We start from the raw sequence: 57,671 nt of genomic DNA, 5'->3' as shown, positions 1-57,671 counted from the left end.
GTAGTGACGTGACGAATGACTTTTTCGCCATCGACCAGCGTAAACAATTCCACTGGCATCGCATCCAGCACCTCGTTGCCCACAATCACGCCGCGTAGTGGGGTTGCAGGCAAGCGGTCTAACCATTCCACCCGCTCCAGCAAATGTGGCACGTGTTTTTGCAAGGTTTGGCGTTGGCGGTCGCGTAATTCGGGGCTGAGATCCAATATCAGGTAATGGTCAGGTAAGCAGCCGATGTTTTCCAAATGTGCCAGCATATCCGCTGCCATGATGCCGCTGCCCGCACCCAATTCCAGTATGTCGCCGCCGCCAAGTTCGGTCAGTACTTGCGCACATTGGTTGGCAAGGCATTGCGAGAAGAGCGGGGAAATTTCCGGTGCGGTGATGAAATCGCCTGCCTGCCCGATTTTGCGTAAACCGGCGACGTAATAGCCCAAGCCCGGTTCGTAGAGCGCCATTTGCATGAAATGGTGGAAGGAAATGCTACCACCGTTGCGTTCAATTGCCGCACGGATGCGTTGGGCGAGTTGTTCGCTGTGGGCTAATGCCTCGGCGGAAGGTGTGGGTAATGTGTCGGTAACGCGCATGTCAGGTTATGATGGTGGAAAATACAAAGCTTAACAGAAGGTATGGCATGGCGACATTACAAGGTAAAGTAGCACTCCTCACAGGCGCAGCCCGTCGCATCGGCGCCGAAATCGCCCGCACGCTCCACAGCTCAGGTGCAACCGTCGTCATCCACTACCGCAATTCCGCAACGGATGCCGAACAACTGCAAGCCGAATTAAACGCGCAACGTGAAAACGCCTGCTTTTTAGTGCGCGGTGATTTACGCGACATCGCCAGCATCCCCAACTTAATCACGCAAACCCTTGAACAAGCGGGCAGATTAGATATTTTGGTAAACAATGCCTCATCGTTTTACCCCACGCCCTTAGCCACCGTGACCGAACAACAGTTTGATGACCTGATCGGCACCAACCTGAAAGCGCCGCTCTTCATGGCGCAAGCCGCCGCGCCGCATTTACAAGCCAATCACGGCTGCATAATCAATATGGTCGATATTCACGGAATGCGCCCCTTGCAAGGTTACGCGGCCTATTGCACTGCCAAAGCCGGTTTGTTGATGTTGACCCAAGTGCTGGCACGCGAATTAGGGCCGGATGTGCGGGTGAATGGCATTGCGCCCGGCGCGATCTTGTGGCCGGAAATGCCCGCTAATCACGCGATGCACGCCGAAATTCTGGCGAAAACGGCCTTGAAACGTGAAGGCAGCCCCGCCGATATTGCCAAAACCGTACTATTTTTGGTGCGCGATGCGGATTACATCACCGGACAAGTCATCCCCGTTGATGGGGGACGCTTGCTTAACCACTAGCACGGTACTCAGGCGGCGTACAAATGCCCCGGATTCAATTTCAATTTGGTGGGCTTGTGGAGAATTTCCAGCAACACAATAACCCGCTCTTCGCCATCGTATTTTTGGAAAATCGCTTCCAAACCTCGGAAAGGGCCTTCGGTGATCACGACTTTATCGCCGCTGTGGTAGCGATCGAGATCAATCGCACGCTCACCAAATAACGTTTCTTGATCTTTGAGGGTGGCTATCAGTGTGTCAGGTACGCGTGCTGCTTCGGTGCCGAAGCGCACAAAACTGCTAATGCCGGTGGTGGAACGAATGGGTGCCCAGTTATCATTCACGCCGTCATCCAAATGAATGAACAGGTAACGTGGAAACAGGGATTCAATTTTGGTGATCACTTTGCCGCGTTGGGTACGCAAGCGTTTAGCCAGTGGTCGATAAACTTCATAGCCTTGATTGCGCAGTTGAAATTCTGCCACTTCATCCTTGTGCGGTTTGCTGGTCAGCAAGAACCAGTTTCTAGCCATTTCGACACTCATGTTTGATACCTTTAGTAAGCCCAACTAAACCTTTCGTCAACGCTGCACTGGTCAAATCCCCAAACCTGAGAAGTGTTTTTCGCGTTACAATGGCTTCAGTCTATTCGATATGCTGTTAAGTTCAACCCCCAAAATCATAGAAAATTTTTATCAATTATGTGTTTTCATTAATGAAGGCTGAATCAACAAGGGCAAGTCACATGATAAATCATCAAGATAGGTTGATTAGTGCAGTAGGATTATCACGCTACTACAGCGAGCACTGCGCCGTAAATAATTTGGAAGTTGTCTTGGACAAAGGCGAGGTCTTGGGCTTACTGGGGCCGAATGGTGCGGGGAAATCAACCACCATGCAAATGTTGACCGGCAATCTTGCCCCTAGCACGGGTGAAATTAAGATCAATGGCATTGATTTATTGGATGAACCACGTAAGGCCAAGCAGCAACTCGGCTATTTGCCGGAACAGCCGCCGGTGTACCGCGATTTGACGGTGAGCGAATACCTGCATTATTGCGCCCGTTTGCGTAACGTTCCCGCCGCGCAGTGTCGCAAGGCAGTGGATTACGCCAGTGAGCGTTGTGGTTTGCAAGCGGTTAATAAGCGGCTGATTGGCAACCTTTCCAAGGGATTTCGGCAGCGGGTGGGGATTGCACAGGCCATTTTGCATAATCCAGCGGTGGTGATTTTGGATGAGCCGACGGTCGGTTTGGACCCGATTCAAATTCGCGAAATTCGCAGCCTGATCCGCGAATTGGGTAAGGATCACGGCATTATTTTGTCGACCCACATTTTGCCGGAAGTGCAGGCGGTGTGTGATCGGGTGCAAATTCTTAATCGGGGTAAAACGGTGTTTAACGGTACGTTGGATGGGGTGGAATCCTTGGAAAAAGTGTTTTTCGACCTGATTTTCCGCGAAGAAGCACTGAGCGATGCGCAGCAGGAGGTGGCAGCATGAGGGCTATTTGGGTAATTGCGAGTACCGAATTTCGCCGCATGTTTGTGTCGCCATTAGCGTGGAGCATTTTGGCGGTGGTGCAGTTTATTTTGGCGTGGATGTTTTTGCTGGGGGTGAATGAATACACCTTGCAAACGCAAGCGACGGCAGTGGGGGCGGAGGATATGGCGGGGATTAGTGAGGCGCTGATTCCGTTTTTGTTTTCGACCGCCGCGTCGATTATGTTGGTGGTCACGCCGTTGATTACGATGCGCTTATTTGCGGAAGAGCGCATGAATCAAACCTTGATTTTATTGACGTCTTCGCCGGTTTCGAATACGCAGATTGTGTTGGGTAAGTATTTGAGCGTACTGGGTTTTGTAGTGCTGTTCGTGGCGTTAGTGGCATTGATGCCGCTGTCGTTGGCGCTGGCGACCCCGTTGGATTGGGGGCAATTAGCCGCCGCATCCTTGGGGTTGCTGTTGTTATTGGCAGCGTTTGCGGCAGCGGGTTTGTTTTTATCCTCGTTGGCGCGGCAGCCGGTGATTGCTGCTGTCACGACGTTTGGTTTTTTGCTGCTGTTGGATGTGTTGTATCAGTCGGGGAATGCGCAAGGGTCGGCGAGTGAATTGTTTGTGTATTTGTCGGCATTTGGGCATTTTTTGTCGTTCGCCAGCGGTATGTTTAATAGCACTGATCTGGTGTATTACGGGCTGTTTATTGCGGGGTTTCTGATTTTGACCATCCGCAAACTCGATAATGATCGGTTACAGGGGTAAGCAACAATGAAAATGAATAAAACTTCCCACCGTTGGATTGGGCTGCACAATGCTATTTTCTATCTGTTATTGGTGCTGATTATTGGGCTGTTGGGTTTTTTGAGTCGCGAATTTACGTTTGTGGCGGACTGGACGCAAAGTGGTCGCAATAGCCTGTCTGCGCCGACGCAGACGTTGCTGAAAAATCTGGATCAGCCGTTGGCGTTTATTGCCTACATTCCCGATAACCCGACCTTGCAGACGCAAGTGAAGGATTTGGTGGCGAAATACCAGCGCGTGAAGCCGGATACCACGCTGGAATTTGTGAACCCTGATCTTGATCCCGCACGGGCGCAGCAAGATGGGATTGAGCATTCCGGGCAGTTGGCGATTCATTTGGGGGAACGCAGCGAGGTAATGGATTCTGCCAGTGAGCAAACCATCGGCAATGCGATTCAGCGCATGAGTCGGGGCGGTGAGCGTTTGGTGGTGTTTTTGGAAGGGCATGGAGAACGCCAACCCTTGTCATCAGAATCCACCGGCATGTCGCAATTGGTGGCGCAGTTGCAACGCAGCGGATTTTTGGTGCAACCGCATAATCTGGTGCGCACGCAGTCGATTCCACAGAATGCCAGTTTTGCGGTGATTGCCGCGCCCCAACAGGATTTCTTGCCCGGTGAAGTCGCGGTATTGAAAACCTATGTGGAACAAGGCGGTAATTTGTTGTGGTTGCAAGACCCCGGTGGTTTGCACGGACTGCAAGTGCTGGAGGAATTGCTGGGTGTGCAAATCCACACCGGCACGGTGATTGATGCCAATGAAGATTTGCAGGCGATGTTGGGAATTAATCACCCTGCGGTCGTGCCTGTGGTCGATTACGGCAAAGCGGAGCTGGTGAGCAAACTGGCAGGCAAGCAAACCGTGTTTCCGTTTGCAACGATGGTGGCGCGTGACCCGCAAGCCGAAACAAAAGATGGCGCTCTTATCTGGCAAGCAGAGGAGTTTCTGTACACCTTGCCTGCGAGTTGGTTGGAAAGCAGCGGGGTATTGGAAGGCGCGGTGAAATTCGACGAGGGCAGCGATGATCAGCCGGGGCCAGTGCCGCTCGGCGTGAGTTTGGTACGGCAGTTGGAAACGGTCGCTGAGCGCAGTCGAAGCGAACAGCGGGTTGTCGTGATGGGTGATAGCGATTTCATGCTGAACAGTTTCATTGGGCAGGGGGCGAACTTGGATCTTGCCAGCAATATTTTCAACTGGTTGAGTGCTGATGACAGTTTGCTGAAAGTCCCGGTGATTCGCGCCCCTGATACGCAATTGGCGTTGAGCGAAACCAGCGGTGCGGTGTTGGGTACGTTCTTCCTGTTTGTCTTGCCGCTGGGCTTATTGGCGGCAGGTTTGTGGATTTGGTGGCGCAGACGGAGACGTTGAGATGAGTAATGTGACACAAACGCGGCGTTGGGTGCTGAACCTTGCGCTGTTAGTGCTGGTGGGAGGCTTGGGGGCGTTAGCGTGGTGGCAAATGCAGCAACCGGCTGCCCAGCCCGACACTTTATTGCGCCTGACGCGGGGGGATATTACCCGCGTGACGATTACCCGCGCATTGGGGAGTGCCACGCCGGAAGTGATTCGGCTGGAACGCGCCGGGGAGCGTTGGCGAATGCTTGCGCCGAAACAGGTTGATGCTAACGCTACCCGCATCAGCCAATTGTTTACGCTCTTGGATGAAACCGTGACCGCCAGTTATGACGCGACAGGCAAAGACCTCAAGCAATACGGGCTTGAACCGGGCAGTGTTAGCCTCGCTTTCAATGCTGAAACCTTGGTATTTGGGGCGGAAAATCCCATTTCCCGCAAGCGTTACCTGTTGCATGATGGCAAGATCAAATTGGTATCGGAAGCGGTATTTGGTTTGCTGACGGGGGAGGCGACAAGCCTGGTGGCAAATAAACTCGTGCCGGAAGGACGCACGGTGAAAGCGGTGTCATTACCCGCCGGTTTCAATGCCAGTGCAGCGGGCTTGCTGCAAAAATGGCAATCCGCCGATGCGTTGCGGGTTGAGGCGTATGCGGGCGAGGCTAGTAAAGGTAAGGTTAAATTGACGTTGGACGATGGCAATGTGCCGACATTGGATTTATTGTCAGATGAGGGTGAACTTGTTTTGGCTAATATTGTCTCAGGTATACGTTACGTATGTGCCGAGCCACAGCGTAAGGCTTTACTACCCCTAAAATGAGCAAATCGTCGAATGGGCGATTTGCTCTAAATTTTTCATGTTTAGAAGGGATTAAAGATTTTCTGGTTTTCCTTTTCCCTTATTCGGTGTGCCTGTTTTTTTGATGACAGGCTTGCGTGCCGGTGGTTTGTCACCGCCAAACTTGGGCTTTTCGTCGGCAAAGCGCGGCTTGTCAGCACTGAACTTGGGTTTTTCGTCGGCAAAGCGCGGCTTGTCACCGCCTGCAAACGGGGCACGTTCCTTTTCAGTGCGTGGGCGACGATCGGGGCGATCACCGCCACGCGCTGCACCACCACCGTCACGGCGCGGCGGTGGGCCATCGCGACGTTGTGGCGGGCGACGGTCATCGCCACCACGGTCACGGCGTTGACCGCCACTACTGGGTTTGTTGGGGGAATAATCCGCTGCCGCTTCACCCGCTGGTTCGATATTCAGCAATTGCCCAGCGACGCGAGCGGTGCGCAATTCGTGCAGAATGTCTTTCGGCATTCCGGCAGGCAAATCGACCAAGCTGCAATCGTCTTGAATTTCGATATAACCGATGTAGCGGCTGTCTAAGCCTGCTTCATTGGCAATCGCACCGACGATATTACCCGGTTTGACGCCGTGCGAACGCCCAACCGCAATGCGGAAACGTTCCATTGGAATGGTGTCGTCGTCGCTGCTGAACGCGGAGTTGGCAGCGTTGGATTTGCGCTTGCCGGGGCGTTGTTCTTGCTCACGTTCACGCGCCGCATTTGGGTTGAAAGCCGGGTGATTTTTACGCTCTTCCAGCAACAAGGGCGAATCGCCTTGCAGCATTTTGGCAAGTGCCGCCGCAATTTCGAGTGCCGGAACATTGTGTTCGCGCTCGTACACTTCCAGCAATTGCGAGAAGAAATCCAAGCCTTCTTCTGCCAGCGTGTCGGTGATGCGTTGGCTGAACTGCGCAATCCGCATATTGTTGATGACATCAGTGGAGGGTAATTCCATCAGATCAATCGGTTTGCGGGTAGCGCGTTCGATGTTGCGCAGTAAGTGACGTTCACGCGGGGATACGAACAAAATCGCTTCGCCGCTACGTCCCGCACGCCCGGTACGACCGATGCGGTGAACGTAGGATTCGGTGTCGGTCGGAATGTCGTAGTTGATAACGTGGCTGATGCGTTCCACATCCAAGCCGCGTGCGGCTACGTCGGTGGCGACGAGGATGTCGATTTTGCCTTTCTTCAACTGGTCGATGGTGCGTTCGCGCACGTTTTGCGCAATGTCACCGTTGAGGGCGACCGCGTTGTAACCGCGTGCTTGCAGTTTGTCCGCCAGTTCCACGGTTTCATTTTTGGTACGCACGAACAGAATGACGGCATCAAACGGTTCAGCTTCGAGGATGCGGGTCAGCGCGTCGAGCTTGTGCAAGCCGCTGACCAACCAGTAACGCTGGCGGATGGTGTCGGCGGTGGTGGTTTTAACCTTGATTTTGACTTCGGCAGGGTCAGTCAAATAGCTTTGCGCAATGCGGTGAATCGCGGGTGGCATGGTCGCGGAGAACAGCGCAATTTGGCGTTGCGGCGGGGTTTGCTCCATGATCCATTCGATGTCATCGACGAAGCCCATGCGCAGCATTTCGTCAGCTTCATCCAGCACCAGTGCTTGCAAGCCGTCGAGTTTGAGTGAACCCCGGCGCAGGTGATCCATGACGCGACCCGGTGTGCCGACCACGACTTGTACGCCGCGTTCGAGTTGGCGGAATTGCGTGCGGTAATCTTGTCCGCCGTAAATCGGCATGACGTGGAAACCGGGGAGTTTGCCCGCGTATTTCTGAAACGCTTCGGCAACTTGAATCGCCAGTTCGCGGGTCGGCGCGAGGACGAGAATTTGTGGCCCGGTCTTGCTCATGTCCAATCGTGAGAGCAGGGGTAGGGCGAATGCAGCAGTTTTACCTGTGCCGGTTTGCGCTTGTCCGAGGACGTCGCGACCTGCCAGCAGGTAAGGGATGGTTTCAGCTTGAATGGCTGACGGGGTTTCATAGCCGAGGTCTAGGACGGCTTGCAGCACGGGGGCGGCAAGACCGAATTCGGCGAACGTGGGAGGTGTGTTTGTTTCTGGGGACATGGGGCTTCAGAGTGAGGAGGAAACCAGATATTATGCGCTAGTTTCCTCCTAAGATAAACGCCTTTCTACAAATCCCGTGCAAAGCCACCGAAGTATTGCAACATGGTTTGCGCGTAAGGCTTGATGCAATTGGTGTGGTCAGACGGGGCTGCGATGCATTCCGTTAGATCAAGGTCGGGCGTGCCTTTTGCCCGCATTCCTTCCAAGGCGCGGGTGGCATTGCCAAACGGTACCGTTGTGTCGTCGCGTCCATGGGTAAAGCGCGTCGGTGTTTTGGCTTGCCATTCGTAGACGCTGTTAGCTTTCATGGTGGCGTAGTCGTTTGCCATCCAATCCATTAAGAAAGTTTTGCTGAATTTTACATCGCTTTCTTTGGGAACTAGGATGTACATGATCAGGTCGACGGTGGCTTCGTCGATTTTGCCGGGGTATTTGGCAGCAATCGCAGGGCGGCTTAAACCCAATGCACCACCAGCGGCTGCCAGTAATGCTTTAGTGTTTAGCAGTTCATCAAGCGTATATTGCAAGTCGTATGGCCCCGCACCTGCTACGCTGGCAGTAATGGGTACGCCCGCCGTTTCAAGTGCTTGTTGTGCGGCAAGGGTGACGTAGCCGCCTTCGGAGTAGCCTGTCAAAAATAGTTGATCATTGAGCGGCTGACGTTGTTCAGCAAGCCATTGTCGCGCGGCAGTCAGGAAATCAGTTACCGATGCAGCGGATGGGGTTTTTTGCAAATAGGGATGATCTTGACCGCGTGATGCGCCATAACCAACATAATCCGCCGCGACGACCACAAAGCCTAATGAGGCAATGATATTAACGGGGGAAGTGGCGGCGGTGTCATTGCTGGGGGCTTCTTTGTCGAGGAAAACCGTGCCGTGTTGGAAGCTCAGCAACGGGCTTTTTGCGCCTGCTGATTTTTGTGGAACGGCGATGATGCCAGAGGCGGTGGTAAGTTTGCCGCCGCCGTCCACAGTCTGATAGGTCACGCGGTATTGTTTTACGTCATACACGGGGATAACGGCGGGCGCTTTGGCGGAAGGATCGCTGATGGCGGCGGTGCTGTCGAGCACGGTGTTGATTTTAACCAGTTGCCCGTCAAGCAATGCTCCGCGCGTATTGAGTATGCGCGGGGGAATGGGAGTGGGGGCAGGAGTGGGGGCAGGAGTGGGGGCAGGAGTGGGGGCAGGAGTGGGAGCAGGAGAAATTACTTGGGTTTCATTATCAATGCTGTTGGATGCGTCAGTTTGTCCGGTAGTGGTTTGTCCGGTAGTGGTTTGTCCGGTAGTGGTTTGTCCGGTAGTCGTGGAATTATCCCCTCCGCCACATGCACTAATTAGTAAGCTGCTGGCTAACAGCAAGGAAATGTGCTTCAGTAAGCCACGATAGGTTGTAAAAAACATTGGGGAATACTCCAGAACTATCAATATTAGGCAAAATATAGCTTATCGCCCGCATAAGTAAAGAGTTTAGTTCAAGTATTCCCCGCTGTCATTATTCCTCGCCCAACCCTGACATGCCGAGGATATTCCAACCGCCATCCACATAAGTGATTTCGCCCGTAATCCCCGATGCCAGATCAGAACACAGGAATGCCGCCGCATTACCCACTTCCTCAATGGTCACATTGCGGCGCAGTGGGGCGTATTTCTCGAAATGATCCAACATTTTGCGGAAACCGGCGATACCCGACGCCGCCAAGGTGCGGATAGGCCCTGCGGAAATCGCATTGACGCGAATACCCTGTGGCCCCAAATCGGCTGCCATGAAACGCACGCCCGCTTCCAAACTCGCTTTCGCCATGCCCATGACGTTGTAGTTCGGAATCGCTGCCACCGCACCCAGATAGCTCAGTGCCAACATCGAGCCATTGCGCCCCGCCATCATGGGTTTGGCGCAACGTGCCAGTGCTAAAAAGCTATAAGCGCTAATATCGTGTGCAATGCTTGAGCCGTCGCGGGTGGTGTTATCCACAATACTGCCCGATAACTGCTCTTTAGGAGCGAACGCGATGGAATGCACCACAATATCCAAGCCATCCCAATGCTGAGCTAAGGTTTGGAAGGCGGCGTCAATGCTGGCATCTTCCGCCACTTCGCAGGGAATCACGATGCTCGAACCGAATTGTGCCGCGAATTTTTCCACGCGCCCTTTCAATTTATCGTTTTGGTAAGTGAACGCCAGTTCCGCGCCTTCGCGGTGCATGGCTTGTGCAATGCCGTAGGCGATGGAACGGTCGCTGGCGACCCCGGTAATCAATGCGCGTTTGCCGGTCAGAAAACCCATGTGAACTCCTGTTGCGTTAATGTTATGCTGTAATCCCCTGAATTATGCAGTAAATGAACAAGCGTATGCAAAAACGATCGAGTGCCACCAACGGCTTGCTGTATGTGTTGATCACCTTGGTCATTGTGTTGATGCTATTGACCATGTACCAAATTGATCGGCAATGGCTAAAATTGAGCGAAGTGCAAGCCACCATGACGGAACAAGCGAAAGACATTCGCGAATTGCGGGCAGCTTTAGCCAGTGGTGTGGTGCGTCAGCAGAGCGCGGACGCGGGTGCAGCATCCGACATTTCCCCCGCTTTCCAACGTGCTCACGTCATGACACAACAGCCGGATTATGCACAAGGCGATTGGTCGGTGGATGCCTTCGGCACTAACCTTAAAACGTTGACACCACTGGTTTCCGGCGATGCGTATGCGTCGGAAGTGCAAGGTTATGTGCTGGAAAGTTTGGTGACACGTAACCCTGAGACGCTGGCATGGGAAGGGCTGATCGCAAAAAGCTGGCAAGTTGGCCCTGACGGTTTAACGATTACCTTTCAGATGCGTGATGACGTGGCGTTTTCCGATGGTGTGCCGCTGACGGCGGATGACATTGTGTTCAGCTTCCAATTTATTATGACCGAGGCGATTAAAGCGCCGCGTCAACGTGCTTACCTCGACAAAATCAAAGAAGTCAAAGCGAATGGCAAATACGAAGTGGTGTTTGTGTACAAAGAGCCATACTTCGAGGCGTTTGATTTGGCGGGCGGCTTGAGCATTTTGCCGAAGCACTTTTATGAGCCGTATTTGCAAAAGCCGCAAGAGTTCAATGAATCCAAAGGTTTACTACTGGGCAGTGGTCCTTACCGTTTAGCCGATCCGAAGGGCTGGCGACCGGATGCGGGGAGTGTGGAGTTGGTGCGCAATGAGCGTTATTGGGGTGATGTGCAGCCGCCCTTTAACCGCGTGTTGTGGAAAATTATTCAGAATGACAGTGCGCGTTTGACCACCTACCGCAATGGGCAGATTGATGCGTATGGCGCTCGCCCGAATGAATACGCCAGTTTGAAAAATGACGTGCAAATTATGGATAAGAGCCATAATTTTGAATACATGCCGCCCGTGGCAGGGTACAGCTACATCGGCTGGAATCAGGAGCGTGATGGCAAACCCACGCGCTTTGCAGATAAGCGCGTGCGCCAAGCCATGTCGCATTTGACCGATGTGTCGCGGGTGATTCAGGATATTTTTCTCGGTTATGCCGAGCCAGCGGTTAGCCCGTTCAGCAATACCAGCAAGCAACATAATTCCAACTTGCAACCGTGGGAGTTCAATCTGGAAAAGGCGCAGGCGCTGTTGAAGGAAGTGGGTTACGAAGACCGCAACGGCGATGGTTTGCTGGAAGATCAGGCGGGTAAGCCGTTTGAATTCAAGCTGACTTACTTTGAGGCGAATGAAGATACCAAGCGCATGGTGTTGTTGCTGAAAGATTTGTATGCGCGAGCCGGGGTGAAATTAGAGCCGTTCCCGCAAGAATGGCCGGTGATGCTGGAGTCGTTGAATAAAAAAGACTTCGATGCGATCACCTTGGGCTGGACGAGTGGAATTGAAACCGACATTTTCCAGATGTTCCACAGTACCCAAGCGAAAACCGATGGCGATAACAGCATTAGCTATAAAAACCCTGAGCTGGATAAGCTGATTGACCAAGCGCGGGCAACTGTCAATGAGGCGGAGCGGATGCCGTTGTGGCAGCAAGCGGAGCGGATTATGGTGGACGATCAGCCGTACACGTTTTTAATGCGGCGGCAGTCGTTATCGTTTGTGGATAAGCGCATTCAGAACCTGCAAATGACCAAGCTGGGGCTGAATCGAGGGAGTTTGCCGTTGGAAAATTACGTGCCTGCGGCGATGCAGAAGTACACGCAGTAGGGCGTCAATAAATTAATGAGTATTAAACTTCTGGTTGATATTTGTCCATTGTTGCGCCGTCGAACGGGAGTCGGTAACTATATTTTTTACTTATTGCGTGAGTTGATTTGTGATAAGAGAGTCGATGATGTGGTGGGCATCTGTGGGATGCGGATATTAAATCGTCAACAATTATTGGTGTTTTTATTTCCAGAAAAGTCTAGTGTGCAGGAAGCGTTGACGTTGCCCAAAAGTGGCGGTGTGAAAAAAGTATTGAAACATGTGCCTTACATTAGGGAGCTTAATGGATATTGGCAGTCAGTCCGGTTGTATTATCGGCAGCGGCGTTATCAGGACTATGTTTTTTGGGGTGGGAACTATGTTATTCCCCAATTTTGGCACTATAAAAGCATATTGACGATTCATGACTTATCGCATATCCATTACCCTGATTGTCACCCTGTCGATCGTGTTAGATTTTTAAACAAATATTTACCCGCTACTGTACAGCGTGCTACTGTCATTACAGTCGTGTCTAATGCTACAGCGTTAGACGTGAATAAGTCTTTAGGGAAATCTTTGGTTCTTCCGCCTATTTTTGTAGTGAGTCCCGCTGTTGGTGAACATTTTTACAATTTAAGTGTCACACAAGAAGTGTTGATTTGCGCAAAATACAGTCTTCCTGAGCGTTTCATTTTATCGGTAGGAACCTTTGAGCCACGAAAAAATTTGATGCGTTTATTGGATGCTTATGCAGGTTTGCCTGAGGCATCGCGCAGGGCTTATCCTTTGGTGTTGGTGGGTGAGCAGGGTTGGTTAGCAGACGATATATTACGAAGAATAGAGTCAGTCGAAAATGTACGCTGGTTAGGGTATGTACCAGAAGAAGACGTTCCCTATTTGTATAAATTAGCGCATGTATTTGTGTACGTATCATTGTTTGAAGGGTTCGGTATGCCGATTCTGGAGGCTCTGTCAGTTGGAACGCCGGTGATTACTTCAAATCGTGGAGCGATGCAGGAGGCAGCAGGTGGCTTAGCACGTTTGGTGACGCCAGAAAACACTGAGGAAATAAGGTTAGCACTTGCAGAATACATAACTTTTACTAATATACTAGATGATTCGGGAATGGCGAGTGTTGCGCCTCAACATCGAGTAACGTGGGCGGCGCGTAAGGAAGACATGATCAATATTTTACAAGGCATGAGTATTTGATATTTATATGACTCCAACAAAATTAACAGTTGCATCGTTACGTAAGGTTTCCTTGCTGGAAGGGTTGGATGACGTTGCTTTAGGCATTATTCTTAAACAACTCACGGTACGCCGCTATGAAAAGCGCGATGTTATTTTGCAAAAAGGGGCAACAGATGGGGAGTTACTATTTCTGTTGGCGGGTCAGCTACACGTGGTAGACTATACTTTACAGGGAAAAGAGGTCTTTCTGCACGTTATTCAAACAGGTGATTATTTCGGCGAGTTGTCTGTGATTGATGGTGCTCCACGTTCTGCTTCTATTGTTGCAGTCAAAGAATCTGTGGTTGCTTTTTTATCTAAGCGACATGCATTGAACCTTTTCTACAATTATCCGTCTGTAATTGAGCGCTTGTTGATCAGGTTCGCGCAAGTTATCCGACAGGCATCTGGTCGTCAGATGTTGCTTAGCATTCCCTCTGCGCACGCTAGGGTCTATGTGATGTTGGCGAGGATGGTGCGTTCCCCTGATCTTCACGCGGAAACCAGTACAGTGACATTGGAAAATGTGCCGACACAACAGGAGATTGCAGGGATGGTGAATACAACGCGCGAAACGGTATCAAGAGCGATGCAAACGCTTGTAAAAGAGGGTATAATAAAGAGGGATAAAAGAAAAATAGTGGTTTTGCAACCTGAAGTACTAGAAGAACGAGCGATGCATGGCGAAGGATCGTTAGTCAAGGAAACAGAGGAATAGTTAGGGCTTCATTGGGAGATCAATATTATGAAATACATATCAGCGCTCGTAGGGGCGGTCACAGTCATAGGAGCAATCTTTATTGCTCAAGTAAGTGCCGACGAGTCTATGGATGTTTCATCACGCGCTTCAGTCGGTAAAGTAGTGTTTTTAGTGGGGCAAGCAGAATTACAGACGGATGACGGCTCCATTATGCCTATTTTTAAGGGGATGGACATTCCCGAAGGCAGTCGATTGATAGTTCACGACAGAAGTCAAGTCGGTTTGAGTATGATTGACGGCGCTACCGAACAAATTCGTGCAAATAGTGTGTTTGATATTGAAAAGTACTATTTTGATCCCGCGAACCTATCCGCCAGCGAAATTCGTCTTGAGCTAGTCGATGGCGAAGTAGTCAGTAAGACAGGTAAAGGTGGGCAGGCAGCTAAGCACCGTTATCGTCTCAACACACCGATTGCTGCTATTGGTATTCGTGGAACTGAATTTACGGTAAAAACTACTGATATGCAAACGCATGTTAGTTTGAGTTCTGGCGAGATTGTGATGTCTAGTTTTAATGCCAATTGTCAGCGTGTGGCGTTTGGGCCTTGTGGAGGAGATAGTGCGGAATCTCTCTCTGAGTCACAACGTGGATTAGCGTTAGTACTGAAGGTGGGGCAATTTAAACCAGCATTTGTTCCTGTTGCGCAACTGGGTCGTCTCGAATCTTCTGAGTCTGAAGCAGAAAATGCTGATGAGGCAAGCGACACCAAAACGGCAAGCGACACCAAAACGGCAAGCGACACCAAAACGGCAAGCGACACCAAAACGGCAAGCGACACCAAAACGGCAAGCGACACCAAAACGGCAAGCGACACCAAAACGGCAAGCGACACCAAAACGGCAAGCGACACCAAAACGGCAAGCGACACCAAAACGGCAAGCGACACCAAAACGGCAAGCGACACCAAAACGGCAAGCGACACCAAAACGGCAAGCGACACTAAAACGGCAAGCGACACCTCTACTACCAAAACACCTCCAGTAGTAAGCAATTTTGAGAATGTGACGCAGGTAATTACTGAAGCCAAACCAACCGTGTTAGGAAATGTGAATGCTGCAATCTCAGGCGGCACTGTTGAAGCGCTAGTTGATGCAGCCAAAGCTGAACAGCTATCTAAAGCAGTAGAATTGGCACAATTCGTTGTCCCTGCGGAGCAGCCGCAGCCCGTATCAGGCCCAACAGAGTCCGTTATTAACGTTGATGGTGATACCGTTGCACCTATACAGCAGCCAGCAGTATCAGGTCCGGCAGAGTCTGTTATTGATGTGGGTGGCGATACCATTGCACCTAAGATATCTCCTGCAGCACCTAAGTTACTTCCTGTCGCCACGCTGCCGCCAGTTAGTGCAGCACCTGTGGTCAAAATAGGTCGTTGGAATCCGGCATCTGGTGTTGGCGCGGTTCCTTTAAGTGAACAAGTTAATAAGGAATATGCGTTGATTACTTCAAATGCGTATTACGCAGTAACCCGTTTGAAAAATTATACTAATCAATTACCTGTAAAGCCTGCCAGTTATGCTTTCAAACAGGTTGGCTCTGAAGCATTTGTGCGAGAAGGTACGAAATACACTGCCGCAACCGTGAGCGATGCGAAATTGCGGATTAATGTAGAGAACAGTGATTCAGCGGTGTTTGCAACCGAGTTTAAATTATCATCAGATATTTACAATGATGTCATCTCAGCTACAGGTACTGTGTCTAAAGATGGGATTTTAACCGATGATCGTAAGGATAGATTTACAGTTATCCGTGGTGCAGTTGCTGGAGACAATACAACACTTCACAGTGCAGCGTATGGTTTCTATAAATCCATTGACACAAACAAAGATACGTTTGGTGGTATTACTTGGGAAATCGAATAATGATGATGGCTGAGTGTTCTTAAGTGCGAGGGTGGTTGCCTCACTTAAGTCGGCTGACATCGTTAGGTGTTGGTATATTGGTTCTGCTACTAGTGTCTGTTTGGAATCCCAGTGGTTTATACAGTAGTACGCAAACGCGTCTGTGGAATGCTTATCAACAATGGGGAGTTGCTGTCAATAAGCATTCCCCTTATGTTGTAGTAGTTCAGATTGACGCTGAAAGTATTAATGAGTTACGCAAACAGAAAAATGGTGAAGACTGGCCCTGGTCGCGTCAGCGCTACGCGGAATTACTGAAAATTTTGTTTAGTAAGTATGAAGTTGGCGTTGTTGGATTGGATATGTATATGCCTGATGACCGAGATGTCGAGGGTAATCAGGCGCTGCTCGCTATTTCTCAGCAGAAACCCGTGGTATTTGCCCAAGCCTTTGATTTAGAAAATCTCCCGGAAGATGCTTTTTTCAGTGGTCACCTAAGTGCTGGTTTAGCGATAACTGAGCCAGCCCTTGGCTCAATATTCCCAGTGGCGAATGGTTACATCGGTAACAATGAGTCGTTATCCAGCGCCCGCTGTGTAGGACATATTACCTCAATTAAAAATAACGAGGGAATGATTACACAAGTTAACCCTTTTGTGCGCTGGCAAAATCGTCTTTTTCCAATGTTGGCTTTGGAGATGCTGCGTTGTTATTCAGACGCAGATAAACCCTATGATTTCTCATTTACCGAACATCCTAACGGTTGGCAACTTGAATTGCGTCATTTATTAGGTGAAGGCTCTACTTCGCCGCTTGTGGTCGATAATGAAGGTAAGTGGCGAATACCGTATTTAATTCATAAAGATTATATTATTAGTATACCTGCTATTGATGTGTTACGCGGTGAGGTTGATTCAGAGTATATCAGTCGTTTAAAAAATGGCATGGTTTTTCTTGCAGGTACAGCACCAGGGTTAGGTGATCAGCAAGCGACTCCGCTACACAATAATGTTCCTGGTGTTAGCGTACATGTGCAGCTTTTAGATTGGTTATTGTCTAATAAAAGTAATTCGCCAAGTTTTTCTCTGGATAAAGGCTCGTGGCTTTTAGGCTTTGTAGGACTGGTTATACTGTATGCCATGTTGATGGGTGGGATCAGTGCTAGTGCAGTTGTGACTGTTACCGTATTAATGATTGTTGGATGGTTGGGTTTGGGGTTTTGGGTGTGGCTTGATTATCAATGGTTTTTGCCTATTCACCCAGTCATGTTGTTTTTATTTTTCTTGGTTTTTCAAATTCCCGTTGAATGGTGGATCGCACAACGTGCTGCTGGGCGTTTGCGGCATGTATTTCAGGATTATTTGCCTGCCGCGTTAGTGGATCATCTGGTGGATGATGGACGCACGGATTTATTGATTCCTAGCCGTCGCAATTTGACAATTCTGTTCGCTGATATTGCCAATTTTACGCAGCGGGCGGAATATTCTACACCGGAAGAAATTGCATCTTTAACCCAACAAATATTGGAATGCTTAACGCTGGTGGTGCATAAGCACGGAGGCACTCTCGATAAATACATGGGGGATGCTGCAATGGTATTTTGGAATGCTCCCTTTAATAATGAAGACCATGCAGACAAAGGCGTGCAAGCTGCTATTGATATGTTAGCAGCCATCAGCGCGTTTAATCAGAATTTAATACAACGTGATTTATTGAAAGGCGAGCCAATGTTGGTCAGAATTGGTGTGCATACTGGCGAAGTTATCGTCGGTGATTTAGGCACACGTTTCCGCCACGCTTATACCGCTATCGGTGATGCGGTGAATGTTACGGCACGTTTACAAACATTAGCTAGAGAAATCAAAGAGCCACTGGTGGTCAGTCAACAGACGGTTGAGTGCCTACGTCAGGAATACCCGTTGGTGAGTCGCGGGGCTATTGCTTTGAAAGGTCGAGAAAATCGCGTCGCTATTTACACGTTAAAACCATCTGAATAGCAGGGAGTTAGCTTGATGCAATGGGTTCGTTTTCAATATCGGTATAGTGTTGCGATAAGTTTAGGGCTGTTATTAACGTGTAGTTTGCCAAAATTTGTTATGGCCGAGCCAGTTCAAACGATTGATGTGGAATACTGGTTAGATAGTGCGGCTCAGGCATGTCAAGCCGGTGATCAAGCAACGTTAGATACGGTGAGTGATCAATTAAGGGGTTTAATGAATGAACCCTCCGTATTGGACGTTTCATTACAACGTTATATTCAACAATGGCTGGTCTTATTTCAGCACGGTGTTTGCTTGCCTGAGCAGTTGCAACAACGTACTTCCACGCCTGATAAAGCAGTTGAGGGACAGATAACATTATCCACATCAATAGGCTATTTGGATAATGTTAATCTGGGTACACGCCATGAAAATTTGAGTATCAACAATCCTTTTGGTGATGGAAAAGTTAATTTGCAAGTCGACGAACGCAGTCGCCCGCTGTCGTCTTCTTCTGTGAATGTTAGGGGGACTTATCAGGTGATGAATACTCACGGTGGCACTGATTATGCGGCGGCATTGCAACAAGTCTACCCCGATGAGCCGGATTACAATATGACGGGGTTAGCTGCCGGTCGTCAGTGGCAAGCGGATGAATCGGCTAAAGAGGCACATTTTTCGCTAGTCTCTGACCCTGATGGCAATACGCGAGCGAGTCTTGGCGGGGTTTACCACCAAGTATTGTCAATAGAAAATACCGATGTTGTGCGGAATACTCGTGCAAGTATTGGGGCGCGTTATGACGTTTACCCGCAACAAGCCGAACAAAATGCTGTTTTTGTGGATGCTGGAATCAAACGCCAACAATTATTGCCCGAAGGCGGGCAACTTTCGACTGGTATAGTGCTTAATTATGATCACGCGCTAGGGAGTCGCCCCGGCGGTAGTCGGGTTGGCTTGGATCTGTCCGGGAGTTGGAATGGTGAAAGTATGGCGGGTTGGTCACCTAGCCTAGGGGCTACTCTATCTTATAAGCGTGACGATGATGCCTATAACAGGGCGTTGTTCAGCGAGGGGGTGCGTAATCAAACCCAAGCGCGTTTGGAACTTGGTTTAAGTAAAAAAATAACGAATAGTAACCGTATTGCCGTCAAGTACACCCTAGACAAATCACAAGACCGTGAAATCCCCTTGTTTGATCTCCCCCTCGGCAATACGCTCGGCATCACGTTTGAGCATCAACTCGATCAATGACAATTCAGTCATAATTCTCTTCTTGCCTGATCGGCTTTGATTAGTATCAGTTTTTTCTGAAACCGCCAATCGTTTCAGCGATGATTTCTTGTTATTAATTAAGCTTTTTCTTGCCATTCATTATGCATAAAACTTTTACCACACCATGCTTTTGCTTATAAAATAAGCTAAATGTATTGATGTCATAAACAAATGTTGTGCATCGTGATGAGTGTCACATATTCGCAGATTAATCCTATGTATAGTTCATACCAAGTCGATGAGCGAAGCAAAACCTCAGACGGACTTGAATGTTTTGATAATGCAAATTTTATCTCTTGAACTTGAACCAATTAGGAGCAATCTAATGGCTGCGAACCAATACTACGACACAGTGCAAAATATTTACATTGCATATTATGGCCGCCCTGCTGACCCAGAAGGTCTGGCTTACTGGGCTGATCGCCTTGACAAAGCGAATGGTAATCTTACTCAAATCATTGATGCATTCGGTAACTCTGCTGAAGCACAAGCTTTATACGGTAGCGAAACTATCAAAGCTCGTATTGAAAAGATTTACATGCAGTTGTTTGGGCGTGAACCAGACGCGGTAGGTCTGGAATTTTACGAAGGTAAAATTGCGAGCGGTGCGATCACTCTTGCGTCTGTCATGCTTGACGTTTTGAACGGTGCGCAAAACGAAGATAAAGCTATCTTGGAAAACAAGCAAGCTATTGCACAGGCTTTCACTGCTCATCTTAATGAGTCTAAAGAAGTTAGTGCTTACGCTGGTAACGTTGCTGCTGACGCAGTACGTGATTTCATGAGTGGTGTTGGTAAAGACAATCTGAACGAAAAGCAACTGAACATTGACCCAGTGATCGTGAAGCTAGTCGGTGGCAATACAGCACCAACCCCAGGTATCGTAACGTTGACTGCTGATACTGACTCACTCACCGGCACTTACTTCAAAGCACCTGTAGGTTATACACCGAACGGCAACGACCGTATTAACTTCCTGCAAGACGAAGATACCCTGATCGGTACCGGCGGCAATGCAACATTGGACGTAACGTTGGGTACACCCAATGACAACGGTACTTCTGTTGTTACCCCTAAAATGGTTGATGTACGTACTATCAATGCTGAGTTTTCTAGCAGTGTTTCCAGCATGGAATTGAATCTGCAAGACTCACAAGGTGTTCAGTATGTAAACGTTAACCGCATCAGCGGTTCAGGCAACAGTGCCACTATCGCTGACATGAAAAGCATTCCGCTGAACATGACTCTGAACAACACGTCTGCCAGCACTAACACGATGACGTTTGACTTTGCTGCACACACGTTGGACAAAAAGAGCAACGGTACTGACCCAGCAGCGGCAGGTTTCAGCGATGGTGACGTAGGCTCTATCACTATTAACAACGCTGACGTTGATAACTTAGTGATTGGTGAAGTAGACAAAGGCTTGAATTTCCTGGAAAAACTGCGTGTTGACTCTGCGGGTTCAATGTCACCTAACGTTGTGGGTGCACTGAATGTTCAAAACCTGGAAAAACTGTATGTCTCTGGTAGCAGCAACCTGACTATCGGTGACTTGGTAGGCATGGACAGCACTCTGCAATACCTCGATGTACGTGGCATGACGGGCAAATTAACGTTGTCTGACGCGGCTGTTGATTTGATCAAAGCTGACGAAGATAGCTTGAATGCCGGTCAAGTGATTGATGGTAAAGATTCTGCGACTGACGTGCTGGAAATTTTCGACACAGCTAACGTCTCTGCTGCTGATTTGGCTGGTATCAAGAACATCAACGAAATCAAGTTCAGCACTGGCAACCAAACAGAAGAGCAAGTGCTGACTCTGGTATTGAACGACGCAATTCTGGATGGTTTCAACACTGCCGGTACTGCTTCTCAAGCTACCCCAGAAAGCATCAACATTTCTTTGGGTGCAGGTTCTGCACCTAAGAAAGTGGTGTTGGATCTGACTGATGTAACCACACCTGGTCAGTTCATTTTCAACGTATCGGATGCAGATTTTGCTAACTTCACCGTGATTGACCCGAATCATGTCTTCCGTGCAGCACTGAGCAACCCAACTTTCAGCATTGCTAACGCAACGGTTACAGAAGGTGGTACTGCGGTTGTTACTATCACCCGTGATGATGCGACCGATGCAGCTTCTATCACTGTGCAAACGGCTGATGGCACTGCAACTGCCGCTGATTACACGGGTGTTGGTACTGCCATTACGTTTGCAGCAGGTGAACTGAGCAAGACTGTTGAAATCAGCACGACTGATGATACCGCAGTTGAAGGCGATGAAACCTTCACCGTGGCGATCTCTAACCCAACTATCGGTACAGTGTCTGCCACTGCGGCCACTGCGACGGTCACTATCACTGATAATGATGCGCCAGCGAGCAATCCTGTATTCACGATTACCAACGCAACAACTGTTGCAGAAGATGCTGGCACAGTATTGGTTGCGACCATTACTCGTGATGATGCATCCGCAGCAGCAAGCCTGACGGTAACTGTTGCTGGTGGTACTGCGACTGCGGGTACAGATTTCTTTGGTGGTACTGCGACTGTCAATTTTGCAGTTGGTCAGACTACTCATGATATCCAAGTTGAAATTGTTGAAGATGCGATTGTTGAAGGCGCTGAGACTTTCACTGTCACGATTTCTAACCCATCCATCGGTACGATTGGTGGTGCGGCTGCTACTACCGTCACTATTACTGATAACGATGTTGCACCACAGGTTGAAAACTTGGTGGTTCTGGGTATCGCTGGTGCAAATGCCAGCATCACCGGCAATAACGCTGTGGATGAAATCTTCACGTTTGACTTGGTTGGCGCACGTGCAACTGCTGACAATACTCAAGTCGTGTTAGGCAGTTTTGATGCTGCTAACGATAGCCTGCGTATTGATCTGGCAACTGCTAATGCAGCGATCACTAGCTTGTCACAACTGGATGGCGTTGACGGTATTTTGGTGCAAACCAACCCGATCACCAATTCAACGCTGATCAACTTCGGGCCTGACCTCAACGGTGATGTTATCACTATTGAGCTGCAAGGCATTACTAACGCCTGCAGCAGTCGATGTTGCAATCGTATAACTAGTGTCCAAGGGCTATGGGAGGTAGATGGTTTAGCTCCTGTACAGATTAATAACTTAAATTAAACATTTGATTATTTAGGAGATTTATCATGGCCTTTTACTTCAGGTAATGATTTTAACGTTTTGCAAGCTAGCTGACAGCGCGAACGTTGGTGCTGGCGCTGGTAACGACACTTATGTATTGACCCCTGCTAATATGTCTGCTGGGGTCAAGTCATCAACATTTCTGATGCTCAAGGTGCAAACACCCTGATGCTGACGGCTGGCATCACTATCGTGAGCAGCGCAATGGCGGCTGACTCACTGCAATTGGTTATTTCTTTGGCTGGTGGCGGTACTGCTACTATCAACGTGTTGGGTGCAAACACCTTTAACTACAAGCTGGCTGGTAACGGTTTCGATGCCAACAGCGGTGTATCTTACGATTACCCACAACTGATCAACGAACTGGGTGCAGCTACGCCACCAACAGCGGCTAACCCGGTTGTCTTCGGCACACCGAATGCTGATGTCAACGCTGACGGCACTATCGGTGCAACAGCGCCTGCGACTTCTGCTTTCAGCATTGCTACCGCAACGGCTACTGTCGTTGAAGGCAATGATGGCGCTTCTACGGATGTCACCGTAACCATTACCCGCACCGGTGATACCGCTAATGCAGCCAGTGTTGATGTGAACTTCGGTGGCACAGCCAACGCGGCTGACTTCACAGCAACTGACCCAGCACCAGCCGGTGCGACCGTTACGTTTGGTGCTGGCGAAAGCACTAAAACCATCACGGTATCGGTTAAAGGCGATGTTGAAATTGAAGCAGACGAAACCATCAGCATGAGCTTGGCGAATGCTTCCGGTAGCAACACGATCAGCGCGACCGCAGCATCCGCTCAAGTCACTATCACCAATGACGACAGCTTAGGCGATACGTTTGTATTGACAGCGAACGTTGATGCGCCGCCTGCGGATACGTTCACGACATTCCAAGCGCCGCAAGTGTTCACACCGGGTGGTGATGACCGCATTAACTCCCTGCAAGACAATGACACGCTGATCGGTACTGATGGTACTGCTGATGTGTTGAACGCGACCTTGGGAGATAACGCCGACACCTTAGACTTCAACATTATGCCAACGTTGTCTAAGATCGAAACGGTCAATGTCAACTTTGATGTTGGTTTTATGGCATTGGATCTCCAAGACTCCACCGGTATCACCAGTGCCAATATGATGCGTGTCGATGATCTCGGTGGTAATGCTGCCATCAATAATATGACTGCCGTACCGACTGCGATGAGTGTGCACAATACCAGCGCTCAAGCAGGTAGTTTAGATTTCACGTTTACTGATGCCGCCGTGCGTGGCACTGCCGATGCCAGTACCATGACGCTGGACAATGCTAGAATCCAAGCTTTAACTGTTCAAGAGAATGGTGCAGCAGATCAAGGTATTGAATCCCTGACCATCAACAGTGTTGGGACTGCGAATACGGTTGGACGTTTGTTTGCTCAAGACTTGGATACCTTAACCGTTACCGGTGATCAAGACCTGCGGGTAGCTAACCTTTTCAACGGTGTTGTAAATGGTACGCAAACTGAAGCGGTGTATAGCGCTCCAGGTTTCCAAAATACGGCGGGCACGTTTGATACCTTAGATGCCAGCGCGTTTACCGGTAATCTGGACGTTGACGTGTCAGGTGACATGGATGCCAACGTTGAAGGCACTTCAGGCAACAACGTCGACTTCACGCTGACCGGTGGTGCCGGTGATGATGTCTTCCGCGTAGGCACAGGTCTGGATCGCGTTGGTGGCGCAACCGACAATGACACCATTGATGGTGGTGCAGGTGCTAACACGGTGCGTGTATTCTTTGATGGCAATGGTGGTACTGCTAACTTGGTAGTAGACAATGGTGCGACGGTGACCAATGTCCAAACCTTGGATATGCGTTATCAAGGTACTGACGTTGCTGCTACCCTGATTGCTGACACCAGTGTGATCGGTGGGTTGGAAAACGTTGTGGTGCGTAACGAGTCGCAGCTCGGTGCTGGCGCTGTTACATTCCAATTGAATGAAATGTCGGATGCAGTCGCTGCGAATGGTGGTGTGACTATCCTGCACAGCACGACGGGTGACAATGGTCTTGGCGATAACACGCTGGACATCAACTTGGCTGACGCAGCGGGTACTGGCGCTGCTGCGGAAACAGTGGTGGTTACCATTGCTGATGGCATCAACACTGACCCAACTTTCCGCTTTACACTGGATGCCGATGGTGAAAACGCCGCAGGCGTGATTGATGCAGGCGCAGTTGAAAATCTGACCATTATTGACACTGACTCCGAAACCAATGAAGTCGATGTCGTGAAAACCCTTGATCACACGGGTGTCGTTACCCTGAGCGGTGGTGCTGCGGGGCAGAGCTTCGTGATTGCGAATAATTTCGCAAACGCTTTCGGAGAGACTCCAGTTGGTACTGGTTTTGGTGTTGCTGACAACCGTTTAGAAGCAGCGACTGTTGATGCTTCTGGGCAAAGCTCTGATGTTTGGGTCGCTTTGAGTGCTGATGCAACAACACAAGGTCATGACCAAACGGTAACGGGTGGTACGGGTGATGACACGTTTGACTTCCGTAACCTCTTGAACGAAAACGACACGGTTAATGGTGGTACCGACGGCACTGACCGGGTACGTGCGACGTTTGCGGCTAATCAAACTGACCCATTGGAGTTGACTAGCATCGAAACACTGCGTTTTGCGGTTGCTGATCAACCCCCTGTCATAGGAGACGTTGACAATCTAGTCGTTGATTTGGATAAGGTTGAAGGTGTTGAAACCTTAGAAATGATTGGCTCTTCTGAAGCAATCAATATCGATGGTGTGATTGTTGAGACTTCTGATATTTTGACAGTTGAACTGGACGGTGGTGTACCGACGGTTTCCTTCAATGGGGTTGGTACACTCGACAATGGTTTCGACATCAACTTCAATGGTGTAACCGTTGTTGAATCTGTTGGTACTAATACCTATACCGGCAATGCGGATAGCGTCACATTGGCGTTTGGCAACGAAGGCGTAGACAGTGCTGGCGTTACTTATGCCACTGGCGCGGTTACGCTGAACGGTGTGGAAGCGTTGACAGTAGCCGTGACTGATTTGGTTGATACGCTGGGTGTTGGCAATGTGGTTGTTGGCGAGGCTGGTGTCACTATTGGTGGCATTACCTCTAGCACATTAACAACCATTACGGTTAGCTCACCAGCGGCAACTTCCACTGGTGTAGTGAACACGACCAGTGTGAACTTGGGTGTGGTTCAAGGCAATGCCCTGAATAGCAGCATTCAGAGCGTTAATGCCAATGCAGTATCCGGTAACTTTTCTGCTGTGTTGAACTCTATGGGTAACAATGCGACGGTTACAGCTACTAGTGACGGTAATATTCTGAATACTGACCTTACCACTCAGGCTAATATTATTGGTGGTCATAACATTAACTTGGGCAACAGCTTCGGTGATAACATCACTGTTACCACGGGTCGTGGTAATGACACGATTACTGGTTCTAGCAGCGGCGGCGACGTGATTAACGCGGGTAACGGCGACAATACGGTTGATGGTCGTGGCGGTAATGATCAGATCAACACAGGCACTGGTATCGACACCATTAACGGTGGTACTGATGATGACGCCATCAGTTCCGGTGCTGGTGATGACGTTATCCGTGGCGGTTTGGGTACTGACAATGTTTTGGCTGGTGCTGGCAACGACGTGATCGTTGTGGTTGGTAGTCTGGATGTTGTCGATAACCTCGGCTACACGGTTCAATCAGTTACTGATATTGATGGTACGGGCGTGTTGACTTGTTTGATCTGTCGACTGGTGTACCTTTAACTTTTGGTTTCGCTGCGGCGTTAGCGGCTACAGGTCTCGGTGATCTGGATTTGTCTGGGGTAGTTTCCGTGGACGAATTGGCGGGAGGCATCAAGGTCAGTGATGATGTTGAAGTGGGTGAAGTGATTTCTGGTGGTGACGGTATCGACACGTTGGTTATCTATGGCACAACCAATCTGGCTATTCTGGCGAATCAGTTCAACGCAGCAGGCGACATTGAGCATGCGGTACTGAAGTCTCATGCCATCATGACGGTTGGTCAAGTAAACAGTCTGCAAACCATCAATGGTAATGGCGCGGATAGTGAACTGACAATTGTGGGTTCTCTTGCCGTTCAGATGTGGTTAATGTGATTACACCTGTTTTACCACCTCTACTACCTGAAAATCCAGCAACTGGCGCTGAAATGACAGGTTTGGCACGGATCACCCTGACTAAAGGCGCTAACTTGGTACTTTCCACTGCTGAACTGAATGCATTGATTGCTTCTGGCTTGGTAGAAATTAACGCAACAGAAGGTACAGTTACGCCAGCGGCAGGCTCAGCAGGTGCTGCATTCGATGCAGCCTTGAATGCGGTTTTGGTTCTTGGCAATACTATCACGCTGAGCGCGCCAAACGCTGATGTTGACTTGGTGGATAGCCTTAATGCTGACCATACTACAACCTTGGGTGATGATGTTATCAACTCGACTGCTGCTAATCTGGTAGGTTCTGATGTTGATGGCTCGAATGGTAGTGACCGACTGGTCGTGACTAATACGCCTGCGGCTGCTTTGGATCTCGCGGATATTGTTAACGTTGAAGCACTCACACTGCAACAAGGCAGTGCAGCCCCTGTCAGTGTCTTTAATGGTGCTGGCGTAACTACTAGCGTTGGTTTTGGTTTTGCTTCTCAGGTTATATTGGGTACGGGTGGCCAAGACCTTTACTGGTTCTACAGCGTCAGATGTTATCTTTGGCGATGCTGTCAGCAATGGCGACGATGTTATCTCGACTGATGCTGGTATTGACAGCATCACTGTCGGTGGTGGCAATGACACTATCAATGCTGGTGCTGGTGATGATGTCGTAACCATGGATAATGTTTTCGGTGGTGCTGCATTGACCAGTGCAGACGTGGTTGACGGTGGTGCTGGTAGTGATGTGTTGGTGATCGTCTGTCGATCTAGCGCGTCGAATGACCTTGCCAATGTGACTAACTTTGAGTTTCTGGCTATCGATAATGGTACTAGCGCGAGCGTGTACATTGCTCCAGAAAGTTTAGTTGCTGCTGGTGCTACCTTGCAGGTAGAGTTCTACGGTACTGGGGATGCTACTTTTAATGCTTCGGCTGAAACTGATGGTACGTATGTATTGTACGGTGGTCTTGGCGATGACGTTCTTATCGGCGGTGCCAACGGCGATGAACTCTGGGGTGATGAGGGTGATGATACTATCAGCGGCGGCGCAGGTGCAGATGTAGTGTATGGCTCTGACGGTCATGACACTATTGATTTGGGTGCTGGTGCGGATGAATTCCGAGGGATGACTTCCTGGATGCGAACAGTCACGTCACCTTAACGGGTGGCGCAGGCGTTGATCGTTTCAACCTGACATACTACGCTGAGAATGGTTTCCACAATGGTATTGTTAACATCACTGACTTTACCCCAGGGCTGACAGGTGACGTTATCGTGCTGAATCTGACGACGGCTGCTATCGGCACTTCTAATGGAATTGCCGGTATCGCTGCTGGTTTGAACATTTTGAGCAATGAGCGGACTACCACGCAGATTACTGGTACGGCAACAGCAGCAGCAGTTGATGCAGTTGTAGCGGTTTTCAATAGCAGTACAGGTAATGGTGAGTTGTGGTATGATGATAACTGGTCGACCTTGACTGGTCGTAAGCAAATCGCAACGCTGGATAATATGGATAGTGCTGCCGAATTGAATGGGGTTTCTGCCCTCAATGGTGTCGACTTTAGTATTATCTAAACGTGTTATTTTTTCGAGTTAGGCGATAACTTGAAACGGATAACTGACCTGCCTTCTGGCTCTTTGGAGCCAGAAGGTTTAAAGAGATAAGTGAAGTAAATTTTTTAAGGAGTTTTTATGAAAAAGATATTATCGACAGCAGTGGCAACATTGGTTCTGTTTGCTCTGACTAGTGCTACTGCATATGCAGGCCCACGCGAGAAGCCTGCTGCTGCTGAAACGGCTGATAAGGCTGCTGAAGAGGCAACCTATCAGGCCGCTGGTAACACTGCTGCTCAGAGTGCTGTAGAGGAAGTTGCAGCTACTGATGAGAAAGTAGAGGACAGTGAGGCAGCAAGGGATGAGGTTGAGGCCGCACTTGCTACTATCTCTGATGTCATTGACAAGGTGCTAGAGACTGTTGAAGACAAGCAAAGTGATGCGCATGTAAGCCCTGTTTAATTGTCTATTTTTTCTTAAAATCAAGTTGATTGAAAGCCACTTGTTTAATGCTGACAAGTGGCTTTTTTTAATTCATGTGGAGCGGGTACTGACGCTATGCTAGGATGTTGGCGTGAGAATTGAGTGCAGAACTGTCTGCCTTAATCTGCTAAACTTGAGGTGATGTATTCACAAGGTCACTACCATGCAAGCAGTCGCATCCCTACGCTACGGGGTCATTTTCAAAAAAGCCTTTTCCCAGCCAGACATCTTTACCGCTTTTGTCAAGGACATCCTCGGTATTGAGCTGGACATTGATCGGGTGGAAACCGAAAAGTCCTTCCCCAGCCCGGTGGGGAGTATTGACAGCCGCTTCGATCTCTTCGCCGAAGACAAAACCCAGCGGATTATTGTTGACATCCAACACCGCCGTTATAGCGATCACTACCCCGTTTTCTGCATTACCACTGTGCCGCGCTGTTGGAGCAGGGCGTTACCGCCAAAAATTATCAACCCGCGCTGGAAATCTACACCATCGTTATTCTCACCTCTGGCGATCGCCACCAACGTGACATGAGCCAAATCGACTTCGACCCCAAAGACCGCCACGGTCAGGGATTGGGGGAGATCCCGCACAAAATCCTGTTTCTGTGCCCCAAATATGTCAATGCAGAAACCCCGGAACCGTGGCGCGAATGGCTGCTGGCGATTGACGACAGCCTCGATGGGCAAGTGGATGAAACCCACTACCACAAAGCCTGTGTGCAAAAAATTCTGGAAATGATTCGCCAAGACAGCCTCACCCCGCAGGAACGCGCTCGCATGAAAGACGAATACAGCGAGGAAGAGCTACGCCAAGAAGAAGCCGAAAAAGCCGCACAACGCGGCAGAGCGCAGGGAATACAAGAGGTCAAAGAAGCCGTTGCTCAACGTCTCTTGGCTAAAGGGATGGAAGTTGCGTTGGTAGCGGAAGTGACCGGCCTGTCGCTAGAACAGTTGCATTTAGCGGCGGCTTTTACACAGAAATAATCCTGCTAAGAAAGCAAAGAATAAGGCATTAGCAGGAATATGGAAATTGAACTCCACCACAGCGTGCAATAGCATCAACAATATCCCAATACCAGCGCCTGTTTGGATAAAATGTTCTTGCTGCCATGCTGCTTGTCGCAACTGCCACCAACCATACAAATACAGTATAAAAAAGCCTAAGATAATGACAGCACCCACTAGCCCTGTTTCAAATAATAATTCGAGATAGTCGTTGTGCGCATTATTAACAAAATTACCGGTTTGCCCTAAGGGTTGAAGAGCGCGGTAAATATCAGAAAATGTACCGGGCCCTGAACCAAGGGGAAAAAATTGTTGGATACCCGCGATAGTGGTATCGAAGAAATCCCAGCGTAAGTCTTCCATTGGGTTAGCTTGTGTAAAACGGTTTAATACGGGTATTAGCCCTATATTAATAGCCAAACCGATACCGATAGTACTGGCTGTGGTCATTAAGCCAGTAGAGCGTTTACCGCCAATGTGTCGGGAAAAGACCAAACTTGACAATAAAATACCTAGCATTATTAATACGACTCCAGCGCGGGAACGTGAGAAAATACCAGCCAGTAATAGCAATAACGTCAGGCTAATAAATACCAGTAAATAATTTAATCGTCGTTCCAGATGTTCCGTAGAGTCACGTTCGTGTTTGGTATGGTTGCCTACGCGGTAAGCAGCTAATCCAAAACCTAGTGGCAAAGCCATTGCCATCAACGCTGAAAAATGATCACGATTAGGGTAAGTACCACTTGCATTGTCACTGAAACCGGCGGCGTATTGGGTTAAACCATAACCTGCCTGGAACGCCGCAACGCCTAAAAAAACATAAACCAAATACAATGTTTGACGTTTATTCAAATAGCCTATCGCGAGAAAAATACTTAACGGCGGCAATAATGCTAATAAGCTATAAACCGTATTAGCAGGAATCAATGAAAGCGCGAGATAAATAGTATCTTTATTATGCTCACTCAGCCAATCGTAAACAGCGACATAAATTGTTCGCCCCGGTAATGTGCGCCACATTGTTTCAGGAACAGGGATTAAATACATTAAAACCAAACCGATACTAATGACTAAAAACCACCAAATAGGTCGTGAAATATATTGATGAGGTAGCCTCCATCCAGCGATGATCAGTAAAATTCCGAGACTAAGCCCTTGCATAATCATTAAAGCCAGCGCGGTATTGCCCGCCCGCAATAAAGGAGCAAATAAAAGCAGCAGGCAGCTTAACCCGAACACGAGCCATTGTGAAATAGTGGGGAGATCTGTGGGTTTCATGGTGATTTAGGGGTTATTTGAATACCATCGAACCACAATCCACCTTCGTAAAGTTGATCATGGGCGTAGTGACTAGCACTCTCTAAGCGCAGAATTTGCGTTTTACAGGTTGTTGAATCATCGTCAGTACTATCGGGTATGTTGAAGGTCATGGAAAGTGTTTGCCATTCACTAGTATACCCCTTGAGCGCTTTGCTTTCACCTAAGTGTGTCGGATTGCCTTCGCAGCGAATTCGCCATTGTAGACCTTTAGCAGTATTAAAATGATCAAGTCGGTAATGTAACGTTAGCGTATAATCGCCCGTGGGTAATACCAAGCGTTGCCAGACATGGGCAAAGTCAATTCGCTTTTTTTGCGCTTTGAATCCGATATGTAATGCTTTTGAGCCGATACTGTTGCCAGTTATTCCTGTTTTAACAGTGACTAAGGTGTTAGAACTCAAATGCCATGCAAAAGCTTCATTATGTATTTCGCCTTCAAAACTACCGTCATATAGCAAATCTTGTGCGAGCTGTTGGTGTGTAGGTGTTAATGTTTTTAACCAAACAGTTTTAGCACGCTGCCATTGTTGTTCTTTTACAAGCCTATTGATGTAAGGCATATGTTCATTTTTTTGCATAGGTTTATCGGCAGTGAGTCGTGCCTGATAGTATTTATCTACAAGTGCTATATCATCTTCTGTTTGCGCTAGGTACTGAAAAAAAGATGCCCACCAATTCGGTGCTTGTTGGGCATATTGCATAATGTTAGGTGCAGTTTGCTCGGCTTGCGCGAGTGTATGCAATGCAGGAAAGAGAGTACTGTTATAACGTGATGTTTGGGCAAATAGTGTGTCAAGTGCCTTTAGTAATTGTTCAACGTTCCCTCTTGCTAACCAGTGAACAGCAACCCGTAGTAAGGCATCTTCATGAACAGGCCAAAGTTGTGAAGCAAGTAGCGCCATTTGGTCTAATTCAGCACTATTAATCTCATTGTTTTGATTAATATTTAAAAATCTAGCGATTCCACCGCCACTACTTACATTGGTTTGAAGAGCACGCCATAAATAGCTTTGCGCGGTGATACTATCGTCACGAGCTAAGGCTTGGTCTGCTAATGCCAACCAAGCGTCTGATGTTAAGGCGTAGGGAGCATCAGGTGAAATGCTATCAATAGCATCTTCCCAATGTGTTGTCCTATAAGCATAAATAGCCGCCAATCGCTCCGAATACATTTGTCCCATGCCGCGTTCCACAACCTGCCAACCTAACAGGCTTAAAACGGCGATTAATACTAAACGCAACCACATGTTGTGCGATCCTTGATTTGTATTCTATATCTCATTCTCTACGCCGCTTTTTTCCCTGTTAACGCCTTTTTCTTCGGAGTACGCCCGTCACCCTCACTGCTTTCCCCCGCTCCGTAACTGTAGTAGTAGTCATAACTGTAGTAGTTAGAATCACCCACCGCACTTTTTGCTTTAGTAAGCACCACGCCTAACAGGTGGCTGCGAGCTTGCCGCAAACGCTCGTAGGCAGAATGCAAGGGCTGCTTACGGGTTTCATTGTATGCGGTAATGAGCAAAGTGGCGCGGGTATGATTGCCAATAATCAACGCATCGGCCAAACCAAGTACCGGTGGCGCGTCGATCATGACCAGATCGTAAGGCAATTGCCCATTCTCGGCTCGCATGGTCAGTTCATGCAAATGTTCACTGGATAGCAACTCAACCGGGTTAGGCGGAATCGGCCCTGAGGGAATCGCAAACACATTTGGAATCAGTGTCGGTTTAACCAATGCTTCCAATTTTTCTTGACCGGTTAGGAAATGTACAAAACCCTGACTATTATCCAGTTTAAAGCGTTTGTGTATCGTGGGTTTGCGTAAGTCACCGTCAATAATCAATACTTTTTTACCTGCCTGCGCAAATGCCGTGGCTAAGTTAATGATCGCACTACTTTTCCCCTCAGCAGGGCCTGCACTGGTCACGTTCATAATGCGTGGTGCACCGGTGCGGGTGGCAAACATCAAATTGGTTCGCAATGAGCGGAACGCCTCCGCGACGGCCGAAGTGGGTTGTTCAGCGGTCATCAAGTGATACTCGGTGTCGGCGCTGCCTTTACTGCGTTTGCCAATCGCTGGGGCAATACCCAGTAATGGCAACGGTAACAAGCGTTCAATGTCTTCTTTGGTTTTGATGCGGTCATCCAAAAATTCCAATAAGAATGCAGCGACCACGCCAATGAATAAACCCAGTACGGCACCTAATGCCAGATTTAGCTTCTTGTTAGGTGTGTGGACAGCGTAAGGCACAATTGCCGCATCAACCACCGCAATATTGTTGGTGACAGCGCCACTGGCAACTCCCACTTCTTTAAGGCGTTGCAATAAACCTTCGTATACATTGCGATTGGTTTCCACTTCACGGTTTAAGGTGTTGTAAGTAATGCGTTTGTCACGTAAATCTTGCACGCCTGATACTTGGGTTTGCATCTCTGCACGCAATTCGTCTTCTTTCTGCTGGGCTTCCAAATAATCTGATTTTAAGGCATTTTGGATATTGCGGGTTTCTTGTTGAATCTGTGTTTTCAATTCCGCAATTTGCTGATCAATACCCGTGCGTATATTGCTACTGGCTTTACTCAGTTGGGTATCGATTTTATTGATTTTCTGCTCAAGCTGTACCATCAATGGGTAGTCTGGTTTGTAAATTTCCAACTTTTCTTGGTAGTCGGCTTCTAACTTGGCCTTTTCTTGTTCAAGGCGTTGAATGGTGGGGTCATTAATCGTGGTACTGCTGCTAACCGATTGTGCCCGTACTTCCAGTTCAGTCAGTGCTTTCTTGAGCGTTTGGATCGTGGTGCTGGCCAAAACCGCTGAAGCCATATCCGCTGATTTGACTTGGCTATACTTGGTTTCAGCCGAGATGCGGTCACGTTCGGCGGTGGCTAATGCATTGCTCAAGCCAGATAAGCGCTGTTCTTTCATGTTCTCATTGTTGATATCCAAAATATCGGCTTGTTTAGCATAGTCGGCAAGCTTGGCTTCGGACTCTTCCAACTTACTTTTGGTTAATACTAGCTGTTCTTGCAGGAATTGCTCCGCGTAACGGGTAGTACCGGCGCGACGCTCCAAATTCATATTGATGTAGTTTTGAGCAATGGCATTGGCAGCATTTGCAGCAAATTCTGGACTGGCATCATCGTATTGAATATTCACGATTTTAGAGTTTTTCACCGGAGAAATGGTGACATTTGCCAAGAATTTATCCGCTAAGGGGCGTTCACCTTTGACTTCGGCGGCGTCTTGCGCGGTTTCTTCAGTACTAAACGCTTCCAACCAATCCGCGTAGAAGGGTTTGGCTAATTGTTCTTGAGTGCCACGCAGTTTGTCTTCAATGCCCATATTGCTAATCACGCGGTCAGCTAGGCTACGGCTTTTGAGCAATTCATAATGGGTTTGATAAAAATCTTTGCTATTCACGCTGCTGCGTTGCGAGTCGTTCGCTGCCACATCGTAATCCAAGAGACGTTGTTCCTCTTGATTGATTTCCATGGTAACGCCTGCTCGATAAATAGGCGTAATACTCAGGGTGAAGATTAGGGTAATCAGAGTAATCAAAATGAACAGGGTGAAGATTACCGCACGCCGCCGCCGAATCACTGACCATAATTGGCGCAAGTCGATTTCGTCATCATCACTCTTGTCTTGCTCAAAAATAGCAGGTACGGGTTCTGGTTCATTAACCGTCATGAATTTACGTTGGCTCAGTGAGGTCACTTCCTGCCGAGGGCGGGAATTATCATCGTCATAAGAAGGGTATTTTTGCGTAATCATAATTTTTACCAAGTGTATCCGTATGCCAAGCCCGTTAGTTTTAATTAAAAGGGTTGATTAACCCTGAAATCATGTCTTTTACTTCTTTAAACCAGTAACGACTGTCCGAACGGTGCGCCACAATCTGATCATTTCCGCGCATATAAGGGTCACGTAAACGCCCATCCCGAATGGCTTGAATATCCAATTGATAGGCTTTAACTTGCTGACCATTGCGTCGAAATAACACTACTTTATCCGGGCTGGCAAGATTAGCGAGACCACCGGCTAAGGCAATGGCTTGCAGAAACGTTATGGAACCTTCGATAGGATAAACGCCAGGTTTATTTACTTCACCTTCTACCGTAACCCGTTGATTGGTAAAGCTTTCAACTAAAATGCTGACTTGAGGGTCTTGTAAGTATTTTTGTTGCAACAAGCCACTGAGTTGCTTTTCTACGGCTAACGGTGTTTTCCCGCTAACTGCTAATGCGCCTATCAATGGCAGGGAGATTTTACCATCTGAACCAACCTTGTATTTTCCCGATAACTCCTCGGCTTGGAATACCTTAATGTCTAGCAAATCGCCTGAACTAATAGCGGTATTTTCAGTGGGTGCTAAATAATCCAGTTCTTGCAAGCTAGAAAAAATACTACCAGATTCAGTAGTGCCTAAGCCGACTTGCTGTGTATCTTCCGGGTGAGCAGGCGGTGTACTACAACTTGCTATTAAAGCGGCACCGACAAATACGGCGGTGGCGGGTAACAGGGAGTGCAGCCTGTTTAAATATTTGTGCATTTCAAAAGCCCTTGAAACGTTGAAAGTCGTCTTAAATAAAGAATAATAAAAATAAATGTGATCAGGCGAAAAAACGGCTAAACCAACCTTTTTTAGTCGCCAACTGCTCAGAAGCCATGTAAGGCACAACGGCTGTCGATAAACCCGGTGGTTGACTGACCGCCGCAGGGTTGGCGTTGTCGAGAACCGCTTGCGGGCGTTCCATGACCATGCGCATGATTTCTGCTTCATCGCCGGTCATGTCGATAGCCGCAGCAATGCCTTCCGACAGAATCGGCGGGCGGCGTTCGGTGCCGTGTGCATCAGAGGCAATAATATGCACAATGCCTTCCTGTAACATCCGCTCAGACCACTGCTTGGCTTTGTTGCCAAATTTGCCACTGATTGCACCAGCGGTGATTTGAATCCATGCACCTTGTTGAGCGGCAGCGACAAAATCTTGGTAGTGATCGTCTAACCAACGCAACCGCTCTGGATGCGTAATCAGCGGAACGTATCCAGCGTTAATGAAGTTTTCAATCTGTTCCAAAAATCCGGGGACAGGCACGTGATGAGAAGGCTCAAGTAAAAAGTAACGTGAGCCGTGTAATGTCGGAATATCACCGTTATGCAAGCCCATCATGACTTCTGGCACCATGTGAACATCCGCTCCTGCTATCAATGTCAGCCGGATTTCGGCTTCATCCAATGCCGCTTGCAAGTGGTGCAAGGCAGGCACAATCGTGCTGGTCGAATTATGATAAATACCCGGATAAATATGCGGTGTACACGCCAGATGCGTTGTACCGTCAGCAACGGCAATACGCGCCATGGCGAGTGATGTTTCCAAATTTTTAGAACCATCACACAACCCCGGTAATATATGGCTATGTAAATCAATCATAATGCGTCACCTGTATCATTAAGTCTCAAATTATATACCATTCATCTGGAAAAATTTGTGAAATTGGTCACACTTTTTGCCGAGTTAAGCAACGCCTTCTAACTTAACAGGGAAGGGAATAACACAACTTGTTGCTTTCGGTGCACGTATATCGGGCGTTACACCAGGGTGTTTAAACCCTTGAATATGGCTGTGGAGCAAGCGATACACTTTAGCTAAATTGCGTTGACGGCAATCGGTATCCAATGAGTCTAGCATTTTCGTCACGTCCGTCCATTCCATGCAAGCTTCATGCGCCATAAAAATGCGTGGGTGTGAGGTTGTTTGCGGACTTTCGCCAATCAGCAACTCTTCGTACAGTTTCTCACCGGGGCGTAACCCTGAAAAGCTAATAGCAATGTCGCCTTGTGGGTAGGCTTCGGTTTGTAACGTAAGCCCTGAGAGATTTACCATGCGTTTTGCCAAATCAACAATTTTAACCGGCTCGCCCATATCCAATACAAATACTTCGCCACCCGTTGCCATCGCTCCCGCTTGAATAACCAGTTGCGCGGCTTCAGGAATGGTCATGAAATACCGAATAATATCGGGATGCGTCACAGTGATTGGGCCGCCTTTGCGTATTTGTTCGCGAAATAGCGGTACCACCGAGCCTGATGACCCTAGCACATTGCCAAACCGTACCATGCTGAAAATCGTATCACCGGGCATTTTTGCCAAGCCTTGCAGCACTAGCTCTGCCATGCGCTTACTGGCTCCCATCACATTGGTGGGGCGTACCGCTTTGTCGGTCGAAATTAAAATAAAGCGTTCAACGTTTTCCGCCCGCGCCGCTTTGGCAGCTTGTAGTGTGCCGAAAACATTGTTACGCAAGCCTTCGATCGGATTGTGTTCTACCATTGGCACATGTTTGTACGCGGCAGCGTGGTAGAGTGTGTTGATCCGATGTTGGCGTAACGCTTCTTCAACCCGTTGATAATCTTGAACCGAACCTAACATAGGGATAATCGGCACAGATAAGCGTTCGTGGCGGCAAAGGTTTAATAATTCTTGCTCAATTTGATAGAGCGCGAACTCCGATAACTCGAATAAAACCAAACGAGTTGGTTGCAAGCGCACGATTTGGCGACACAATTCTGAGCCAATGGAACCGCCCGCCCCTGTTACCATCACCGCTTTGTTGGTAATGCACTGGCTGAGTAAGTCGGCTTTTGGGGCAACCGGGGAGCGCCCTAGCAGTTCATCAATGCCAATTTCGCGTAATTCGGCAATCGACCGTTCGCCTGAAACCAGATCACTTAACTCTGGAATCGTGCGCACATGTACCGATAGATGTTCCAGCGACTCCACGATTTCACGGCGGCGTTGATGGCTAACCGACGGCATCGCCAGTAATACTTGTTGAATATGCCGCGTTGCGATCAAATGAGGCAGTTCTTCCATAGCGTGAACCCTTACCCCGTGAATAACGGCTTTATGTAAGGCGGGGTTGTCATCAACGAAGATTGCCACTCGGTATTCCGGCATACTCGCTAACGTTGATGCTAATTGAATGCCTGACTGACCAGCACCGTAAATAGCGACGTGAATATGACCATTTTTGTGTTGCGAGGTTTGATGGTGATGCCGAATCAAGTAACGACTGCTTCCCACCAAAAACAACGCTGTTCCCCAATAAATGGGATAAAAAGAACGCGGGATGCCATCCCAGTCAAACAATAACGCCATTGTGCCCAGCAGTACCGCCGACACGGTAATGCCTTGAATCACGGCGAGCAGTGCCTCCCCACCCATGAAACGCACAATTGCTCGGTAAAGCCCCAGTGTGATAAACAATGGAATCGTTACCAAGGGTGCTGCAATCATCAGCCATTGACCGTCTTGCAAATCAGGTTGCCAAGTACTAAATCGCATCGCAAAACTTAGCCATACCGCTAAAGCCAGCAATGCAGTATCAGCACCAAGCATAATGACGCGTTTTTGCCAGCGAGGTAGTGCTAACAACTGTTTGTAAGCAGATTTTTGAGTATTCATGGGTACGGCGCTCCCTAATCCGTGTATATGGTTTAATACATTCCGAACTTATTGATGTGTAACAATAATAATCACCAATATGTGCTCATATATTGCTCAGATTAATTGTGACATCATTGATTAAAAATGATACTAAATTTTCTCTATCCTTCAGCAATAATTAATATTAGACAACCTATAGTTAATTTTATGTGATCAAGTTCACAGTGATCTGAACACGAAGCAGGTAATATTAGCATCAGCAATAATAAGGTACTGTTGCTTGCTTTATGAGCTGAGTAAATTTAGTACCAGTGATGGTGAGAGGTCAGTGAATCTTTGGAAATCCTCATGGTCTATAAGTTTGAGTGATATGCAAAGTGTTATATGAGATTAGGGGTCATAATCGTCAGGGGTAAAGTTGTGGCTATTAAAGATGAAAAATTGATTGCCGATGCACTAAGCAGTGGTTATCAATGGAGCAGTGGGCGTGTAACCTTCAGCTTGCCGGTCGTTGGCAGTCAGTGGGGGTATGTCGGCGAACCAAATGATGCCATGTATGGTGTTTTATCGGAATCGCAAGCAAGCCGTGTTCGGGATGCACTCAATGCTTGGGATGAAGTGGCTGCATTAACGTTGACAGAAGTCAATGATATTGTCAGCAAGGGGCAACTACGTGTGGCCTTTGCTAATGTTGGAACCTCTGAGGCAGGTCATGCTTATTACCCTGGAATCACGGAGCAGGCGGGTGATATTTGGTTGGATGATAACTTAAAGAATGTCACCCTAGCAGACAACAGTTACGCCTACTTCTTGCTCTTGCATGAAATTGGTCATGCTTTAGGTTTGAAGCATCCTCATGAAGCGAGTGGTCTTAGCAGTACCGTGCTGCCGACAGAATTGGATGATATGCGGCACACAGTTATGTCTTACCGTGAGCAATCCGATCGTTACCAGTTGAATTTCTATATTAATGAGTCAAACAACTTAGCGTATAGCGCAACATTTGTGTACGCATCAGCGCCCATGTTATTGGATGTATTGGCTATCCAGGCGTTGTACGGTGCTGATTATACGACAAGAACGGGTAACGATACTTATCGTTGGGAAGCAGGCGAAGCGTTTCTTACCACGTTATGGGATGCCGGTGGAACTGATACTATTGATGCATCCAATCAAGTAGCCAGTATTATTAATTTGAATGCCGGAACTTTTTCATCACTGGGTTTGGTTTCAGCAAATGCGTTGAAGCAAGCGTTGGCAGCACAATTTCCGCAATATCCTAGCAGTTGGATCGATGAGCGCGTGGATCGCTTTGCAGCCGATGGCACATTGTATACAGGTAAGGATAATTTGGCGATTGCTTACGGTGTTACGATTGAAAATGCCATCGGTGGTGCTGGTAATGACACATTGATTGGTAACAGTGCGAATAACATCTTGCGCGGTGGCGCTGGGAATGACGTGCTGGAAGGCGGGAGTGGTAGCAATACCCTGTTTGGCGATGCCGGGTATGATGTTGCGCGTTATGCTTCGTCTAGCAATGCTTATCGAGTGACGCAGAATGGTGATTCATGGGAATTAGCATCTCTCAATAGCGGTACAATAGATGTTCTACATAGCATCGAGAGCCTAGAATTTGTTGACAGAAGCTTTTTTGATAGTACCGAGGCTCAGCAGGTTTATCGGCTCTATCAAGCGGCATTTGATCGCACACCTGACAAGGGCGGCTTAAGCTATTGGATTAGTCAATATGTTGCTGGTAAAGACCTTGCCACGATTTCAGCAGGCTTTACCTATTCACAAGAATTCATGGCACTTTATCCCGTAGGTGACACTTCTGCTTTCTTATACGGTTTGTACGACAATGTGCTGGGGCGCACGCCTGATGCGGGTGGTTTAGCTCATTGGCAAGCGGAAATGCAAAAAGGAATGTCAGCGGCTGCGGTGTTGTTGGCATTTAGTGAAAGCACAGAAAATCGTATAAATTTGGCTGCGATTATTGATGACGGTTTTTGGTTAGCTTGATTTGACAACCTATGATTATTCGTTAACGGTAATCAAATTTTGATAGAAGGTAAGAACTATGCCATTTACTTCAAGTAATGATTTGAACATTCTACAAGCAACTGATACGGGAAATGTTGGTGCCGGTGCGGGTGATGATGTATATATCATCACGCCTAGTACGATGAGTTCAGGTCAGGTTATTAATTTAACAGATAATCAAGGCGTTAATAGTATTTGGTTGCTGGGAGGAGTAAACATCGCGAGAAGCATTGTTGCTGGTACTGCGGTTCAACTAATCTTGGATAATGGAGCAATAATAAATGTATTCGGCGCTGATGGGTTTAATTATCAATTAGGTGGTAATCCGCTGCTTGATCTTAAGAGTGGAGTTGCTCAGTCATTCGCGACATTTGCCACAAATACATTGGGTGCGGCTGCGCTACCCTCTGGCACCGCTACTCTGTCAGGAAGCATCAATATCACTATTAACAATGATGGTAGTGTACATAAAAATGCACCGTCGCAACCCAGTCATCAGCCGACCGCGCAAGAACAATTTATGCTGGAGTTATTGAATCGTGCGCGGATGAACCCGGTTGAAGAGGCGAGTCTACTCGGAATTGATCTTAATGAAGGATTGGCAGCAGGAACATTGTCCACGAATCCGCGCCAACCCTTAGCGTTTAATAACGAACTGACAGCCGCAGCACGTTCTCATAGTCAAGATATGGTGGACAATGATTTCTTTGCGCATACGAATTTAGCTGGTAAATCTACGGCAGATCGCATCCAAGCAACAGGCTATACCTATACAACGTTTGGGGAAAATATTGCTTATGTTGGTACAACGGCACCGCTTTCGCAAGCATTGATCAATACGTTTGTGCAAGACTCCCATGAGGACTTATTCGTAGATGAGGGAATTATTGGGCGTGGACACCGTATCAATATGCTCAATGCAAATTTTAAAGAAATCGGTATTGGTATTGTGGATGGCAGTTTTAACAATGGCAATGCGGATTTCAACGTGGTGATGTCCACGCAGAATTTTGCAACTCAACCAAATGCGAAAGCAATATTGCTAGGTGTAATTTATGCTGACGCAGATAACAATGCTTTCTATACGCCTGGGGAAGGCATTGGTGACGTCAGTATTGTTATTCTCAATACTGCTACTAATACGACTCAAACACTGTATTCAATGACGGCGGGAGGGTATCAAGTTGCGTTACAAACAGGTGTTTATGATATAACGTACACGTTTGATGGCAATACACAATTTGTCAATGACTTGGTGATTGGCATCGATAACGTTAAGTCTGACTGGTTAATCGCGTAATCAGACTTAACAAGCCGTGCTGTTCATGTAGCAGAGTGTTGCTGTAACGCCTCTTTGAAATGTGCGGCTAACTGTTTCCAATCCGCATATTGCCTGACTTGCTGGTAAGCTGAGTTAACAACATGCGAGTAACTAGCGAGTTGCTGGGGGGTGATAGTGTTTAAAAATGCCGGTATTTCATCTAGTTCTTGCGCAATGTAGTCACGTCCTGCCATAAAGATGCCGCCTCGCGCCCCAAAACGGGTGGATATAATCAACTGCCCGCTGGCGGCAGCTTCGAGAATTTTTAAATTAGACCCTGAGCCAGCCATCATCGGGTTCAGGGAAATATCACAGGTGTGCAACAACTTCAGTTTATCGGCATCGCTGACTACCCCTAATAAGGTGAGGTTGGTGGGTATTGCAGTGTGTATTTCTGTCGCTATGGCACGGCAGACACTGCCAGCGATGATGAAATTCAAGTTATTGCATTGCGTGGCAATATCGATAATGGCCTTAAGCGCATGAATATTAGGCAGATGTAAACTTCCCATAAACAGTACCTTAAGGCGATTATCCTTTCTATCAGTTAAGCGTTGCTGAGTCGACACGAACGGAATGCTATCAATATCCACGCCATTGGCAACAATAGTGCCTTGTTTAGCAACGCCATAATAGTGTTGTAATCTATCCATATCCGCTGTGGTGCAACTGATGACGCAGCTTGATTCTTGTATACAAGCACGTTCTGCTTGCTCCACGGCGGTTAAAGCATCGTGATAACGGTGTACGTCGCCTTGAGATGCCAGCATCTCTTGTTTTAGGTCAAATTCCATATTATGGGCATCGTAGTAAAATGCCCCAGCATAAGCCGAACGTAATGCCGAGTAACCGTAAGGGTGTGATAATACTACCCAATCAGCATTAGCCGTTTCTATTTTGATTGTGTTGACCCACTCCGGTAAGGCATTAGGGTAAAGCAGTGCAGCAATATCACCCGCTGAGATTCCCAGTTTTTGGGACAACAAGTGTTCACGTTGCTCGTAGTCAAGGGATTTGGCAAGACGAATTTCCTGCATTCCCGGTGCAATGGTTACTGACTCGGTGGCGTGGCTGGCAGGCACTAACGTCACTAATACCACATTCCAGACACGCGCCAGCCACCGATACAGGTGGTAAATACGCAATTGCCCACCACTGACTGGGGGATAAACCGAAAAAGTATTGATGACTACCAGTTTTTTACGTAAGCCAACCACGAGAAATTGATGCAATTCGTTCCACGATACTTTATCGGCCCACTGTTTAGCGACTGCGCCGTAGCGGGCAGCTAATGCCGGGGTGTTAGCACAGGTTGTTAAGGCTTGTGCCAAACTGGTGACATCCGATCCAACGACCCAGCCAGTTTCAGCGTGTTTGACCAGTTCGGTCACGCCTCCGGCATCGCTGGTGGTAATAACCGGCTTACCTGCTAACATAGCTTCCAGCGTGATTAGCCCGTAATCTTCTTGTTCCGGTACAAAAACCACTGCTAAGGCGTCAGCGTAATACCGGGCTAATTGCTCGTCTGTGACATAGCCGAGGAATACAATACCGGGATTACTTTGTGCTAAATCTCGCCATGCAGCTTCACAAGGGCCATTACCGGCAATGTATAAAGGGTTCGCAATACCCGCAGCTAACCAAGCACGAATAATCAAGTCGATACGTTTAGGTTTGTCCAAGCGGCTAGCGGTAAAAAAATAGTGTTGGCTTCCCGTGTGCAAGCCGCTTAGGGAAGTGGGGTGATAAAATACTTCCACGACACTGTTGGCGGGGAAATAGCCCGAACGATTGGCAACGGTATGTGAAATGGCACAATGCCGTTTCACACCGGGGCTAGATTGCCCGACAGTATCCAGTAAATGCACAATACTCCGGCTAATTGCACCGGGGAAAGCGTACCAATCGGCAGGTAAACGTTGTTTCCACGCCAGAAAAGTGAGTAAAGCCTGAATAATTTCCGGTAAATAGTCACGATTGGCGGGCGGTTTTAACAAGAAGTCATGCAATGCGTGCAATTCACGCGGAAATTGACGCTTATCTGGAATCGCAGTGGATAAGTGCTGCGGATAAGTGTCATAAAGCCCCCGTAATTTATGTTGCATGTAAATAACATGGTTGGGGTGATTAATCATCCATGCGGGGTATTTTGTGCTAATAACTTGATCAAAATGCAGCAAATCCAAACGCGCAAAGTCGATGTAACTGTGGATGATTTCATCTAAGTTGCGTTCGGGTGAGGGTATTTTGATAAGTTCAGCACTGACGTCGGCGCGTTTATTGAGAGAGTCGACGAGCCCCCACCAAAGATTTTCTGCCCCGCCACGCACAAAAGGCACGCTGCTGGGCGCTACTACTGCAATTTTCACCTTTATCCCTCGGCTGTTAGTTTCTCAACTACATTAGACCAAGAAATACCCAGTTCTGTATACAAGGCGTGTCCAGCACGTCCTTTTTCGCGACTGAGGTGTGGTTGCGTAAACGCTTCATCAATGGCGGCAGCAATGGCTTGCGGCTCAGGTTCACAAATCCAGCCATTCAGACCGTGGGTAACAAATTCAAGTGGCCCCCCAGCATCCGTTACCGTAATCACTGGTTTGGCGGATAACATGGCCTCTAAGGTTACATAACCATAGTCTTCGTCGTAAGGCACAAAACATACCGCCAAGGCATGGGCATAAAAGGCAATTTTTTCTGCCTCGGTAATATGCCCTAGCAATACGACTTGTTCAGCCACACCACAGGCTGCAACCAGTTGCTGATAATGCGTGTATTGACCACCGATACCCGCCAGTACAATTTTCACCGGAGTTTGTAAGAATTGTGCTGCTTTAATCAATAAATCTTGGCGTTTGAGGGACTCAAGGCGACTGGGGAAAAACACGTAAGGTAATGCTTCTTCACACCGGAAATATTCCACGTAACTGGGTGGGTGATACAACGCTTGGCTGATGATTTGATTGAATTGCATCAAACGATCCGCTACCCGTTGTGAGTTGGCAAATACTTTTTGAGCTTTTCCCAGAGCGTTATTGTCATAGGGAACAATGGTTTCACGGAGTTGCTGGTGTGCCGGGTTAGCAGTAAGGGGATCAAACAACTCGTAGACTGCACGGTGTTGATGCATCAGCCATACCCAATGATCTTGGTGCTGAATACCGTATCCCGGAAATTGCAAGCTAATCACGCGGTCAATACTGATGCCGTTGGCTTGATTTAACTCTAGCCCTGCACAATAAGCCATGAGATGTTGTATATCCGTTTCAGGATGAAATTTAAACGGAAAACGAATCAATTCCGTCTCAAATCCAAATTGCTTTAGTGCGTTGTACAAGCCATTGATATGGTAGTCAGCACCACCTTGTAGGAAAGGGGCAATATTCGCGGTTAATAATATCCGCATTATTCTAAATCCCCAATGGCGGCACTTTTATGTGCAATAAGTGCAAAATCCTGCGGACCACATAAATGCCCATTAACACGCGCTGTTAATGGATCATCACCCGGTACTTTAGCGGCTTCCGGGTAGGGGTGTAGGCGCAGGGTTTGAATAGCCTGAAAATTATGGTAAGTCAGTAAGAAAGTCAGTGCAGTCGGAGTAATCGGGTTGCGGTGCGTGAAGTCGTGATAAAAAGTATGTGAGCCTACCAGCACATTTTCTGGATTGGGTGTTTCAAAAATCAATAATCCACCGGGAATCAAGACGCGATTAATTTCCATTAATATATTGAACAACGTTGCAAACGGCAAATGTTCAATAACATGAAAACTGGTGACGGCAGATAACGATGCATCCGGCAACTGTTGAAGGTGGGTGAGACCGTCAGCGTGTCGTACATCTAATCCCGATTCTTGCCCCAACGTTACCATGACGCCATTCATATCCACGCCATAAGCAGCAATGGCATTATCCCTTAGCAAGGCTAACCACTCACCCCGTCCACACCCAAGATCAAGCACGGGTAAAGTGCTTGATTGTTGTTTGAATTCAATAACATAAGGAATATAAATAGCAAGTTTTTGACGAATTTCTGCTAGTGTACCCCGATTAGCATCTTCAAAAGCGAGATAATATGCATCCATGTATTCATCTAAATGACGTGCAGCATCACTAGGGGTTAAACTGTGTATTTCCCCTTTTATATCCGCTAACAAATGCCGCAAATGGTATTGTTGATATAAAGCATCTTGCCGCGCCAAGCTGATACGCTGATGTTGTGCTATAATTTCTGTTTGTAAGCGATCAGTACGACCAAGCTGTTGGGTAATATGCTCACGTAATTGTTGATGCTCGCTTGCTTGTTGATGCGCTTGTTGTGTGAGTGTTTCAATCTCATGATTGTGATTCAATAACCACTGTTGATAAGAAGCTTGTTGCTGTACTTGTTGTGTAAGCGCTTCAATTTCACGATTATGATCCAATAACCATTGTTGATAAGGCGTCACTTTATCATTCAATAGTTGGGTAATGTTTCTATTGTTTTCTAATTCTTGTTCCAACGAATTTTTTGTGGAATTGAGTAAATGATTAAGTTGCTGAGTGTTAAATGCGTTTAACAAAAAAGCCGAGGTCTTAAACAAATAGTGTTGCTCATAAAAATACAAGAATTTAGCGAAAATTTTGCACGGTATTTTATGAAAGAATGATAACTTACCTAAATTTAATGCCTGAAGCCTACTGTGGATTTTTAGAAAATAACGAATCCAACCTAAACCGACTACTTGTACACGTTGTGCTTGACCTTCCGCAGAGTGTTGCAATTCATGAATAATAAGATAACGACTTTCCTTGTGCTTGAGACGGTGGAGATAGTTATATTTACCACTGTCATCAACCTCACGTTGCAATAGGTAATGATAAACTTTATTCACAAAATCCGTATCGTCGCCAGCTAACAGCTCATAAACGTGTACTTGTTGCATCCGCAAGTGTCTACTTATTGGCACACGATTTTTCGGGTTTATGCTGAATACTGCTGATGCAGTGTTATTGGTGGCAAGTTCGCTCGCAACACCAACTGCCGTTTGGCGCACGCGCTCAATAATCGACTTGAAAGTTGCATTTAATTCTTGATCGTTCATACTTTCTGGGTTTTCTCACTAAAACTCATGCAGATGCGTGTGCCATCAATCACTGTAGTGTTTGTTTCAAGGTAAGCGGCAGGTATGTTAACCCCGAAAATATGGGGGTATGAAAGCCTGCTACTTCAAATTCTAACGCATTATCCCACCAATGTTCACAATGTTCCAAGTGATCCATGTCTTTGTGTAATGCTAACGTCACCGTGTACTTGCCAATACCTAAATTCATGGGAAAACTCAGTTCTAACTGGGTTTGTTGCCCCGCTGGAAAACTTAGGGGTAATTCATGTTCCAGTAACGCGGTATTAGTACCAAAAATATCTTGCCCAAAGCGGTCTCTAATAAGAATCCCTAATTCCAAATCTTTAATTTCCTGTTGCGCGATGACTTGGATGCACAAATGCGCTTGTTCTCCGGCACTGAATGATTCTGTTTTAACAATTCCATTGTGTAACCATGCCGAAGTCATTTGAACATTTTTAAGACCGTATCCGGTTTTATCGGTTGGCGTGCTGGTATTTTCTGTGGCTTCTAAGCGAGCAATGACTTGATAATAGTAATTGACGGCAGCTTCAGGTGTTCCCTCGAAGACTTTTTGACCTTTGTCTAACACGATGGCACGGTTACACAATAACTTAACCGAAGTCAAATCGTGCGACACAAACAGCAAACTTCCACCCTGAGCCTGAAAAGCGCGGATTTTGCGTAAACACTTTTGTTGGAAGCGGGCATCTCCCACGGATAGCGCCTCGTCCACTACAAAGCAGGATGGGTTTGCATGAATAGCAATCGCGAACCCTAGACGCATCAACATTCCTGAGGAATACGTGCGCATAGGTTCATGAATGTAATCACCCAGTTCGGCAAATTCGACAATGGTGGCTCGGTGCATGTCAATTTCAGCAGCACTCATGCCTAGTAATCGGGCATTTACACTGATATTATCCATACCGGAGAGTTCATGGTCGAAACCTGTACCTAATTCCAGCAGCCCGGTGACTCTACCTTGGCGTTCAATGACACCTGCATCAGGTAATAATACGCCGGTGATAAGTTTTAATAATGTTGATTTGCCTGCGCCATTTTGACCAATTAAAGCTAACGATTCTCCAGCCGATAAATTCAAGTCGATATTGTTAATGGCACAATAATCACGATGTCGAAGCCCACCTAGTAAGCGCTCTTTGAGACGGTCTAATGGCGAGTGATACAGTGAAAAAGATTTTTTTAATCCCCTGATGGCTAATAACTGCAAATTTATTCCTCACAATAAATCACGGACATCCTTTTCCAAGCGTTTTTGCAGGTAACGAGCAAAAAACGCCATAATGACACCCGTGCCGAACAGTAGTGCCAATAAAGCTAAATCGGGAGCTTGTCCATGTAATATAATTTTATGCATATTGCTGACGCCCCAATAAAATGGGTTAAACATCAACCATTCCGCAACCCAAGTGGGAAGAATAGAATCTACATAAACAATAGGTGTCATCCAAAACGCTAATTGTAATAATATCCCAATAAAATTTCTCAAATCAGGCATGAATACAGATAAAATTCCTAAAATCAACCCTAAATTATAGGTAAAAAATACACTTAATAATACAATGGTCGGTATCCACAACCAATAAAGTGTAGGACTGTAATGAATAGATATTAAAAATATCCCGAAAAAAATACCAGCAATTAAGAATATAACTAATTCAACAAGTGGAATATAGAGTGGCATTAATACTAAGCTTATGGGAATTTTCTTAATTAAACTTGCTTTTTCAGCGTATATATTTGTTAGGCGTTGTAAAATTCCCGCCATTAAATTCCACAACAAAATACCACTGATCAGGTAAATGCTGTAAGCGTAAGGTGAGTCGAATTGTTGCAGACGGGCGTTCATTAGGTGTGAAAAAACCAATGTAAAAATAAGTATATAACTTAGTGGCTGCAAAAATAGCCATGCACCACCCAATAAACGATTGCGAAATTGATCACGTAGTTCCCACTTAGCAAACAGCAGGATTTTAATACCCTGCTGTTTCCAATATTCTTTACGTTCTATTGAAATATCAAGCTTCATTAAAGGCGCGTGCCAACATGTCGGTGAAAGGTTTCAGTAAATAATCCAATAGGGTACGTTCTCCGGTAAGGATCATTACTTCAACTGGCATTCCAGAAACCAATTCCAATTGCTCTTTATCCAACAAGGATAAACTTTCGGGTTTTAGCGATAAAGAGGTTTTGTAGTAAGACATTTTAGTACTTGGATCGGTTAAAGTGTCGGCTGAAACATCATCTACTTTAGCATAGATCACGGGGAAATAACGAGCATTATCGAATACCGATAAGCGTATTTCGGCATCCAACCCCGGAGAAATGACATCAATGTGCGCAGGCTCGACTTCGGCGATAATCTTGAAAGCCTGTCCATTCGGAACTATTTCCATAATAGGTGCGCCAGCTTGTAGTACCGCACCTACGGTAACAACTTCAAAACCTTTGACTTTTCCATCTACCGGTGCTTTGATCACGATGCGTGCTAATTTATCTAGGACAGCGACTTGTTGTGAATGCAGTTGTGTACGGCGAGCTTGTAATTCACTGAGTTGGGTGCTGACTTCCTTTAGGTATTCTTCGCGGTTCAAGACGACTTGATGCCCTGTTTCGGTCATACCTTCACGAATTCGCGCAATTTCAGCTTTTGAGCGTGCAACTTCGGCTTTGGTTGATGCCATATCGCCTTCCAGTTGGGTGGACTCACGTTCCTTTTCGCGCAGTTCAATGTCGGAAATTAAGCGCTGATTAAATAAACCTTGTAAGCGTCCTATGTCTTGATCCAAAGAATTGCGTCTTTTTACTAGGGTGTCAAAGCGTGCCTCTAAGCCGGTGATTTGCTGTTGCAAGCCGATGATTTGCTCTTGTGCTTGCGGTTGACGTTGTTTGAGTGCATTTTGCCCCGAAACTTGGGCTTGTTGCCGTGCTTCAAACAATTTTTCTTGGGTTTTGATAATGTCAGTCGGTATGGTCTTCAGGTGTGCCGTCGTCCACTGCAACGGAACGCCGTCGCGTTCTGCTCGTAAACGTTCTAAACTCGCCTCGACCTCCCATAACTGCCCTTCGGTGCTGTCTAATTGTGCTTTTAATTGAACATCATCTAATTCCAATAAAACCGTGCCAGCGGTTACAATGTCGCCATCACGCACGTGAATTTTATTGACGATGCCGCCGTCCATGTGTTGTACGACTTTATTTTGCGAAGCCACGACCGTGCGTCCCATGCTGACCACTGCTTGATCCAACGGGGCAAAGGTTGACCATAAAAAGAAAGCGCCGAACATCAATACCAATACTGTTATTCCAAAGATACGGTAAGGGCCATCATCTTTTTTTAGTGTGATACTGCTTGAGCTGCCTTCCGCAGCAATCAATGTACCTTCTTGTATAACGTTTCCTAGTGCGACTGAACTACTCATGATAATTACCTTAACCCTTACTTCCGGCTGTAATGGATGACACAACAGCTACTCTAGGTTGTTGTTGTGAACGTGCTTGAGCAGCAGCGACTGCCTGTTGGTTTTGTGCGGCTAATTGCTGCAATACGTTGTCGCGTTCCCCAAATAAACGTACTTGTCCTTCTACCAACAACAGTACCTTGTCAGCTATTTCTAAAATACTACGGCGATGTGTCACTAGAATTAGCGTTGTACCTTGTGACTTGAGTTGTTTACACGCATTGACTAAGGCTAATTCCCCTGCATCATCCAGGCTTGCATTGGGTTCATCTAAAATCACGACGCTAGGTTTGCCGTAAATGGCTCGTGCTAACCCGACACGTTGCCGCTGCCCGCCAGAGAGGGTTGCCCCACCAGGGCCGATCAGGGTGTCATAACCCTCTGGCAAGCGACGGATCATCTCATCAACACCCGCCATACGAGCGGCATCCATGACTTTCTCTGATTCTATTTTGTTAAATCGCGCAATATTTTGGGCAATCGTGCCCTCAAAAAGTTCAACATCTTGGGGTAAGTAGCCAATATGAGAACCAAGTTCATCACGATTCCAATGCCCAATTTCAGCACCATCTAATCGGACTTTGCCTGCGGCTAATGGCCAGATGCCGAGTAAGGCACGTAGCAGTGACGATTTTCCAGAAGCACTAGGCCCCAACACCAATAGAGCATCTCCAGGCGCGATGTCAAAGCTAACACCTCTCAAAATGGGTTGCTGTGAACCGGGAGGAATAAGGGTGGCGGATTCAACCCGTAAATCGCCTTTAGGCGCTGGCAAAGACATTCTGCGATCGTTATCAGGGATGCCTTGCAGCAACTCTTCTAGGCGTGCATACGCCATGCGTGCTGAATTAAATTGTTTCCATGCGCCAATCATTTGGTCAATCGGGCCTAAAGCACGCCCCATCAGGATAGAGCCAGCAATGATCATACCGGCAGTAATTTCATTATTAATGGCTAGGTATCCGCCTAAACCCAGCATTAATGATTGAAACATGATGCGCAAGGTTTTACTAAAGTTCATCCAAATGCCTGCTTTGTCGGAAGCATCGGATTGTGCTTGTAAAAAAGCTAAATGTTGACGCAACCAATGTTCACGCATGGCAGATTCCATGCCCATTGCGTGTAGTACTTCGGCGTTGCGTAACTGCGCACTCATCGCACTGGTGGATTGAATATTTCGGTTATTAGCATCTTTCATGAGATCGCGGGTAGAAACCTCATTCATGATGGCGAGTCCAATCAAAATAGCCGACGCAAATAGAGCGAAAACACCGAACATCGGGTGAAATACAAATAGAATAGCAAAGTAAATTGGAATCCAAGGTGCATCAAAAAAGGCGAAGGGGCCATTTCCTGTCATAAACTGACGCATACTTGTCAGATCATTCAAGGGTTGCGAAGATGCCCGACCTGGCTGACGCAGCGCCATTTTAGTCATGGCGCTATACAGGCGAGAATTTAAGCGATCATCCAGTTGTGAACCAATTCTGACCAGCATCCGTGACCGCGCATATTCCAGCAACCCCATGGTAATGAACAGCCAAACCACGATTAACGTAATCATTAGCAAGGTTTCTAGGCTGCGGCTCGCCATGACACGGTCGTATACTTGCAACATGTAAAACGACGGAACAAGCATGAGTAGGTTGATGAAAAGACTGAAAAAACCTACATAAAAAAAGCTTCCGCGAAAGCTATCCAAAACCTTCTTCAGCTCTGACTTGTCGTCATTGACCCTTCTGCTTTTCGCATTCATATATTATTCACCCGATAAAAATTTGAGTGGTAAAATTAACGCAATGGAGGGCTATTCAGCAAGTTCAAAGCATCTTTTTTTGTGACAAATGTCACAAAAAGTTGAGGTGCATAGACTGCGTAATAGAATCATGTATTCATTAGTTTTTGTTATGATTCCAAGCGATTATCTTGGTAATAACTTCATCAACTTAACGTATAGGACTTAAGTGTAAAAAGCGCCTTTGCCGTGACTGCTTGCGCCGTAGGTGAAGAAAATGGTGATGTTATGGGGTAATGCCTGATTCTGGCCAGAATGTCTCATCCATAAAGGTTTCATATGTCCACGGGCAGTTTTTGGGGAAATGACTGATAGGCAAACCTGTTTCACGCATTGCACCTTTTACAGCATAGCCATAAGCCCTGATTATTAATTCAGGTAGTTTGCTTTTTAGCCCCGGATTTTCCTGTAAATGCTCAAGGATGCGTTCGCGTTGTTCGATAATGGTAAATTTCCAACTATTTCCTTGATAAGCAGGTTGGTACTGCCATTTGAGCAGGTGCACGAGCAGGGTTTCCAAAAAGGATTGTAGGGCACGCTTTTCGGATTTACTCATGTCTTCGATTTCCTCGATGATGTGTTCCCAGTCCACTTGGTCAAATTTACGTTCGCGCAGGAGTTGTGATTGTTGTAATGACCATGTGTAGAGGTCTTGGTCGTAGGTGGCTTGGTTCATGGTGGTGATACCTGTGAGTGTTGCCGATGTTGCGATTATATACCCCACGAAACATCATCTGCGAGTAAATGATTAGGCGCTCTATCGGTAAAATTAGTGAGTCACCCCTTCGCTGCGGATGACTTTGAGCGCGGTCAGCCAGATCATTTTCAGGTCAAACCAGAAGGATTGGCGTTGCAGGTATTCGGCATCCAAGGCGACTTTTTGCGGGATAGGCAATTCATCGCGCCCGTTGATTTGCGCCCAACCTGTCAAACCGGGGGGGATGCGGTGCACAGACCGCTCAGTACGTAAGGCGATCAAGTCATCTTGATTGAACAGGGCAGGGCGTGGGCCAACAAAGCTCATATCGCCTTTGAGGATGCTCCACAGTTGTGTGATTTCATCAAGGCTGGTTTTACGCAGGAAACCACCGATCGGGGTCAGGCAAGCTTTGGGGTCTTTCAGCGGATGTGTGGCGACGGCGGGGGGGGGGCGGTACGCATACTGCGTGCGGAATTTGGGCATTTTGAAGATGCGGTTGTTTTCACCCACACGATCAGACCAGTAAAAAATAGGACCAGGTGAGGTGAGGCATACTAGTAATGCCACAACTAAACCCGGTATTAGTAGCATGGCGGTAGCTAGCAGTGCTAATGCCAGATCAGATTGACGTTTGAAGGTTGGATGTGAGTTCATAATGATTCCCCTGTTAAGCCCAGCAATAAACTGACTATTGTTATATAAGCTGGATTAATTAATGGCTGTGATGATTATCACATTGTGGGTGGAAACGTGCTGTTATCGGGTAAGTCATGGGTGACGGTTGCACCCGCTGCGATGGTGATATAGGGCAAAATCAACGCACCTGCACCAACGAGGCACCGTGTGCCGAGGCGTACTCCGCCACCGATGACGGCACATTGGGCGATGTGGCAAAAGTCACCAATGAGGGTATCGTGTTCGACCACGCTGTTGTGATTGAGGATGCAACCTGCACCGATAACGGCATCAGGGCCGGTGATGCTGCCAGCGGTTAGCAAACTACCTCTGCTGATGGTTGCGCTTGGGTAGCAGGTAGCGCGGGGGTGAATGGCGGTTGCGGGGCTGATACCGCGCTGTTGCCATGCGGTTTGCAAGGCGTGGCGGATGCGGTTATTGCCGATGGCGAAGTGGATGGTGTAGGCGGCTGAATCCTGTATGTCAGCGGGAGTGAGGATGGGCAAGCCGCAGTGCTGTTCGTGAGTGGGTTTGTCATCCAAAAACGCGGTGATGGTTTTGCCCATGCTGGTAAAAGTGTGAAACACGACTTTGCCGTGTCCGCCTGCGCCGTAGATGTAGAACATGATTTAACGCGATTTTCTCAGATTGCGGAGTTGTTCTACTTGCTCCAAACTTAAGCCCGTTTTTTGCGCGATGGTCTGGTCATCAAGGAGGTCAAGCAAGTTGGCTGCAATGCCTAATGCTTGTTGGTGTTTGCCTTTTTCTATTCCCTGCTGTATGCCTTCCTGAAGGGCTTTTTCCCGCTCTTCTTTGCGCAATTCGTCTTCGCTGTATTCGTCTTTCATGCGGGCGTGGTCTTCGGGGCTGAGGGTGGCTTTGCGAATGCTGCGCAGAACTTTTTGCACACATTGGTTGTGGTAAGCGGATTCATCGACTTCCTCGTCGAGACTGTCATTGATCGCCAGCATCCATTCCCGCCAGGCTTCGGGGGTTTCATCGTTGAGGTATTTGGGGCAGAGGTAAATAATTTTGTGAGGTATCTCGCCCAAGCCGACACCGTGGCGGTCTTTGGGGTCGAAGTCGATCATGGTCATGTCCCGCGCATGTTTATCACCGGAGGTAAGTACCACGATGGTGTAGACGGCGAGTGCTGGGCGGTAGTCCTTGGCTTGAACCGCTTGTTCTAGCAAGGCCGCACAATGGTAGTGCAAAAAGCGGTGGTAATGATCCGCATGGCGGCGGTGCTGGATGTCAACGATAATGCGATTGACCTTATCTTCGGCGAACAGGTCAAAGTGATTGGCGATATTGCCAATGGCATTGGGGAAGGATTTTTCGGTTTCGACATGATCAATGATCAGTTCAATACCGAGGATGTCGCGCACGAAAGCGGTGAATACATCGGGCTGGGAGAAGGCTTTTTTGAAGATCACGCCATAGCGGAGAGAAGCAACGGCTTGCATGGTGAGTACCTTGATAATGACTGTATCGGTCTGGAGTATAGCATACCTTAGCTCTGGGCTTGCAGGTTGCCGCAGAGGCGTTGGGCGATGGCGCACATCACATTCCCCATACACCCAAGGTATGACCTTGCCAGTGTTGTTCCCGTTGCCAGATTTTATCATCCCATGTTATTTCGGGGCGGCGGTCGAAAATGATGAGGTGGGCTTCGGTTGCGCCACACTGGTCGGCGTAGCCTACGGTTTGTTCCAGCCCTTCGGCAATGGTGGCTTCCAGTGATTTATAGAGGATTTTGAGTTCCAGCACGATGCGTTGTATTTCGCCATAATAGCCTTTTTCTTCATCGACAGGCCATTCGATAAACAGATCGGTACGTTTTCTGCCTAAGCCGTATTCGCGGTTGATGCGCCCGCCGCCGTTGATGATGCGTTGCAGGAAGGCTTGCAGTAGCAGTTGTGGCCCGGCTTGTAAGCGGGCGGGTTTGCCTAAGGCGCGGCTGAGGTGTTGCAGGCGTTCGGTTTCTGTCAGCTCACACGCGATTTTTTCGTTCTTCTTGGATTGTTTGACTCAAATTGCCGTTGAGGTCGGTGTGTTGTGCAACTGCAATAATTCATTGACCCGTTTGGCAATCTCTAGCTTGGCTTGCCGCAATAATTTGATGGGCGGGGTGGCGGTCAACGACTTTCCTAACGCAGTTGGGCAACTTGTGCGTTGGTCAAGCCCGTTTTTTGCGCGATAGTGGTGTCATCCAAGACATCCAGCAGGTTGCGGGCAACGGTCAAGCGTTCGGCTTGTTTACCTTGTTCCAGCCCTTGTTCCAGCCCTTGTTCCAAGCCCTTCAGCAAGCCACGTTGTTCGGCTTTTTCCCATTCGGTACGGCGTAATTCTTCTTCGCTGTATTCGTCTTTCATGCGGGCGTGGTCTTCGGGGCTGAGGGTGTCGCGGCGGATGGTACGCAGGACTTTTTGCACACATTGGTTGTGGTAAGCGGATTCATCAACTTGTTCATCGAGGCTGTCGTTGATTGCCAGCATCCATTCGCGCCACGCTTCAGGGGTTTCATCGTTAAGGTATTTGGGGCAGAGGTAAAGGATTTTGTGCGGTATCTCGCCCAAGCCGATCCCGTGGCGGTCTTTGGGATCGAAGTCGATCATTGCCATGTCCCGCGCGTGTTTATCGCCGGAGGTCAGCACGACAATGGTGTAAACAGCGAGTGCGGGGCGGTAGTCTTTGGCTTGCACGGCTTGTTCCAGCAAAGCGGCGCAATGGTAGTGCAAAAAGCGGTGGTAATGGTCAGCATAGCGGCGGTGTTGGATGTCCACGATAATGCGGTTGACTTTATCTTCGGCGAACAGATCAAAGTGGTTGGCGATATTGCCAATGGCATTGGGGAAGGATTTTTCGGTTTCGACATGATCAATGATCAGGTCAATGCCGAGAATAGCCTTCACAAACGCGGTGAAAACGTCCGGTTGGGAGAAGGCTTTTTTGAAGATCACGCCATAGCGGAGGGAGGCAACGGCTTGCATGGTGGGTGTCCTTATCAAAAATCAATATTTGAAGGAAAATAATTGACTTTTTTGGATGTTAATAATTCGCCATTCTGGTCATAGAACGTCATATTGCCCATTTGATCACATAGCCAAAATTCTTCTGCACCTTTTTCAAAATAGAGTGTTTTCTTATGATTCATCTCTGCCAATGTATTGCTGGGGGATAACACTTCTACACAAATAATAGGGGCAAAGGCTGAGGTAATATTATTTTTGATGGTGATGGCTTGTTCCATTGTCAATAAACCAACATCGGCTACTTTGACCCCATCAGCCGTTTCGACTGGAAACTCTGGCACAACTAACCAGTCACCTGCTTGCTTGTTGAGTAAGGCAATAATTCGGGCTTGAAAAATAACGTGTCGCACACTGGCTGGACTCATAATGATCTGCCCTTGTCTGTTCAATTCCATTTTATAGGGTAGGTTTTGCAATGCGGGGTTAGTGCAGACTTCTTGCCAATTCATCACGTACCGCCTGATTTTTCAAGATTAATGGATTATAGCGTAGCAGAGCCTGATGAGCCTGTAAATTTCGGTTCTGTGGTGGGGTAGGCGAGAGCAGTGGGATTAACAGAGCCGTGTTAGTGAGTCACTCCTTCGCTGCGGATGACTTTGAGCGCGGTCAGCCAGATGATTTTCAGGTCAAACCAGAAGGATTGGCGTTGCAGGTATTCGGCATCCAAGGCGACTTTTTGTGGAATAGGCAATTCATCACGCCCGTTGATTTGCGCCCAACCCGTCAAACCGGGGGGGATGCGGTGAATAGATTGTTCGGTACGTAACGCGATCAAGTCATCTTGATTGAACAGGGCAGGGCGTGGGCCGACAAAGCTCATGTCGCCTTTGAGGATGCTCCACAGTTGTGGGATTTCATCAAGGCTGGTTTTACGTAGGAAACCACCGATCGGGGTCAGGCAAGCTTTGGGGTCTTTCAGTAAGTGTGTTGCTACAGCCGGGGTATCAGTACGCATACTGCGGAATTTAGGCATTTTGAAGATACGGTTGTTTTCACCCACACGATCAGACCAGTACAGAACAGAGCCGGGTGAGGTTAAGCGGACTAGCAATGCCACGATTAGCCCCGGTATTAGCAACACAGCGGTAGCCAGCAGTGCTAATGCCAGATCGGATTGGCG

Annotated in this window: 48 protein-coding genes and 2 pseudogenes (2 of these 50 cut by a window edge); 24 read left to right on the top strand and 26 right to left on the bottom strand. The window is 47.7% G+C overall.

The window, feature by feature from the left end; genetic code table 11:
* Positions 1 to 587 carry the 5' portion of an SAM-dependent methyltransferase gene (locus tag L3K52_18115; GenBank protein ID UOG92080.1) on the bottom strand. 532 nt of this gene lie to the left of the window's left edge, so the window shows 587 of its 1,119 coding nt (coding positions 1–587); its start codon is at positions 585 to 587; its stop codon lies off the left edge, out of view.
* Positions 588 to 634: 47 nt separating this feature from the next.
* Between L3K52_18115 and L3K52_18110 the strand changes: the two genes are divergently transcribed.
* Positions 635 to 1,378, top strand: coding sequence for a pteridine reductase (locus L3K52_18110; protein ID UOG92079.1), 744 nt, complete (start codon positions 635 to 637; stop codon positions 1,376 to 1,378).
* 8 nt (positions 1,379 to 1,386) lie between these two features.
* On the opposite strand, the gene rfaH is transcribed toward L3K52_18110, so the two are convergent.
* Complete coding sequence (gene rfaH, locus L3K52_18105) at positions 1,387 to 1,890, bottom strand: transcription/translation regulatory transformer protein RfaH (GenBank protein ID UOG92078.1); 504 nt, start codon at positions 1,888 to 1,890, stop codon at positions 1,387 to 1,389.
* A gap of 302 nt (positions 1,891 to 2,192) precedes the next feature.
* Here rfaH and L3K52_18100 point away from each other — a divergent pair, with 302 nt between their 5' ends.
* Genes L3K52_18100 through L3K52_18085 form a run of 4 tightly spaced genes read left to right on the top strand, consistent with a single transcriptional unit; the run spans position 2,193 to position 5,828 of the window.
* Positions 2,193 to 2,858, top strand: coding sequence for an ABC transporter ATP-binding protein (locus L3K52_18100; protein UOG92077.1), 666 nt, complete (start codon positions 2,193 to 2,195; stop codon positions 2,856 to 2,858).
* Positions 2,855 to 3,616 carry an ABC transporter permease subunit gene (locus L3K52_18095; protein UOG92076.1) on the top strand — a complete coding sequence of 254 codons (762 nt, stop codon included), beginning with the start codon at positions 2,855 to 2,857 and terminating at the stop codon, positions 3,614 to 3,616. Before L3K52_18100 ends, L3K52_18095 begins: the two co-directional genes overlap by 4 nt.
* Before the next feature lie 6 nt (positions 3,617 to 3,622).
* A complete protein-coding gene (locus L3K52_18090; GenBank protein ID UOG92075.1) occupies positions 3,623 to 5,023 on the top strand; it encodes a GldG family protein in 1,401 nt (466 codons plus the stop codon).
* A gap of 1 nt (position 5,024) precedes the next feature.
* Positions 5,025 to 5,828, top strand: a complete 804-nt coding sequence (locus L3K52_18085; protein ID UOG92074.1) for a DUF4340 domain-containing protein — start codon at positions 5,025 to 5,027, stop codon at positions 5,826 to 5,828.
* A gap of 51 nt (positions 5,829 to 5,879) precedes the next feature.
* Here the strand turns inward: L3K52_18085 and L3K52_18080 are convergent, their stop codons facing one another.
* From L3K52_18080 to L3K52_18070, 3 genes are all read right to left on the bottom strand, one after another.
* Positions 5,880 to 7,919, bottom strand: a complete 2,040-nt coding sequence (locus tag L3K52_18080; protein UOG92073.1) for a DEAD/DEAH box helicase — start codon at positions 7,917 to 7,919, stop codon at positions 5,880 to 5,882.
* 65 nt (positions 7,920 to 7,984) lie between these two features.
* On the bottom strand, positions 7,985 to 9,322 hold the full coding sequence (locus L3K52_18075; protein ID UOG92072.1) for a prolyl oligopeptidase family serine peptidase: 1,338 nt from the start codon (positions 9,320 to 9,322) through the stop codon (positions 7,985 to 7,987).
* A 91-nt stretch (positions 9,323 to 9,413) separates the two neighbouring features.
* Positions 9,414 to 10,205 carry an enoyl-ACP reductase gene (locus L3K52_18070; GenBank protein ID UOG92071.1) on the bottom strand — a complete coding sequence of 264 codons (792 nt, stop codon included), beginning with the start codon at positions 10,203 to 10,205 and terminating at the stop codon, positions 9,414 to 9,416.
* Positions 10,206 to 10,270: 65 nt separating this feature from the next.
* Here L3K52_18070 and L3K52_18065 point away from each other — a divergent pair, with 65 nt between their 5' ends.
* The 15 genes from L3K52_18065 (at position 10,271) to L3K52_17995 (ending at position 29,595) form a co-directional block, all read left to right on the top strand.
* Positions 10,271 to 12,121 carry a peptide-binding protein gene (locus tag L3K52_18065; GenBank protein UOG92070.1) on the top strand — a complete coding sequence of 617 codons (1,851 nt, stop codon included), beginning with the start codon at positions 10,271 to 10,273 and terminating at the stop codon, positions 12,119 to 12,121.
* A 15-nt stretch (positions 12,122 to 12,136) separates the two neighbouring features.
* Positions 12,137 to 13,315, top strand: coding sequence for a glycosyltransferase family 4 protein (locus L3K52_18060; protein UOG92069.1), 1,179 nt, complete (start codon positions 12,137 to 12,139; stop codon positions 13,313 to 13,315).
* A 7-nt stretch (positions 13,316 to 13,322) separates the two neighbouring features.
* Positions 13,323 to 14,054: a Crp/Fnr family transcriptional regulator gene (locus L3K52_18055; protein UOG92068.1), complete on the top strand. Its 732-nt coding sequence runs from the start codon at positions 13,323 to 13,325 to the stop codon at positions 14,052 to 14,054.
* Between the two features lie 27 nt (positions 14,055 to 14,081).
* Positions 14,082 to 15,959 carry a FecR domain-containing protein gene (locus L3K52_18050; GenBank protein ID UOG92067.1) on the top strand — a complete coding sequence of 626 codons (1,878 nt, stop codon included), beginning with the start codon at positions 14,082 to 14,084 and terminating at the stop codon, positions 15,957 to 15,959.
* A 77-nt stretch (positions 15,960 to 16,036) separates the two neighbouring features.
* Entirely contained in the window at positions 16,037 to 17,935 is a 1,899-nt protein-coding gene (locus L3K52_18045; protein ID UOG92066.1) for an adenylate/guanylate cyclase domain-containing protein, read from the top strand.
* A 216-nt stretch (positions 17,936 to 18,151) separates the two neighbouring features.
* Positions 18,152 to 19,171, top strand: coding sequence for a hypothetical protein (locus L3K52_18040; protein ID UOG92065.1), 1,020 nt, complete (start codon positions 18,152 to 18,154; stop codon positions 19,169 to 19,171).
* A 346-nt stretch (positions 19,172 to 19,517) separates the two neighbouring features.
* A complete protein-coding gene (locus L3K52_18035) occupies positions 19,518 to 22,346 on the top strand; it encodes a DUF4214 domain-containing protein (protein UOG92064.1) in 2,829 nt (942 codons plus the stop codon).
* A gap of 189 nt (positions 22,347 to 22,535) precedes the next feature.
* The gene (locus L3K52_18030; GenBank protein UOG92063.1) at positions 22,536 to 26,168 is read left to right on the top strand and encodes a hypothetical protein; all 3,633 of its coding nucleotides are present in this window, start codon (positions 22,536 to 22,538) and stop codon (positions 26,166 to 26,168) included.
* Positions 26,138 to 26,521, top strand: a complete 384-nt coding sequence (locus L3K52_18025) for a hypothetical protein (protein UOG92062.1) — start codon at positions 26,138 to 26,140, stop codon at positions 26,519 to 26,521. The genes L3K52_18030 and L3K52_18025 overlap by 31 nt, the downstream gene beginning before the upstream one ends.
* The gene (locus L3K52_18020; GenBank protein UOG92061.1) at positions 26,518 to 27,168 is read left to right on the top strand and encodes a hypothetical protein; all 651 of its coding nucleotides are present in this window, start codon (positions 26,518 to 26,520) and stop codon (positions 27,166 to 27,168) included. Before L3K52_18025 ends, L3K52_18020 begins: the two co-directional genes overlap by 4 nt.
* A 76-nt stretch (positions 27,169 to 27,244) precedes the next feature.
* Complete coding sequence (locus L3K52_18015; GenBank protein ID UOG92060.1) at positions 27,245 to 27,730, top strand: hypothetical protein; 486 nt, start codon at positions 27,245 to 27,247, stop codon at positions 27,728 to 27,730.
* Positions 27,731 to 27,843: 113 nt separating this feature from the next.
* A complete protein-coding gene (locus tag L3K52_18010) occupies positions 27,844 to 28,146 on the top strand; it encodes a hypothetical protein (protein UOG92059.1) in 303 nt (100 codons plus the stop codon).
* A gap of 117 nt (positions 28,147 to 28,263) precedes the next feature.
* Positions 28,264 to 28,587, top strand: a complete 324-nt coding sequence (locus L3K52_18005; protein ID UOG92058.1) for a hypothetical protein — start codon at positions 28,264 to 28,266, stop codon at positions 28,585 to 28,587.
* Between the two features lie 184 nt (positions 28,588 to 28,771).
* A complete protein-coding gene (locus L3K52_18000; GenBank protein ID UOG92057.1) occupies positions 28,772 to 29,143 on the top strand; it encodes a hypothetical protein in 372 nt (123 codons plus the stop codon).
* Positions 29,140 to 29,595 (top strand): hypothetical protein, encoded by a 456-nt coding sequence (locus L3K52_17995; protein UOG92056.1) that lies wholly within the window; start codon positions 29,140 to 29,142, stop codon positions 29,593 to 29,595. The genes L3K52_18000 and L3K52_17995 overlap by 4 nt, the downstream gene beginning before the upstream one ends.
* Here L3K52_17995 and L3K52_17990 read toward each other — a convergent pair.
* The 6 genes from L3K52_17990 to L3K52_17965 all read right to left on the bottom strand — a co-directional run bounded on the left by L3K52_17990 (position 29,569) and on the right by L3K52_17965 (position 38,409).
* Positions 29,569 to 30,897, bottom strand: coding sequence for an O-antigen ligase family protein (locus tag L3K52_17990; protein ID UOG92055.1), 1,329 nt, complete (start codon positions 30,895 to 30,897; stop codon positions 29,569 to 29,571). The two genes, L3K52_17995 and L3K52_17990, sit on opposite strands and share 27 nt — an antisense overlap.
* Entirely contained in the window at positions 30,894 to 32,186 is a 1,293-nt protein-coding gene (locus L3K52_17985; GenBank protein ID UOG92054.1) for a hypothetical protein, read from the bottom strand. The genes L3K52_17990 and L3K52_17985 overlap by 4 nt, the downstream gene beginning before the upstream one ends.
* A 38-nt stretch (positions 32,187 to 32,224) precedes the next feature.
* The gene (locus tag L3K52_17980) at positions 32,225 to 34,714 is read right to left on the bottom strand and encodes a polysaccharide biosynthesis tyrosine autokinase (protein ID UOG92053.1); all 2,490 of its coding nucleotides are present in this window, start codon (positions 34,712 to 34,714) and stop codon (positions 32,225 to 32,227) included.
* 40 nt (positions 34,715 to 34,754) lie between these two features.
* Positions 34,755 to 35,492: a polysaccharide export protein gene (locus tag L3K52_17975; GenBank protein ID UOG92052.1), complete on the bottom strand. Its 738-nt coding sequence runs from the start codon at positions 35,490 to 35,492 to the stop codon at positions 34,755 to 34,757.
* A gap of 61 nt (positions 35,493 to 35,553) precedes the next feature.
* Complete coding sequence (locus L3K52_17970) at positions 35,554 to 36,375, bottom strand: capsular biosynthesis protein (protein ID UOG92051.1); 822 nt, start codon at positions 36,373 to 36,375, stop codon at positions 35,554 to 35,556.
* An 84-nt stretch (positions 36,376 to 36,459) separates the two neighbouring features.
* Positions 36,460 to 38,409, bottom strand: a complete 1,950-nt coding sequence (locus L3K52_17965) for a polysaccharide biosynthesis protein (GenBank protein UOG92050.1) — start codon at positions 38,407 to 38,409, stop codon at positions 36,460 to 36,462.
* 534 nt (positions 38,410 to 38,943) lie between these two features.
* Between L3K52_17965 and L3K52_17960 the strand changes: the two are divergent.
* The 4 genes and pseudogenes from L3K52_17960 to L3K52_17945 all read left to right on the top strand — a co-directional run bounded on the left by L3K52_17960 (position 38,944) and on the right by L3K52_17945 (position 41,737).
* Positions 38,944 to 39,570 (top strand): annotated as a pseudogene (locus L3K52_17960) (matrixin family metalloprotease).
* A gap of 201 nt (positions 39,571 to 39,771) precedes the next feature.
* A pseudogene (locus L3K52_17955) lies at positions 39,772 to 40,014 on the top strand (hypothetical protein).
* Entirely contained in the window at positions 39,994 to 40,416 is a 423-nt protein-coding gene (locus L3K52_17950; GenBank protein UOG94033.1) for a DUF4214 domain-containing protein, read from the top strand. Before L3K52_17955 ends, L3K52_17950 begins: the two are co-directional and overlap by 21 nt.
* A gap of 58 nt (positions 40,417 to 40,474) precedes the next feature.
* Positions 40,475 to 41,737, top strand: a complete 1,263-nt coding sequence (locus L3K52_17945; GenBank protein UOG92049.1) for a CAP domain-containing protein — start codon at positions 40,475 to 40,477, stop codon at positions 41,735 to 41,737.
* A 23-nt stretch (positions 41,738 to 41,760) separates the two neighbouring features.
* On the opposite strand, the gene L3K52_17940 is transcribed toward L3K52_17945, so the two are convergent.
* From L3K52_17940 to L3K52_17870, 15 genes are all read right to left on the bottom strand, one after another.
* Positions 41,761 to 44,127, bottom strand: coding sequence for a glycosyltransferase (locus L3K52_17940; protein UOG92048.1), 2,367 nt, complete (start codon positions 44,125 to 44,127; stop codon positions 41,761 to 41,763).
* A 2-nt stretch (positions 44,128 to 44,129) separates the two neighbouring features.
* Positions 44,130 to 45,161, bottom strand: coding sequence for a glycosyltransferase family 4 protein (locus L3K52_17935; GenBank protein ID UOG92047.1), 1,032 nt, complete (start codon positions 45,159 to 45,161; stop codon positions 44,130 to 44,132).
* Entirely contained in the window at positions 45,161 to 46,840 is a 1,680-nt protein-coding gene (locus tag L3K52_17930; GenBank protein UOG92046.1) for a class I SAM-dependent methyltransferase, read from the bottom strand. Before L3K52_17930 ends, L3K52_17935 begins: the two co-directional genes overlap by 1 nt.
* Before the next feature lie 49 nt (positions 46,841 to 46,889).
* Complete coding sequence (locus tag L3K52_17925) at positions 46,890 to 48,095, bottom strand: ABC transporter ATP-binding protein (GenBank protein UOG92045.1); 1,206 nt, start codon at positions 48,093 to 48,095, stop codon at positions 46,890 to 46,892.
* A 9-nt stretch (positions 48,096 to 48,104) separates the two neighbouring features.
* Positions 48,105 to 48,914: an ABC transporter permease gene (locus tag L3K52_17920; GenBank protein ID UOG92044.1), complete on the bottom strand. Its 810-nt coding sequence runs from the start codon at positions 48,912 to 48,914 to the stop codon at positions 48,105 to 48,107.
* Positions 48,904 to 50,307 carry an HlyD family type I secretion periplasmic adaptor subunit gene (locus L3K52_17915; GenBank protein UOG92043.1) on the bottom strand — a complete coding sequence of 468 codons (1,404 nt, stop codon included), beginning with the start codon at positions 50,305 to 50,307 and terminating at the stop codon, positions 48,904 to 48,906. Before L3K52_17915 ends, L3K52_17920 begins: the two co-directional genes overlap by 11 nt.
* 10 nt (positions 50,308 to 50,317) lie before the next feature.
* Positions 50,318 to 52,102, bottom strand: coding sequence for a type I secretion system permease/ATPase (locus L3K52_17910; GenBank protein UOG92042.1), 1,785 nt, complete (start codon positions 52,100 to 52,102; stop codon positions 50,318 to 50,320).
* 265 nt (positions 52,103 to 52,367) lie between these two features.
* A complete protein-coding gene (locus L3K52_17905; protein UOG92041.1) occupies positions 52,368 to 52,817 on the bottom strand; it encodes a DUF29 domain-containing protein in 450 nt (149 codons plus the stop codon).
* Positions 52,818 to 52,910: 93 nt separating this feature from the next.
* Entirely contained in the window at positions 52,911 to 53,495 is a 585-nt protein-coding gene (locus L3K52_17900; GenBank protein ID UOG92040.1) for a sugar transferase, read from the bottom strand.
* Positions 53,496 to 53,572: 77 nt separating this feature from the next.
* Complete coding sequence (locus L3K52_17895) at positions 53,573 to 54,142, bottom strand: NeuD/PglB/VioB family sugar acetyltransferase (GenBank protein UOG92039.1); 570 nt, start codon at positions 54,140 to 54,142, stop codon at positions 53,573 to 53,575.
* Between the two features lie 3 nt (positions 54,143 to 54,145).
* Positions 54,146 to 54,982: a PD-(D/E)XK nuclease family transposase gene (locus L3K52_17890; GenBank protein UOG92038.1), complete on the bottom strand. Its 837-nt coding sequence runs from the start codon at positions 54,980 to 54,982 to the stop codon at positions 54,146 to 54,148.
* Between the two features lie 97 nt (positions 54,983 to 55,079).
* Complete coding sequence (locus tag L3K52_17885) at positions 55,080 to 55,286, bottom strand: hypothetical protein (protein UOG92037.1); 207 nt, start codon at positions 55,284 to 55,286, stop codon at positions 55,080 to 55,082.
* A gap of 380 nt (positions 55,287 to 55,666) precedes the next feature.
* Positions 55,667 to 56,509: a hypothetical protein gene (locus L3K52_17880; GenBank protein ID UOG92036.1), complete on the bottom strand. Its 843-nt coding sequence runs from the start codon at positions 56,507 to 56,509 to the stop codon at positions 55,667 to 55,669.
* A gap of 14 nt (positions 56,510 to 56,523) precedes the next feature.
* On the bottom strand, positions 56,524 to 57,000 hold the full coding sequence (locus L3K52_17875; protein ID UOG92035.1) for a Uma2 family endonuclease: 477 nt from the start codon (positions 56,998 to 57,000) through the stop codon (positions 56,524 to 56,526).
* Between the two features lie 116 nt (positions 57,001 to 57,116).
* Positions 57,117 to 57,671 carry the 3' portion of a sugar transferase gene (locus L3K52_17870; protein ID UOG92034.1) on the bottom strand. Its footprint extends 24 nt past the window's final position, so the window shows 555 of its 579 coding nt (coding positions 25–579); its start codon lies off the right edge, out of view; the stop codon is at positions 57,117 to 57,119.

This window comes from Candidatus Thiothrix sulfatifontis (assembly GCA_022828425.1).
In the GTDB taxonomy this organism is placed as follows: Bacteria; Pseudomonadota; Gammaproteobacteria; order Thiotrichales; family Thiotrichaceae; genus Thiothrix; species Thiothrix sulfatifontis.
The sequence above is the reverse complement of the archived record's forward strand: the minus strand, read 5'-3'. Positions and strand labels throughout refer to the sequence as shown.

Coding starts and splice junctions, on each gene's coding strand:
- L3K52_18110 (UOG92079.1), top strand. CDS start 635: ATGGCGACATTACAAGGTAAAGTAGCACTCCTCACAGGCGCAGCCCGT.
- rfaH (UOG92078.1), bottom strand. CDS start 1,890: ATGGCTAGAAACTGGTTCTTGCTGACCAGCAAACCGCACAAGGATGAA.
- L3K52_18095 (UOG92076.1), top strand. CDS start 2,855: ATGAGGGCTATTTGGGTAATTGCGAGTACCGAATTTCGCCGCATGTTT.
- L3K52_18090 (UOG92075.1), top strand. CDS start 3,623: ATGAAAATGAATAAAACTTCCCACCGTTGGATTGGGCTGCACAATGCT.
- L3K52_18085 (UOG92074.1), top strand. CDS start 5,025: ATGAGTAATGTGACACAAACGCGGCGTTGGGTGCTGAACCTTGCGCTG.
- L3K52_18080 (UOG92073.1), bottom strand. CDS start 7,919: ATGTCCCCAGAAACAAACACACCTCCCACGTTCGCCGAATTCGGTCTT.
- L3K52_18075 (UOG92072.1), bottom strand. CDS start 9,322: ATGTTTTTTACAACCTATCGTGGCTTACTGAAGCACATTTCCTTGCTG.
- L3K52_18070 (UOG92071.1), bottom strand. CDS start 10,205: ATGGGTTTTCTGACCGGCAAACGCGCATTGATTACCGGGGTCGCCAGC.
- L3K52_18065 (UOG92070.1), top strand. CDS start 10,271: ATGCAAAAACGATCGAGTGCCACCAACGGCTTGCTGTATGTGTTGATC.
- L3K52_18060 (UOG92069.1), top strand. CDS start 12,137: ATGAGTATTAAACTTCTGGTTGATATTTGTCCATTGTTGCGCCGTCGA.
- L3K52_18055 (UOG92068.1), top strand. CDS start 13,323: ATGACTCCAACAAAATTAACAGTTGCATCGTTACGTAAGGTTTCCTTG.
- L3K52_18050 (UOG92067.1), top strand. CDS start 14,082: ATGAAATACATATCAGCGCTCGTAGGGGCGGTCACAGTCATAGGAGCA.
- L3K52_18040 (UOG92065.1), top strand. CDS start 18,152: ATGAATGAACCCTCCGTATTGGACGTTTCATTACAACGTTATATTCAA.
- L3K52_18035 (UOG92064.1), top strand. CDS start 19,518: ATGGCTGCGAACCAATACTACGACACAGTGCAAAATATTTACATTGCA.
- L3K52_18030 (UOG92063.1), top strand. CDS start 22,536: ATGCTGACGGCTGGCATCACTATCGTGAGCAGCGCAATGGCGGCTGAC.
- L3K52_18015 (UOG92060.1), top strand. CDS start 27,245: ATGGATAATGTTTTCGGTGGTGCTGCATTGACCAGTGCAGACGTGGTT.
- L3K52_18005 (UOG92058.1), top strand. CDS start 28,264: ATGAAAAAGATATTATCGACAGCAGTGGCAACATTGGTTCTGTTTGCT.
- L3K52_18000 (UOG92057.1), top strand. CDS start 28,772: ATGCAAGCAGTCGCATCCCTACGCTACGGGGTCATTTTCAAAAAAGCC.
- L3K52_17995 (UOG92056.1), top strand. CDS start 29,140: ATGAGCCAAATCGACTTCGACCCCAAAGACCGCCACGGTCAGGGATTG.
- L3K52_17990 (UOG92055.1), bottom strand. CDS start 30,897: ATGAAACCCACAGATCTCCCCACTATTTCACAATGGCTCGTGTTCGGG.
- L3K52_17985 (UOG92054.1), bottom strand. CDS start 32,186: ATGTGGTTGCGTTTAGTATTAATCGCCGTTTTAAGCCTGTTAGGTTGG.
- L3K52_17980 (UOG92053.1), bottom strand. CDS start 34,714: ATGATTACGCAAAAATACCCTTCTTATGACGATGATAATTCCCGCCCT.
- L3K52_17975 (UOG92052.1), bottom strand. CDS start 35,492: ATGCACAAATATTTAAACAGGCTGCACTCCCTGTTACCCGCCACCGCC.
- L3K52_17970 (UOG92051.1), bottom strand. CDS start 36,375: ATGATTGATTTACATAGCCATATATTACCGGGGTTGTGTGATGGTTCT.
- L3K52_17965 (UOG92050.1), bottom strand. CDS start 38,409: ATGAATACTCAAAAATCTGCTTACAAACAGTTGTTAGCACTACCTCGC.
- L3K52_17945 (UOG92049.1), top strand. CDS start 40,475: ATGCCATTTACTTCAAGTAATGATTTGAACATTCTACAAGCAACTGAT.
- L3K52_17935 (UOG92047.1), bottom strand. CDS start 45,161: ATGCGGATATTATTAACCGCGAATATTGCCCCTTTCCTACAAGGTGGT.
- L3K52_17930 (UOG92046.1), bottom strand. CDS start 46,840: ATGAACGATCAAGAATTAAATGCAACTTTCAAGTCGATTATTGAGCGC.
- L3K52_17920 (UOG92044.1), bottom strand. CDS start 48,914: ATGAAGCTTGATATTTCAATAGAACGTAAAGAATATTGGAAACAGCAG.
- L3K52_17915 (UOG92043.1), bottom strand. CDS start 50,307: ATGAGTAGTTCAGTCGCACTAGGAAACGTTATACAAGAAGGTACATTG.
- L3K52_17910 (UOG92042.1), bottom strand. CDS start 52,102: ATGAATGCGAAAAGCAGAAGGGTCAATGACGACAAGTCAGAGCTGAAG.
- L3K52_17905 (UOG92041.1), bottom strand. CDS start 52,817: ATGAACCAAGCCACCTACGACCAAGACCTCTACACATGGTCATTACAA.
- L3K52_17900 (UOG92040.1), bottom strand. CDS start 53,495: ATGAACTCACATCCAACCTTCAAACGTCAATCTGATCTGGCATTAGCA.
- L3K52_17895 (UOG92039.1), bottom strand. CDS start 54,142: ATGTTCTACATCTACGGCGCAGGCGGACACGGCAAAGTCGTGTTTCAC.
- L3K52_17890 (UOG92038.1), bottom strand. CDS start 54,982: ATGCAAGCCGTTGCTTCTCTCCGCTATGGCGTGATCTTCAAAAAAGCC.
- L3K52_17880 (UOG92036.1), bottom strand. CDS start 56,509: ATGCAAGCCGTTGCCTCCCTCCGCTATGGCGTGATCTTCAAAAAAGCC.
- L3K52_17875 (UOG92035.1), bottom strand. CDS start 57,000: ATGAATTGGCAAGAAGTCTGCACTAACCCCGCATTGCAAAACCTACCC.